Annotated in this window: 48 protein-coding genes, 1 pseudogene and 1 riboswitch (2 of these 50 cut by a window edge); of the genes and pseudogenes, 24 read left to right on the forward strand and 25 right to left on the reverse strand. The window is 50.5% G+C overall.

Going from position 1 to position 57,671, the window contains the following annotated elements:
- Positions 1–444, reverse strand: partial view of a methyl-accepting chemotaxis protein gene (locus tag FCN78_RS14665; RefSeq protein WP_077658941.1) — the 5' portion only. 1,200 nt of this gene lie to the left of the window's left edge; 444 of the gene's 1,644 nt are visible here — the first part of the coding sequence; it begins with the start codon at positions 442–444; its stop codon lies off the left edge, out of view.
- A gap of 271 nt (positions 445–715) precedes the next feature.
- Here FCN78_RS14665 and FCN78_RS14670 point away from each other — a divergent pair, with 271 nt between their 5' ends.
- The gene (locus tag FCN78_RS14670) at positions 716–4,462 is read left to right on the forward strand and encodes an EAL domain-containing protein (protein ID WP_077658940.1); all 3,747 of its coding nucleotides are present in this window, start codon (positions 716–718) and stop codon (positions 4,460–4,462) included.
- Between the two features lie 155 nt (positions 4,463–4,617).
- Positions 4,618–5,532 carry an aromatic amino acid DMT transporter YddG gene (gene yddG, locus FCN78_RS14675; RefSeq protein WP_077658939.1) on the forward strand — a complete coding sequence of 305 codons (915 nt, stop codon included), beginning with the start codon at positions 4,618–4,620 and terminating at the stop codon, positions 5,530–5,532.
- 84 nt (positions 5,533–5,616) lie between these two features.
- On the opposite strand, the gene FCN78_RS14680 is transcribed toward yddG, so the two are convergent.
- The 4 genes from FCN78_RS14680 to FCN78_RS14695 all read right to left on the reverse strand — a co-directional run bounded on the left by FCN78_RS14680 (position 5,617) and on the right by FCN78_RS14695 (position 9,296).
- A complete protein-coding gene (locus FCN78_RS14680; RefSeq protein WP_077658938.1) occupies positions 5,617–6,414 on the reverse strand; it encodes an iron ABC transporter ATP-binding protein in 798 nt (265 codons plus the stop codon).
- Between the two features lie 4 nt (positions 6,415–6,418).
- The gene (locus tag FCN78_RS14685) at positions 6,419–7,366 is read right to left on the reverse strand and encodes an iron chelate uptake ABC transporter family permease subunit (RefSeq protein WP_069360915.1); all 948 of its coding nucleotides are present in this window, start codon (positions 7,364–7,366) and stop codon (positions 6,419–6,421) included.
- A complete protein-coding gene (locus FCN78_RS14690; protein ID WP_069360914.1) occupies positions 7,359–8,306 on the reverse strand; it encodes an ABC transporter permease in 948 nt (315 codons plus the stop codon). The genes FCN78_RS14685 and FCN78_RS14690 overlap by 8 nt, the downstream gene beginning before the upstream one ends.
- Before the next feature lie 75 nt (positions 8,307–8,381).
- A complete protein-coding gene (locus tag FCN78_RS14695) occupies positions 8,382–9,296 on the reverse strand; it encodes a siderophore ABC transporter substrate-binding protein (RefSeq protein ID WP_069360913.1) in 915 nt (304 codons plus the stop codon).
- A 522-nt stretch (positions 9,297–9,818) separates the two neighbouring features.
- Here FCN78_RS14695 and FCN78_RS14700 point away from each other — a divergent pair.
- The 5 genes from FCN78_RS14700 (at position 9,819) to FCN78_RS15895 (ending at position 13,459) form a co-directional block, all read left to right on the forward strand.
- Positions 9,819–9,989 (forward strand): XapX domain-containing protein, encoded by a 171-nt coding sequence (locus FCN78_RS14700; RefSeq protein WP_021023774.1) that lies wholly within the window; start codon positions 9,819–9,821, stop codon positions 9,987–9,989.
- Between the two features lie 22 nt (positions 9,990–10,011).
- On the forward strand, positions 10,012–10,722 hold the full coding sequence (deoD, locus tag FCN78_RS14705; RefSeq protein WP_069360912.1) for a purine-nucleoside phosphorylase: 711 nt from the start codon (positions 10,012–10,014) through the stop codon (positions 10,720–10,722).
- A gap of 18 nt (positions 10,723–10,740) precedes the next feature.
- Positions 10,741–12,207, forward strand: coding sequence for a lactate dehydrogenase (locus FCN78_RS14710; protein WP_077658937.1), 1,467 nt, complete (start codon positions 10,741–10,743; stop codon positions 12,205–12,207).
- Between the two features lie 79 nt (positions 12,208–12,286).
- On the forward strand, positions 12,287–13,132 hold the full coding sequence (gene hdfR, locus FCN78_RS14715) for an HTH-type transcriptional regulator HdfR (protein WP_077658936.1): 846 nt from the start codon (positions 12,287–12,289) through the stop codon (positions 13,130–13,132).
- A 150-nt stretch (positions 13,133–13,282) separates the two neighbouring features.
- Positions 13,283–13,459, forward strand: a complete 177-nt coding sequence (locus FCN78_RS15895; RefSeq protein WP_155522544.1) for a hypothetical protein — start codon at positions 13,283–13,285, stop codon at positions 13,457–13,459.
- Positions 13,460–13,563: 104 nt separating this feature from the next.
- Here the strand turns inward: FCN78_RS15895 and nagZ are convergent, their stop codons facing one another.
- Positions 13,564–14,568, reverse strand: coding sequence for a beta-N-acetylhexosaminidase (nagZ, locus tag FCN78_RS14720; protein ID WP_077658935.1), 1,005 nt, complete (start codon positions 14,566–14,568; stop codon positions 13,564–13,566).
- 196 nt (positions 14,569–14,764) lie between these two features.
- Here nagZ and FCN78_RS14725 point away from each other — a divergent pair, with 196 nt between their 5' ends.
- Together FCN78_RS14725 and murQ are read left to right on the forward strand one after the other, a co-directional pair.
- Positions 14,765–15,877: an anhydro-N-acetylmuramic acid kinase gene (locus FCN78_RS14725; RefSeq protein WP_077658934.1), complete on the forward strand. Its 1,113-nt coding sequence runs from the start codon at positions 14,765–14,767 to the stop codon at positions 15,875–15,877.
- Positions 15,878–15,886: 9 nt separating this feature from the next.
- Complete coding sequence (gene murQ / locus FCN78_RS14730; protein WP_077485112.1) at positions 15,887–16,801, forward strand: N-acetylmuramic acid 6-phosphate etherase; 915 nt, start codon at positions 15,887–15,889, stop codon at positions 16,799–16,801.
- Between the two features lie 13 nt (positions 16,802–16,814).
- Here murQ and FCN78_RS14735 read toward each other — a convergent pair whose 3' ends face one another.
- Complete coding sequence (locus FCN78_RS14735; RefSeq protein WP_162274067.1) at positions 16,815–19,391, reverse strand: EAL domain-containing protein; 2,577 nt, start codon at positions 19,389–19,391, stop codon at positions 16,815–16,817.
- A 333-nt stretch (positions 19,392–19,724) separates the two neighbouring features.
- Between FCN78_RS14735 and FCN78_RS14740 the strand changes: the two genes are divergently transcribed.
- The 3 genes from FCN78_RS14740 (at position 19,725) to tkt (ending at position 23,965) form a co-directional block, all read left to right on the forward strand.
- Positions 19,725–20,741 carry a sugar-binding transcriptional regulator gene (locus FCN78_RS14740; protein WP_077658932.1) on the forward strand — a complete coding sequence of 339 codons (1,017 nt, stop codon included), beginning with the start codon at positions 19,725–19,727 and terminating at the stop codon, positions 20,739–20,741.
- 180 nt (positions 20,742–20,921) lie between these two features.
- Positions 20,922–21,872 (forward strand): transaldolase, encoded by a 951-nt coding sequence (gene tal, locus FCN78_RS14745; protein ID WP_069360904.1) that lies wholly within the window; start codon positions 20,922–20,924, stop codon positions 21,870–21,872.
- A gap of 98 nt (positions 21,873–21,970) precedes the next feature.
- Entirely contained in the window at positions 21,971–23,965 is a 1,995-nt protein-coding gene (gene tkt, locus FCN78_RS14750; RefSeq protein ID WP_077658931.1) for a transketolase, read from the forward strand.
- Positions 23,966–24,082: 117 nt separating this feature from the next.
- On the opposite strand, the gene FCN78_RS14755 is transcribed toward tkt, so the two are convergent.
- Complete coding sequence (locus tag FCN78_RS14755; RefSeq protein ID WP_069360902.1) at positions 24,083–24,271, reverse strand: hypothetical protein; 189 nt, start codon at positions 24,269–24,271, stop codon at positions 24,083–24,085.
- 98 nt (positions 24,272–24,369) lie between these two features.
- Here FCN78_RS14755 and soxR point away from each other — a divergent pair, with 98 nt between their 5' ends.
- Both soxR and cspE read left to right on the forward strand, forming a co-directional pair.
- Entirely contained in the window at positions 24,370–24,846 is a 477-nt protein-coding gene (soxR, locus tag FCN78_RS14760; RefSeq protein ID WP_069360901.1) for a redox-sensitive transcriptional activator SoxR, read from the forward strand.
- Positions 24,847–25,097: 251 nt separating this feature from the next.
- Complete coding sequence (gene cspE / locus FCN78_RS14765; RefSeq protein WP_069360900.1) at positions 25,098–25,310, forward strand: transcription antiterminator/RNA stability regulator CspE; 213 nt, start codon at positions 25,098–25,100, stop codon at positions 25,308–25,310.
- A 201-nt stretch (positions 25,311–25,511) separates the two neighbouring features.
- Here the strand turns inward: cspE and FCN78_RS14770 are convergent, their stop codons facing one another.
- The 8 genes from FCN78_RS14770 to FCN78_RS14805 form a co-directional block, all read right to left on the reverse strand.
- A complete protein-coding gene (locus FCN78_RS14770; protein ID WP_077658930.1) occupies positions 25,512–26,684 on the reverse strand; it encodes a tetratricopeptide repeat protein in 1,173 nt (390 codons plus the stop codon).
- Positions 26,684–27,316, reverse strand: coding sequence for an energy transducer TonB (locus FCN78_RS14775; RefSeq protein ID WP_077520443.1), 633 nt, complete (start codon positions 27,314–27,316; stop codon positions 26,684–26,686). The genes FCN78_RS14770 and FCN78_RS14775 overlap by 1 nt, the downstream gene beginning before the upstream one ends.
- Entirely contained in the window at positions 27,316–27,720 is a 405-nt protein-coding gene (locus FCN78_RS14780; RefSeq protein WP_069360897.1) for an ExbD/TolR family protein, read from the reverse strand. Before FCN78_RS14780 ends, FCN78_RS14775 begins: the two co-directional genes overlap by 1 nt.
- On the reverse strand, positions 27,720–28,268 hold the full coding sequence (locus FCN78_RS14785) for a MotA/TolQ/ExbB proton channel family protein (protein WP_069360896.1): 549 nt from the start codon (positions 28,266–28,268) through the stop codon (positions 27,720–27,722). The genes FCN78_RS14780 and FCN78_RS14785 overlap by 1 nt, the downstream gene beginning before the upstream one ends.
- The gene (locus FCN78_RS14790; RefSeq protein ID WP_069360895.1) at positions 28,265–29,614 is read right to left on the reverse strand and encodes a MotA/TolQ/ExbB proton channel family protein; all 1,350 of its coding nucleotides are present in this window, start codon (positions 29,612–29,614) and stop codon (positions 28,265–28,267) included. Before FCN78_RS14790 ends, FCN78_RS14785 begins: the two co-directional genes overlap by 4 nt.
- Positions 29,611–30,387, reverse strand: a complete 777-nt coding sequence (locus FCN78_RS14795; protein ID WP_106407170.1) for a DUF3450 domain-containing protein — start codon at positions 30,385–30,387, stop codon at positions 29,611–29,613. The genes FCN78_RS14790 and FCN78_RS14795 overlap by 4 nt, the downstream gene beginning before the upstream one ends.
- 315 nt (positions 30,388–30,702) lie before the next feature.
- Positions 30,703–30,906, reverse strand: coding sequence for a hypothetical protein (locus FCN78_RS14800; protein ID WP_077658929.1), 204 nt, complete (start codon positions 30,904–30,906; stop codon positions 30,703–30,705).
- A gap of 90 nt (positions 30,907–30,996) precedes the next feature.
- A complete protein-coding gene (locus FCN78_RS14805; RefSeq protein ID WP_077658928.1) occupies positions 30,997–31,527 on the reverse strand; it encodes an REP-associated tyrosine transposase in 531 nt (176 codons plus the stop codon).
- 670 nt (positions 31,528–32,197) lie between these two features.
- On the opposite strand from FCN78_RS14805, the gene FCN78_RS14815 reads away from it, so the two are divergent.
- The 5 genes from FCN78_RS14815 to FCN78_RS14835 all read left to right on the forward strand — a co-directional run bounded on the left by FCN78_RS14815 (position 32,198) and on the right by FCN78_RS14835 (position 40,324).
- Positions 32,198–33,910 (forward strand): type I restriction-modification system subunit M, encoded by a 1,713-nt coding sequence (locus FCN78_RS14815; RefSeq protein ID WP_077658927.1) that lies wholly within the window; start codon positions 32,198–32,200, stop codon positions 33,908–33,910.
- Entirely contained in the window at positions 33,900–35,189 is a 1,290-nt protein-coding gene (locus FCN78_RS14820; protein ID WP_077658926.1) for a restriction endonuclease subunit S, read from the forward strand. Before FCN78_RS14815 ends, FCN78_RS14820 begins: the two co-directional genes overlap by 11 nt.
- A gap of 58 nt (positions 35,190–35,247) precedes the next feature.
- Entirely contained in the window at positions 35,248–38,472 is a 3,225-nt protein-coding gene (locus tag FCN78_RS14825; protein WP_077658925.1) for a type I restriction endonuclease subunit R, read from the forward strand.
- A gap of 161 nt (positions 38,473–38,633) precedes the next feature.
- Positions 38,634–39,287, forward strand: coding sequence for a hypothetical protein (locus FCN78_RS14830; protein WP_077658924.1), 654 nt, complete (start codon positions 38,634–38,636; stop codon positions 39,285–39,287).
- 362 nt (positions 39,288–39,649) lie between these two features.
- Positions 39,650–40,324, forward strand: a complete 675-nt coding sequence (locus FCN78_RS14835) for a hypothetical protein (protein ID WP_077658923.1) — start codon at positions 39,650–39,652, stop codon at positions 40,322–40,324.
- 33 nt (positions 40,325–40,357) lie between these two features.
- Here the strand turns inward: FCN78_RS14835 and FCN78_RS14840 are convergent, their stop codons facing one another.
- From FCN78_RS14840 to FCN78_RS16165, 3 genes and pseudogenes are all read right to left on the reverse strand, one after another.
- The gene (locus FCN78_RS14840) at positions 40,358–41,260 is read right to left on the reverse strand and encodes a homocysteine S-methyltransferase family protein (protein ID WP_077658922.1); all 903 of its coding nucleotides are present in this window, start codon (positions 41,258–41,260) and stop codon (positions 40,358–40,360) included.
- An 80-nt stretch (positions 41,261–41,340) separates the two neighbouring features.
- Positions 41,341–41,760: a CZB domain-containing protein gene (locus FCN78_RS16160; RefSeq protein WP_412458338.1), complete on the reverse strand. Its 420-nt coding sequence runs from the start codon at positions 41,758–41,760 to the stop codon at positions 41,341–41,343.
- 15 nt (positions 41,761–41,775) lie between these two features.
- Positions 41,776–42,441: pseudogene (locus FCN78_RS16165) on the reverse strand (methyl-accepting chemotaxis protein); the annotation flags it as partial.
- 166 nt (positions 42,442–42,607) lie between these two features.
- On the opposite strand from FCN78_RS16165, the gene FCN78_RS14850 reads away from it, so the two are divergent.
- On the forward strand, positions 42,608–43,633 hold the full coding sequence (locus FCN78_RS14850) for an ion channel (protein ID WP_077457044.1): 1,026 nt from the start codon (positions 42,608–42,610) through the stop codon (positions 43,631–43,633).
- A gap of 113 nt (positions 43,634–43,746) precedes the next feature.
- On the opposite strand, the gene thiD is transcribed toward FCN78_RS14850, so the two are convergent.
- The 3 genes from thiD to FCN78_RS14865 all read right to left on the reverse strand — a co-directional run bounded on the left by thiD (position 43,747) and on the right by FCN78_RS14865 (position 45,945).
- A complete protein-coding gene (thiD, locus tag FCN78_RS14855; protein ID WP_077658920.1) occupies positions 43,747–44,598 on the reverse strand; it encodes a bifunctional hydroxymethylpyrimidine kinase/phosphomethylpyrimidine kinase in 852 nt (283 codons plus the stop codon).
- A 61-nt stretch (positions 44,599–44,659) separates the two neighbouring features.
- Positions 44,660–44,760, reverse strand: a riboswitch (TPP riboswitch).
- A gap of 90 nt (positions 44,761–44,850) precedes the next feature.
- Positions 44,851–45,144: a DUF3081 domain-containing protein gene (locus FCN78_RS14860; RefSeq protein WP_077658919.1), complete on the reverse strand. Its 294-nt coding sequence runs from the start codon at positions 45,142–45,144 to the stop codon at positions 44,851–44,853.
- Between the two features lie 18 nt (positions 45,145–45,162).
- Positions 45,163–45,945 (reverse strand): HAD-IA family hydrolase, encoded by a 783-nt coding sequence (locus FCN78_RS14865; RefSeq protein ID WP_077658918.1) that lies wholly within the window; start codon positions 45,943–45,945, stop codon positions 45,163–45,165.
- Positions 45,946–46,410: 465 nt separating this feature from the next.
- Here FCN78_RS14865 and FCN78_RS14870 point away from each other — a divergent pair, with 465 nt between their 5' ends.
- The gene (locus FCN78_RS14870; protein WP_162274066.1) at positions 46,411–48,669 is read left to right on the forward strand and encodes a bifunctional diguanylate cyclase/phosphodiesterase; all 2,259 of its coding nucleotides are present in this window, start codon (positions 46,411–46,413) and stop codon (positions 48,667–48,669) included.
- Here the strand turns inward: FCN78_RS14870 and FCN78_RS14875 are convergent.
- The 3 genes from FCN78_RS14875 to FCN78_RS14885 all read right to left on the reverse strand — a co-directional run bounded on the left by FCN78_RS14875 (position 48,637) and on the right by FCN78_RS14885 (position 52,559).
- The gene (locus tag FCN78_RS14875; RefSeq protein ID WP_069360885.1) at positions 48,637–49,266 is read right to left on the reverse strand and encodes a GNAT family N-acetyltransferase; all 630 of its coding nucleotides are present in this window, start codon (positions 49,264–49,266) and stop codon (positions 48,637–48,639) included. The genes FCN78_RS14870 and FCN78_RS14875 overlap by 33 nt on opposite strands.
- Before the next feature lie 160 nt (positions 49,267–49,426).
- Positions 49,427–50,299: a DMT family transporter gene (locus FCN78_RS14880; protein WP_077457028.1), complete on the reverse strand. Its 873-nt coding sequence runs from the start codon at positions 50,297–50,299 to the stop codon at positions 49,427–49,429.
- 280 nt (positions 50,300–50,579) lie between these two features.
- Positions 50,580–52,559: a replication initiator protein RctB domain-containing protein gene (locus tag FCN78_RS14885; protein WP_069360883.1), complete on the reverse strand. Its 1,980-nt coding sequence runs from the start codon at positions 52,557–52,559 to the stop codon at positions 50,580–50,582.
- Between the two features lie 1,354 nt (positions 52,560–53,913).
- Here FCN78_RS14885 and FCN78_RS14890 point away from each other — a divergent pair.
- From FCN78_RS14890 to FCN78_RS14900, 3 genes are all read left to right on the forward strand, one after another.
- Positions 53,914–55,122 carry a ParA family protein gene (locus FCN78_RS14890; RefSeq protein WP_077658916.1) on the forward strand — a complete coding sequence of 403 codons (1,209 nt, stop codon included), beginning with the start codon at positions 53,914–53,916 and terminating at the stop codon, positions 55,120–55,122.
- Positions 55,123–55,131: 9 nt separating this feature from the next.
- Positions 55,132–56,103 carry a ParB/RepB/Spo0J family partition protein gene (locus FCN78_RS14895; protein ID WP_069360882.1) on the forward strand — a complete coding sequence of 324 codons (972 nt, stop codon included), beginning with the start codon at positions 55,132–55,134 and terminating at the stop codon, positions 56,101–56,103.
- A 103-nt stretch (positions 56,104–56,206) separates the two neighbouring features.
- A protein-coding gene (locus tag FCN78_RS14900) for a GNAT family N-acetyltransferase (protein WP_077658915.1) crosses the window boundary here: on the forward strand, positions 56,207–57,671 show its 5' portion. It continues 563 nt past the right edge of the window; only the first 1,465 of its 2,028 coding nucleotides appear in the window; it begins with the start codon at positions 56,207–56,209; its stop codon lies off the right edge, out of view.

Genomic DNA, 57,671 nt, shown 5'->3' on the forward strand with positions numbered 1-57,671 from the left:
GCAGGTATCAGCCAACGTCTGTTCGATATGCTGTGCCGTCTCGGTCACTTCCACCACCGCAGAAAATTGGTCGGTTAGTCGCGTTTTCAATATATCTGAGCGATGCGAGACTTCCGCCGCATTCATGGCGTTCATAGTGGCGCGCGTTGCTAGCCGTCCAACCGTCTCCATCGGTAGCGTTTGGGTTTCCTCCTCAATATCCTGCCTCGATACCTCCTTGGGTGTCGACGCGTACACCCTCATTGCCAACACAGTCACGAGCGCTTGACAAGCCAGTAGCCCCGCCACGCCATAAAACTGCTCGGAAAAAAAGCGCCCACTCACCAACACTAACAGTGCCAACGTGGTGCCTATGGCAACCCAAAACCATGATTGTTTGTTCATTGCATTCCCTGTCATCGAACCACCTTTGTTCCTCACTGAACCCATTTTATCCAACGTCATGGCATGCGGTCGTATCACGACACACAGAACGGCCACGCTTTATTTATTGATGCCATGCTTCATGCCTAATCGCGGTGAAAGTGATCAAATTTCGACTAAAGCACTAGATCTAACACGCTTGTAACCAAACCATTCTAGGCCCCAGCTACTACTTAATAAGGCGCGGCATAAATCAGCACCGGCACAAATAGCGGAAACGCAATAAACGTCGTTAATTCTTAGGAAAAATGCGCTAAGCTACGGCTAGGTCATTGTAAGTAATGGGAGAGCCATGCTCCGCGGTCAACGAGTGCTTCAGGCGATTCACGCCTTTTTGGTATTGATGACAACTAGCTTCTCGCTGGTGTGCTTTTCTTTAGCTGTCATTCCTGAAAGCGAAGAGTTTGCGGTTATTTGGTATGCCTCCGCTGTAGGCGCTTTCTCGCTAGCCCACTATCCTCACCGCACACGCCCTCTTGCGACACTCGGTTTTTTTGTCGGCGTATTCGCAGCGGATTATCTGATGGGGCTCCCCTATGCACTGAGCCTCAAGCTGGCGTTGATCAATACATTGACTGCCTTCACGGGCTGCACGTTATTCCTGTTTATGCGCCGACGTTATGGCAATCCTTTGCAAAGTGTTTGGCCATTTATCCGCGGACTGATGCCCGTAGCGGTCGTTAGCCCACTTGTCGGTGCCCTCCTCGGGGGCTATATTTTATCCGCCTTCAGTGATCACGGATTCAACTACTATCTAGTACGTTGGTTTTTTAGTGAATTTATTGGGTTTGTCGCCCTATTCCCGCTCCTCTTGGCACTCAAAGAACGGCTATACACGGAGGCTCTCGACCAACTCTACCGACCCGTTTACTCTCCAGCGACCATGATCAGCGGCAGTCTCGCGCTTTTTGTCTTGATCAGCTTACTTTTTTACGCCTTTCCCTATCCGTTTATCGCGCTGACAGGATTGTTTTTCATTGCCGCCACACTGCAAAGCAGGATAATAGGTCTTGCCACTATCGCCTTGTCAGTGGTCAGTTTTGACCTCCTTTCTGCAATCGGTGTCTTTGCTTTCCATATCGACAACGAGCACCAGGTATCCTTGTCGCGCCTAGTCACCGCAGCGGCGACCTTGGCGATCGGGGTTGGGATGACACAGCTGGCATATAGCTATCGCCGTCATCAGCGGCACCACATTGAGCAGCACTCGCTGCTCACACAAGCCATGCATAACTCATTGATTGGGATGGCGATACTTGATCCCAGAGGTATCATCCAAGATGCCAATGCCAGTTTGTCGCAGTTTTTTGGCTGCGAGCGCCACGTGCTACTCGGCTCGCATGTGTCTTTGTTCACACGAGAACAAGACCAATCGTCGCTGAGGGATTATTTTAATGATCTGATCATGGGCCATTCTGACAATAAGCGATTGGAAAAACGCTTTGTGCGCGTGGATGGGGAGATAGTATGGGGACGTCTCTCCGTCACCGCGGTGCGGGATAAACACGCTGGGCATGTCACTCACTTAATCAGCCAAGTCGAAGATATTAACGCCCTCAAAGCAGCACAGCGGGAACAAAAACGTTGGCTTGAGCGTTGGCGTTTTGCCCTCGATATCAACAAACTTGCCGTCTTTGAGCTCAACGTTGATACGGGCGCACTCTTGTTTTCTGGGTGGTCAGCGCCTTTGCTCGGCATCAATGCCAAACAGATACGCACCTACCAAGACTGGGTCAGTCGCATACATCCAGATGATCGCGCCGCCTGGGAGCAATCTATGCGCCTGCTGGTCGACAAACACACCGATCGGATGGTGGAGGTATTCCGGTTTAAAAATGATGAGAACGCCTATCGCTATCTGCGTCAATCGTCGGCACGGCAAACGGGGGAAGAAGCCGAAACCGTCTTGAGTACCGTGATTGACATCACGGAGCAGTATCTGACTAACCGGCAAACAGACACCTTACGCCGCCGCCTAGAAGCCGCGACAAAAGCCGCCAATATTGGTATTTGGGAGTATCACGTTAACGAAGACAGGCTAGAATGGGACGCACAAATGTACCGCCTCTACGATGTCCCCGAGGCCGAAGGCCGTGAAACACTCGCCAGCTGGCAGCAACGCCTTCATCCCGATGATGCAGAGACCATCAACCAAACACTTAAGCATGCCCTCAAGCATCATCAACGCCTGGATACCCAATTTCGTATCATTGATAGCCAAGGACGCATTCGCTACCTCCGTGCCCTCGCCAGCTTACAGATAGATGATAATGGCAACACAGTACGGATGATCGGCGCCAATTGGGACAATACCGAAATCAACGAGCTTAACCACGCACTGGCCCAAGAGCGTGAACAGCTTGATGTGGTGATGAACTCTATCAACGATGCGGTGATCACCATCGACGATCAGGGCAACTTGGCCTACCTCAACAACACCGCGCAGTGGCTTGTTGCCAATGATAGCGTGCTACCACTCGGCCAACCTGTAGACACCGTTTTCGAGCTGTATAAAAACCAACAACAGGTGCTGCTTTCTAGCTTTAGCAATCAACAGACAGAGACCTTTTTTGAAACGCAAATACAAGATGCCTACCAATTGGTGCTAGCCAATGGTAAGCGTGTGTATGTATCGGTGGCTGTGTCTCCGCTGAACAATAACCAAAACGGTGAACACGGGTATGTGTTTGTGCTGCGAGACGTATCGGATGAGCATGCGCTGATGGCACAGTTAGACTACAACGCCAATCATGATTCGCTCACGCAGCTACCCAATCGCCGCGCCTTTGAAACCCTGATGGAAAATCACTTGTCCCGCGAGAGTCAGTCGCCTTCCGTGCTAGCCTTTATCGATTTAGACCTTTTCAAAATCATCAATGACTCGGTCGGCCATCACGCCGGTGACGAAGTCCTATGCCAGGTATCACAAGCCTTAGCCGATAACATACGCAGTGATGATGTGGTGGCGCGTTTGGGCGGCGATGAGTTTGCGTTGCTACTCACTCACTGCAATATGCGCGATGCGAAGCATACGATCGCCGACTTAATCAAACAGCTTGAACACTTGTCTTTCTCCTATGGCGAGCGCATTTTTGCCATCAGTGCCAGTGTGGGGTTAGTGGATGTGAACGATGCGACGTTAACGCTCTCGGATTTGATGAGTCGCGCCGATGTGGCGATGTATGAGGCCAAGTCGTCGGGACGCGGGCAGATAATGGATTACAACGATATCTCAGGAACCGCACAAGGACGCCACAGTGACATGCAAATGGTGGGGAAAATTACACGGGCACTGACTGAAAACCGCTTTGCGCTCTATGGTCAACAGGTCGCCCCCGCACAAGGGCCTGTGGTTGAACACTGGTACGAACTGTTAATACGCATGATAGATACCGACGGCCATATTATGAATCCGGGGGAATTTATTCCTGCTGCGGAAGCCTTTGGTTACATTCGTGATATCGATGGCTGGGTAGTGAACTATGTGCTCAATACGCGCGCGGTGGAGTTGGCAGCGTCAGGACTCAGGTTCAATATCAACCTCTCAGCCAATTCAATCAGTGACCCTAAATTTCAGGCTCAACTCAAACAGCTATTGAGCGCCTCTGTCTTCCCTGCCGAGCGATTGTGTTTCGAGATCACTGAATCAGCCCTCATTAGTCATTTAAACACAGCGGTCTCCTTTATTGACGAACTACGCCAATATGGCGCACATGTCGCGCTAGATGATTTTGGCGCCGGCCTCTGCTCATTTCATTACTTAAAGCTGTTCAATGTGGATGTGGTCAAAGTCGACGGTCAATTTGTAGCTAACCTCACCGACCGAGAAAACAAAATCGATCGCGTCATCCTGGAGTCCATCGTCAGCATCTGTGACACTATGGGGTACAAAACAGTGGCGGAATGGGTCTCCGACGAGGAAAAACTGGCCTGCGTGCAAGAAATTGGCATCCACTACGTGCAAGGGTTTCTTATCGACCACCCAACACCACTCGATACACTGCTTGCAACACCTAATCTCACACCGCCGAGTCACTGACGGCGCTCGACGATCACCGACTATCGTTTTACTTTCTCGCCTAGTATGCAGGTTGCTTGCGACATTGGGCGTACAGTGACACAAGTCATCGCATGCGCCGTTGCACTCGCCCAATAAAAAAGGCAATTTAGAGGTTTTATTTGGACGCCTCCCTCATGAACCGATATACGCTGGCCGGATGCGGCGCTATCCTGCTTTGGAGCAGCAATGTCGCCTTTATTCGCCATGTTACCGAACTGCTTGGGCCACTCGGTGGCGCAGCGGCGATTTATACCCTAGCCGCCTTCTGTTTGATTGGCGTTGTGGGTCTACCCAACCTCCGGGAGTTCCCACGCCAATATTTAGTTATCGGCGGCGTTTTATTCGTGGTGTATGAACTGTGCTTGGCCTTATCACTGGCTTGGGCGAATACCCGCACCCAAGCAATCGAAATGGGGGTGATCAACTACCTCTGGCCGTGCTTAACCGTCTTGTTTTCGGTTATTTTGACCCGTCAGAAAGTGAGCCTTTGGCTCTATCCTGCGTTAGCGGTCGCCTTTATGGGTGTGGTGTGGACAGTAGGAGGGAAACAAGGCGTCTCTTGGTCTCACCTCGTAGCAAATATTCAATCAAATCCGGTTAGTTATATATTGGCGTTTAGCGGAGCGATTATTTGGGCGATATACTGCAATCTCACCAAGATGCGCGCACAGGGTAAGAACGGGATAACCTGGTTTTTCTGTGCCACCGCGGTGACGTTATGGGTGGGCTACCTCGTCTCTGACGCACCCGCCATCAGTCTATCATGGCAAACCAGCGGCTATGTGATGCTCGCTGGACTTGCCATGGGAGGCGGTTACGGGCTTTGGAATATTGGCATTCTCAAGGGCAATTTGATGGTCTTGGCCACCTTGTCCTATTTCATTCCTATCTTATCGACCTTATTGTCGGCCGTGTTACTTTCGACTTCGTTGACGCTCACCTTTTGGCAAGGCGTGGCCATGGTCACATTTGGCTCACTGGCCAGCTGGTGGCTAACGCGTGAGCCCGTAAAAGCCGCCAGTAGACGTCAACAAGTGAGCGCTCAATGACGCCTGAACGCCCTCATTATATGAGGCGTGGCGGCGAGATGACACAGGCGACTAGCCTCGAGTGGCGGCTAGTCGCCGAGAAAGTTAGGACTCGATGGCGGCCATCGACGGGGACGGCGTCGCGACGCCATAATACAGACAAATGCGCTGCCCGTTTATCTCCTCCACTTCAAAATCAATCTCGTAAATCTGCTCCATGATGGGTTTAGTCACCACGTCTTTTACTCGACCACTGGCAACAACCTCACCCGCTTTCATCGCAATCATGTTATCGGCATAACACGCACTAAAATTAATATCGTGCATCACGACCACGACCGCCTTATTGTATCGGTGTGCCAACTCTCGTACCGTTTTCATGATCGCCACAGAATGACGAATATCGAGATTGTTGAGTGGCTCGTCGAGGAAAACATAGTCAGTGTTTTGCGCGACCACCATGGCAATGAATGCCATTTGCCGTTGGCCACCACTGAGCTGATCAATAAAGCGATCTTGCAACTCTGTTAGCCCCAGCTGCGCTAACGCATCGTCAATCATGGCATTGTCTTGTTCGGATAGCCGCCCTTTGGAATGGGGAAAGCGTCCAAACGCCACCAGTTCACGCACCCGGAAGCGCATATTGACGTTGTTTGCTTGACGCAACACGGCCAGCTTTTTTGCTAATGCCTCATTGCTCCATTCACTGAGCGGTTTATCGCCAATCAAGACTTCACCCGCATCACTGTCTGTCAGCCGGCTCGCCATCGACAGCAGCGTACTTTTCCCCGCCCCGTTAGGGCCGATGATAGCGGTCACTTTACCGAGGGGAAACAGAGCACTGGCTTGATTCACCACCTGTGTTTGGCCGTAAGCTTTCGATAATCCAATTAATTCAATCATAATGTTAAAACTTGTTTTTCGTCAGGAGATACAAAAAGTAAGCCCCACCGACAAAGTTAATGATCACACTCACCGTGGTCTCAAACCCAAACCATTGCTCGACAACATACTGGCCACTTAACAACAAAAATGCGGCCAACACACTCGTGGCCACAATTAAAAACCGATGCTGATAACTGACAAACATTTGCCGCGCAAGGCTCACCACAATCAAACCAAAAAAGAGCACCGGCCCGACCAAAGCGGTTGATAAGGCAATCATCACCGCAATCACCATCATTACCTTTAGGGTGAGTCGACGTGTATCGATGCCAAGGCTGGTCGCGTTATCCTCACCCAACAAGCACACATCAAGCTGATTGCTCAATCGATAGAGCACCAGCAAACAAGCAGCGAGTACCGGCACACTGACATAGACCAGTTCACGGTTGGCATTATTGAAACTGGCGAACATCGCATCTTGCAATATAGCGAACTCACTCGGGTCAACCAATAAGGTAAAAAACTGACTGATACTGCCAAATACGCTACCTAGCACGATACCAATCAACAGCAGGGTGTAGATGTTGGCGCGATGGCGACGAAAGTAAAGTGTGAACAACACAGTCGCGCTGATCGTCATTAGCACCACACTGGCGGTAAAGTTCGCGTAAGCATTGATCAGCAATACGCTACTTGAGCCGAATACCACCAATAAAACGGTTTGCAAAAGGACGTATAAACTATCGAAGCCCAGAATCGAAGGCGTCAAAATCCGATTGTTGGTGATGGTTTGAAACACCAGCGAAGAAGCCGAGATCGCCACGGCAGCGAGCGTAATAGCTAAGACCTTAGGGGTTCGTCGTGAAAGAAAATACGCGTAATTATCCGCCGTTAATCCATGCCCTAAAAAGTACCCGGCTACGAGCACCACTCCCATTGCGACAAGAGAGAGCTTGATACCATCACGCATTGGCTTTGTCCCTCATCACCAGATAGATAAACACCGCACCGCCTAAGATAGAAATAATCATCGCGATCGGGACTTCATAGGGGAAGATAATGACGCGGCCCAGAATGTCGCAGCTCAGCACCAACACCACGCCCCAAAAGGCTGTCCAAGGTAGGTTACGTTTAATGTTATCGCCCATAAAAAGCGAGACAACATTAGGCACAATTAAGCCAAGGAAAGGGATAACGCCGACAATCATCACCACAGCGGAAGACAACAACGCGACCACCATGACACCAAATAGCACCACCTTTTGATAATCAAGGCCGATGTTTTTGGCAAAGCTTTCACCAATACTGGCGGCGCTGAATTGGCTGGCATACGCATAGGCGATACCACATACTGGAATAGCCACAAAAAGCACTTCGTAATTTCCCGCCAGCACCGACGAAAAGTTGGCGACCGTCCACGCTTGCAAGGTTTGAATCAGATCGTACTTATAAGCTAAAAACTGGGTCAGCGAGGAGACCACATTGCCGTACATGATCCCTATCAAGGGAACCAGCACGGTATTCTTAAACTTCAGACGTTGGAGAAAGTGGACGAACAACCAGGTGCCGGCCATTGCCATTCCCACAATAACGGACAGATCCAGCCATTGGCTGGCCCCCCCAAACATAACTAACGTCAGTACATAACCCAGCAGCGCACAATCAATGGTGCCCGTGGTATCAGGCGCGGCAAAGCGGTTTTGGCATATCTGCTGCATGATGAGTCCAGCCACACTTAAGCCCGCACCAGCCAGACAAATAGCCAGTAAACGAGGAATACGGCTGGTGGTAAAAATCGTCCACGCTTCTGGGTCGCCCGCCCATAAGCTCGCAAGGGACACATGCGCCACACCAATGGATATCGACAAGATCGCCAACACCACAAGGACAGGAATAGAAAGATACTTCACAGAATCACTACCGTTGAGGTCTAGAACCACAAAGACCCAGGTCCAGCCTGGGTCTGCTTGTTTGTCGTATGATGATTAAAGCACGCGGTTTACATCATCAATCATCTTGTCCATCGCCGTCATGCCAGCCATGGTGATGTACCAAGCGGTTGGGTCGAGATAGCTGATACGTTGCTGTTGGTGAGCTTGCGTTTTATTGACCAAAGGATTGTCAAAACGCGCTTTCGCCTTGCCTTCACCTTCCCCAATCGCCTGCTCACGATCAAGGACTAATAAGACATCTGGGTTGGCGTCGGCAATATATTCGAATGAAATCAAGTTACCGTGTGAGCCGGCGACTTCCACATCGTCGCTTTTCGCTGGCTTTAAGCCTAGCTCATCAAACACCATACCAAAACGACTATTCTCGCCAAACATCGCCACTTTACTGCCGTTACTCATGACCATCAGCGCGTTAAAGTTGTCCGCCACCGCTTTCTCATGCGTCTGCGCAATTTTGCTGCTCATTTGCTCAATAATTGCGTCGACTTTATCTTGCTTATTAAACACTTCGCCAAGCATGCGCCAGTTGGCTTGCACACTTTGCCAATAGTGCTCGTAGTCGGCTTTAAACATGATAGTCGGCGCGATTTCCTCTAACTCGCCCATCAGCGATGCCATACGCGCTTCCGCAATGATCAAATCAGGCTTTGCGGTAAAAATGGCTTCATAGTCAGGCTCTTTCACCGTCCCGACCGCAACATATTTATCGTCTTGATAGGTTTTGGCGAGATAATCCGGCATTAAGGACTTCACCACGCCAACAGGCTCAACGCCAAGACGATCGAGTACATCCAAACTGCCTTGCCCCAAGACAACGACGCGCTGTGGTACGCCGTCGATTTCAACCGTGCCCATCGCATGGGTGATTGTTTTCGCCGCAGCATGGCCGCTTAGCACTAAGGAAACAGTAAGAAAAATAAATTGAACAAATGAACGAAAAGCTTGCATAGCCCTTTCCTCGTAAAAATCGGTAGAGGAATGCTAACGCAGTTGAATAATCAAGTCACGAATAGAAGTGAGAATTATTCATATTTATAATGTTATTGATCAAGCGCATGGCATGAGGCGATAGGTTTTGTACGCACAAGCCAGTCATCATGTCTTTCATTCAAGCATGCCAATGACGCTTACCAAAACTGTTTTGATCTTGCGCAAAAAAACGGCAATTGAGTCGACGACATGCGGACAATGCGTCACCAGCACGCGTTATAGAAACGAAAAAAACGCGCGACTTGCGCAAAAAGCAAGCGATTGCATCGACACTATCAACATATTTAGTAATCATTAAGGGTTTTACGCGCTAATATGGGGATAGTTGTGATCAGGATCGCGCGTAAATGCGCACGGGTTACATACACTGGGCCCATCTCATGCGGAACCACTTAAAAGACAATAAAGACAGCTATGACTGTCGCAATTTAGGTACCGATTTGAGCTGGACTGCACCTAACTAGATGTTTGAGGGTTATAATGAACGAAATTTTACTTGCGGTCGTCGCTGGTGCCATCGTTGGCTTTTTCTTCAGCGCGATCAAGTTACCATTGCCTGCTCCCCCGGTCATTTCTGGGATCATGGGCATTGTTGGTATCTACCTTGGCGGCATGGCTTACCAAGCCGTGATCGAACGCTTTTTCTCTTAACTAAAGATAATTGGAGCACACTATGGCTACCCCACATATTAATGCTGTAGACGGCGCATTTGCTGAAACTGTCCTCATGCCTGGTGATCCGCTGCGTGCGCAGTACATTGCCGAAAACTTTCTCGAGAACGCGGAGCGCGTGACCGACGTGCGTAACATGTTCGGCTACACCGGTACCTACAAAGGCAAAAAAGTGTCTGTCATGGGTCACGGCATGGGGATCCCATCTTGCTCAATCTACGTGCATGAGTTGATCAAAGATTACGGTGTTAAAAACGTGATTCGCGTCGGTAGCTGCGGTGCGGTTAAAGACGATGTCAAACTGATGGATGTCATCATTGCACAAGGTGCGTCCACGGATGCGAAAGTCAACCGCACACGCTTTGCGGGTCACGACTTTGCAGCTATCTCAGACTACCACCTGCTTGAAACAGCAGTCGGTGAAGCACGCAAGCAAAATGTTTCCGTGCGTGTCGGGAACGTCTTCTCTGCCGATCTCTTTTATAGCCCAGAAGCCGATTTGTTCAATAAAATGGATAACCTTGGCATTCTGGCAGTGGATATGGAAGCGGCGGGTATCTATGGTGTCGCCGCAGAGCTGGGCGCACGTGCACTGACCATTCTGACTGTGTCTGATCATATTATTCGCGGTGAAGCACTTAGCTCAGATGAACGTCAAAAATCATTTAACGAGATGATGACTGTTTCGCTAGAAACCGCAATCAACCTGTAAGTGTTGGTCGGAGGAAACGTGTCTAGCGGTAAACTGCCCCTCGCGGCCGGTGATTTACAGCTGAACTTCTGTAAAACCCTCACCTGCCCGAATTTTGGGTCAAAGGATGAGCAAGATTACTTGGTTCAGCACACCAATCCAGCACGACCAATCTTGGTGTGCCGTGAGTGTGGCGCGTTTCCTCCACTGTTAAATAACCATGATGTTCACGCTGAGCTGATTGCTCAGCGCCAACTTCATGCCGATGGCTTGTGTGCCTGTACCAATCCAGAGTGTGAGCATTTAGGCAAACCCGTGCTCACGCATCGGCATTGTTATCATGCGTTCGGCTATAGTGGCGATCGTCAGCGTTATCGGTGCAAAAGCTGCCAAAGTACCTTTGTCGATCGCTGGTCTGGGGTCAACAAAAAAAGTGAGTTACAGCAAAAGCTGTTGGCCTTTCTTTTTACTGGCCACACAGTGCGTGACATCTGCCGGCGGCTGTCGCTGAATCCGAAAACCTTCTACGATCATCTTAACCAAATAGCCGCACGTTGCCGACAAAAGCTTGCCGCTTACGATAGTCGGTTTTTAGCTGATACCTCAACCGGTCACCTAGCCAGTGTCCACACCGCATTGCAGCCCAAGAGCGACAATGGCGTGCAATGGCTAGCAACGGGTGAAGCGCATAGTGGCTACGTGCTGCAGCAAGATGTGAATTATCATGCGGATGACCATCACCACTTGACCACACACCATGACCCTTACCAATCTGATTGTCGGTTTATGTCGACGCACAGTGCGGGTCAGCCGCAAGAAACAGTGGTACGGCCAGAGGGATTATTGGGTCGGGTTGATGCCAAATACCGCGATGTCTTTGCCCGCTCGAATGTCGAAGATCCTTATACGCAGCCACTGCATTTTATTTATCCTAATCGCGGCACGCTGATCCGCCCTCAATACACCACGTATGCACACTACCTCAACCTCAAGCCGTTAATCGAACATTGGCAGCAAATTGTGGTGTTTTCGCCACAAGAGCCCTTATTGCGCTCCGCTTGCCTCTCCGTTTTTGAGGCCGATATTCGCGATAAGCGCGTCAGCCATGTATACGTCGAGCAGGATGCCGGTTGGCAGCCCGGATCAGAGCCAGAAAAAATTGATATCGTTTTGCTAAGCTGGTGGCGTGACCGTTGGGCCTTTACTCGCCGTGGCGACGGCGCTAAAGCAATCTGCGATCATGGCCAGAATAAAGGCCAAGAAGCCTATTGGTTAACCCATGCAAGCTGTGATGCGTTGAAAAAATATCAACAGCACTTCCACCAGCAGTTTTCACTGTTGGTCAATGAGCCGAGACGCCGACTGCGCCCGGGTGGACTGCTACCCTTGCTTGATATCTATCGCGCATGGCACAACTTATGTTGGCAAGACCGCGCGCATCTCACGCCAGCCCAACGGCTTGGCTTGACCGAACGCCCTTTGACCTTGGCGGATCTGATGCTCTGATTGATATCGCGCGCATTCACTTGACGTGCATCGAGGTTTTTTGCCTAAATGCCCAATATCGCCGAGAAGGAAACCGCCATTGGACATTCAACTCCTGCGCACATTTATTGAAGTCAGCAAGACACGTCACTTCGGTCGTGCAGCGGACAACCTTTACCTGACCCAGTCGGCTGTGAGCTTTCGCATTCGACAACTCGAAACACAGCTGAATACATCCCTGTTTATTCGTCAGCGCAATAATGTTCGTCTGACCGATGCGGGGGAGCGATTACTTCCTTACGCTGAAACCATGCTGCAAACCTGGCAGCGCGCCCAACAGGACGTCAGTGCGATGCACCACGCGAGCGCGCAACTGACGCTAGCCGCCTCCCCGATGCTGTGGGAACTCGATGGCGTCAGCGCATGGGTAAACCGCGTCTGTGCGGCACACGGAGACTGGTTGATCCGTACCGAGTCGACGCCAGCCCAGTTGCTAGCGCGCCATTTGATTGAAAAACGTATTGATGTCGGGTTGACCTCAGAGCTGCCTAAGCTTGAAGGATTACAATCGCATCACTTAGGCGATTACCAACTTCAGTTAGTCAGCCATTTACCGGGGCTCACGCTGGACACGAGCGAGACCCTCCCCCTGATCTATCTAGATTGGGGCACTCGCTTTTCGCTCGAGCAAAGCCAAATTGCGTCCCTGCAACGTTCACCTGTGTTACACACCCAGTCATGCCAACTCGCATTAAACTATTTACTCGTACACGGTGGCGTCGCGTTTCTACCGTCATTAGCGGTTCATCCTTATCTCGACAATGGACAACTCCACCTGATTGACCACGGCCATATGTTGACCCATCCTCTTTACCTTACCTGGCTAACCAATAGAGATAAAAGCAACCTAATCAATGAGTTAGTATCATCTTCCGGTCAGTTATAAGGGCACAGAAAAAATCGCTAAATTCACGCCTATTTCACTAGTCGACGGTCAATTTTTAGGCTATCTTAGAATCGTTAGGCAAACATTATGTGTCTAACACTTCGGCTACACATAGCACTGACAATCAACAAGCGTTAGGAAAATACCACCATGGCACAGTGGGATCAATGGTTAAAACACGGCTCGCAACAAAAAGAGAAGTTTAAATCTCGCCACCACGACGATTTTGATGACGATATGCCACGCGGCAAAAAAGACAAGAAGCGCCATAACAAACGCGCGCAACGCTCTCAATACGACGACAGTTATTTTGGAGAGGATCGCTAATCGCGAGGTAAGGCTCGCGGCATTAAGCACTGGTCATTGATAGGATAAAGGCAACGTTATCGCGTTGCCTTTTTGTTGTGGTTTTTAGACACTGGAGCACTCACTCAGGCTTGTTGCGCTTGCCACTCTGCTGCGTGTCGTTTAATCGCACGCTGTCCTAGCTGCCAACGCGGATCTTGCTGTAAGCGTTGCCAATCCACGGTTTGGCGCACCCGCAACCTGTCAGCCGCAGGAACCGACTGAATCGGCAACGCGTCGAGCACCGACACCGCACTGTGACGATCATTGCATATCAAGGCCATATCACATCCAGCATCAAGTGCCGCTTTGGCACGCGCGGGCGCGTCGCCGAACAAATGCGCGCCGCCCATGCTTAAATCATCAGAGAAAATAACCCCTTTAAACCCAAGCTGTTGGCGCAAAATCTGGCTAAGCCAGTATGGCGAGCCGCTCGCTGGCAAGGCATCATGTTGTGGGTAAATCACATGCGCAGGCATCATCGCATCCACGAGCCCCTGCTCAATAAACGATTGAAAAATCGCAAAATCGTCTGAGTGCAAAATATCGCGCGTGTCCTCAGGTGTCACTAAGTGCGAGTCTTCTTTCACCCCGCCGTGTCCCGGAAAATGTTTCCCTGTCGTGGCCATGCCGGCTACGCGCATCCCCTTAGCAAAGGCGCCGGCATAGTCGGTGATAGCTTGATGTGTTGCGCCAAAGGCGCGGTCTTTGATTGCCGCACACCCAAACCCTAAATCCAGCACAGGTGCAAAGCTAAGATCGATCCCATGGGCGATCATCTCCATTGCCATTACCCAACCCGCCTGCTCCGCCAGCGCTGGACTGGCGCTCAACGCACCATATGACTGCGCGGCGGGGATGGGCGTAAACGCGTCGCGAAATCGCTGAACACGTCCGCCCTCTTGGTCGACGCCAATGAGGATCTCACGTCCAGCCGCGGCGCGTATTGACCGGGTTAATGCACGCAGCTGCGCGGAATCAAAATAATTGCGAGCAAATAAAATGACGCCCCCAACACTCGGGTGTGCCAAAATTTCTTTTTCTTCGTTATCGAGCTGCTCTGCATGCACATCCAGCCAAACCGGTCCCATTGTTTCTCCTTCATACGCTTGTCAACCCACTGACAATCTTGCTCGGTATCCTCAACCATCATGTCGTACCGACTGATAAGATGTCAGTATCACAGACGCATACTCAAGCACTTTGCCACGTATCGCAATCTGATTATACTCAGTACCTTGTCTTTCACCCCCATTTTATCGCTGGACCACTGTAAGGGAACACCCGATGCCACAACCCGCCGCCGATATCTATATAGGTGTTATGTCAGGGACGAGCTTAGATAATATCGATGTCGTCGCTGTAAGGTTTACTCACGCCGGTTACGTGGAGTCTATCGCCCGCCACAGCGATCCGCTTCCCCACGATATTAAAACCACGGTGATTACCTTGAGCCGAGGCCATCCGATGTCGGTCAAAGCTTTGGGTGAACTCGATCGTCGTTTAGGGGAATGTTATGCCAATGCTATCAATACCTTACTTGAACAAGCAGCATTACGGCCCAAGCATGTCGCCGCCGTCGGTTGTCATGGTCAAACCGTCTATCACCAACCCAGCGGTGATTATCCATTCACCATGCAGCTTGGCGACGCCAATGTGATTGCAGCGCGAACCGGCATTACCACTGTCGCTGATTTTAGGCGCAAAGACATGGCGTATGGCGGCCAAGGCGCGCCTTTGGTGCCCGCCTTTCACAATGATTACTTTGCTGATAGCGAACAAGCCACCGCGGTAGTGAATATCGGCGGTATTGCCAACGTATCGATGATTTGCCCTGACCGCCCCTTGTATGGCTTTGATACGGGCCCCGGGAATATGTTGATGGATGCCTGGACGCAGCGTCACCGCCATCAAGCCTATGATAAAGATGGCGAGTGGGCAGCCACCAGCTGCGCGTATCAACCCTTACTCAACCGCCTGTTATCCGACGCCTACTTCTCACGTCCCGCTCCCAAAAGTACCGGGCGGGAATACTTCAATCTTGACTGGCTCGATCGCCAACTGCTCGCGTTTTCACTCTCTCCAGACCAAGTGCAAGCGACCTTGCTGGCATTGACTGCCGAAAGTATTGCATTAGCCATTCGTCCATTAGAACGTGGCCGCGTCTTCGTGTGTGGCGGTGGCGCGCACAATCAAGCATTGATGCATGCGCTACAACAGGCACTTCCGCAATGGTCGATTGCACAAACTGACGATGCCGGGATCAGTTGCGACGATATGGAAGCTATTGCCTTTGCTTGGCTAGCCAGACAAACCCTTAATCACCAACCAGGCAACGTACCCGCCGTGACGGGCGCAACGCAAGCCTGTTGCCTTGGTGCCATTTATCTACCTTACTGAGGAACGATTATGTCAGCCCCCAGCGTCGATCAGCTAAAAGGCTTACTCTCAGAAACACGCAACCCGCATACACTGACGATCGACCAACAAGACACACTGGGCTTGGTGGCGATGATTAACGCAGAAGATAAGGGAGTCGCCGCCGCCGTGCAGACGCAGCTCCCTGCGATTGCCAACGCGGTCGATGCGATTGCGGCAAGCTTTAACCAAGGCGGCCGTCTTATCTACATCGGGGCGGGAACCAGTGGTCGACTTGGCGTGCTTGACGCCGTTGAATGCCCGCCCACCTTTGGGGTTAATAATCAGCAGGTCATAGGACTGATTGCCGGTGGCGAACCTGCCATGTTCGTTGCCCAAGAAGGTGCCGAAGATAACCCTGATGCGGGTAAATCGGATTTGGTCGCGCAACACCTCACCGCGAAGGATGTAGTGGTCGGCATCGCCGCCAGTGGTCGCACCCCTTATGTCCTCGGTGCACTCGATTATGCCCAGAAAATCGACGCGGTGACGGTCGCGCTGTCATGTAATCCCCATGCGGCGATCAACACCCACGCCCAGATTGCCATTACACCCGAGGTTGGCCCCGAAGCGCTCACGGGCTCAACCCGAATGAAATCAGGTACGGCGCAAAAAATGGTATTAAATATGCTAAGCACCGCCGCGATGATAAAGACAGGCAAGTGCTATCAAAATTTGATGGTCGATGTAAAAGCTAGCAACGATAAACTGGCGACCCGTTCAACGTTGATCGTGATGGAAGCGACAGGGTGTGAAGAAGATACCGCGACACATGCCCTTTCACGCGCTGATGGCGAAGTAAAAGTCGCGATCTTGATGATCTTGGCCGACCAGGATCCCGCTACAGCCCGGCAACGCCTTCAGCAGGCCAATGGGCACCTGCGTGATGCGCTGGCGTTAGGGTAATACTCGACAAGCCTTATCCATCTGAGGAGGAGCGCAGGCTTTTCTCTTGCAATATCGCCGTCGGTTGCACACTGTCCATGCGCTCAACATAAGCCTGATATTGTTGGAACGGAAGCGGCCGAGAGTAATAATAGCCTTGTGACACATCGACGCCATACCGGCGTAACAGGGCCTCCGCTTCCTCTGTTTCCACGCCCTCAGCAACAACCATTACCCCTAGTGAGCGGGCCATGTCTGTGGTGGCGCGAACAATGCTTTGATGACGGCCGCTCTTGTGCAGATCTCGCACAAAACTGCGATCAATTTTAAGCTCAGTGAATGGGAGTTGAGAAAGGAAATACAACGAGGAATAGCCCGTGCCGTAATCATCGATCGATACTTCAATCCCACTGGCAGACAGTGCTGAAATCAGTTGTTTTAGCCAGTTATAGTCCTCGACCATCACTGATTCTGTCAGTTCCAACGAGATGAGGTTTGTCGGTATATGATATCGGTGCGCCAGCTCGACCACACGATTAGCCAGATCCGGTATATAAATATCAGACGCACTGATATTGATGGAAAGGCGGCGGCAATGGCCGTTACGGATAAGCTGCGCTTGTTGTTGAAACGCGCGTTTCATCACCCATAAAGTAAGATTATTAATGATCCCAACATCTTCCGCCATTTGCACAAAGACTTCAGGCGATATTTGCCCGTACTCAGGGTGCGTCCAGCGCGCTAAGACTTCCGAACCATGGATAGAGCCAGTGCGCAAGTCAATCTGCGGTTGATGATAAAGCTCGAGCTGATCATTCTCGATGGCGTCTCTTAAATCGGTCACGAGTGAAACATGCAGTTGATGATGTCGCTGCTCGTCGGAGTTAAAGCGTGCATAGTGAGTAGTGAGTGACTGGTGTTGAGCAATAGCGCTTAGGGCACGGCTGATTAATAAGCTCGGATGATCACCATCGGTGGGGCAGTGACAAACACCAACCCGTACTTTCACTTGTGTGACAAACGCGCCAACACACAATTCACCATTTAACTCTTTAATCAGCGCGTCGATGATACGGTCACACGTTGCGCTGTCAGCATCATCCATTAAAAAAGCAAATACGCCTTCTTTTAAGCAGCCCAAGCGATAATCTGGCCTGTCACTGTCCGTTCTTATACAGATCACAGGGGGTACAGCCAGGACATCACTGATACGCTCCGCAATCGCGGTGATGTATTCCTCTCGAGCGTGCTCATCTAAATACGGTAAGAGGCTGGTATAATTATCTACCGAGAGACAATATAAATTGAAACTCATATTCCGACTGATCAAGTCGTCGATCATCATATGTAATACATTATTATTCGGTAAATAGCTTAAGGTATCGTGGGTGAGCGCTTGCATTTCTTGTAACCGTTGGCACCGGAAACGCTCGGCTAACGCCAAAGTAAACAAGATCATGGTCATTCCCAGCGACATCATCAGGGCATAACGTGATAGTAAGCTGTATTCAACGTAATTGAGCATCAAGGCATAAAGCATCACGCCACCCACTATGGCGGGGATCCAGCTGAAGGCAAAAAGCAAGAGCCAAGACTTTCTCGGTTGCCATTGCAACCATAGGTAGTAGGCTAGCAAGCCATAAACTGGTAATTGCGCGATAAAAACGAATGACAGTGACACATACGTCGGGGTAATAAAACTTAATACAGCTAAGCCAAATAGCCCTCCACAAGTCATATAAAACAGTGATCTGGCACGCTGATAAAGCCGACTTCGCTCAAAGTCTAAAAAATAATAAGTAAACCACAATCCCGCCATGAGTAAGCAAACGGCCAACGCAACCAAGTGGTTACTGATGACTATTTGAACCGTATCTGGCAAAAAGTAACGACTGAAACCGTGATTCACGCTCACGAGCATCGCGCTCATTAGGGCAACGGGAACAAAAATGAGATAGACGCGCTGACGACTATAGACATACACCCCAGCACTATACAGCGCGACCATAAACGTAAAGGTGACAAATCCCCCCCAGACCAAATGTACCGATCTAGACAGATGATCAAACGCGTGGTGCGACATTACACTTAACGGCATGATCGCCATATCATTCGAGGTAACTTTGAGCAGTAATTGGTTGTCACGATCAGGGAGTAAATTGACCGGAATGGAATCAGGCATTGGCAAGCGATTCAAGCGTGCCGGTGTTTTATCCCCTGCTTTTATCTGTGAGCGCACCTGATCGCTATCCAAGATATGGTACGCGTCCAAATAGTCAATCAGTGGGTTATCGGTGAGCACATGAATGTCGCGCTCAGCCAAGCCACGATAATTAAAATCAAGCTTGATCCAATAGGTTTGATAAGCCAGCTTCCACGGAATGTCACGCGCGCTATCGGCTGGCGTAAACGGCGCATGATCCAACACATAGTTAAGAGAGAGATCGTTGGTTTCATCAATGAAATAGCTATAGTCGGTGCTGACCAGTGATTGCGCAGGGGCGGTGGTGCGGCTCAAACTCGTCATCCAAAACCCGACAGCCAATACAACCACCAATGTGAACAAGGTCGTCACCCAAATAAGGGGCTGCCGAGACTGTAGTGCGTGCATAAACATACACTCCTTAACCAAAAACGAGTCTGCCGCCCGAGGTTACTCCCCTTCCCTTGTACTTCTTGCGATTTGATCTGCTCGGAATGCTGGCGGGACGTAATAAAAATAGATAGTGATGGCTACTTTTTCAAACAGAGCGCCTTTAAAAACGCTGCCTATACGATTAATCAGAGGGTTACATAGCGCGTCGTAGAAGCCAAAACAAATGAACATAAGTTTTAAAATGGAACATTTGTTCAATCATCATAAGCGCGATACACTGAGACCCATTACAGTGAGCCGTACTGTGTGCGGTGAGTTTGATCCGATCGATGAGCGAGACTAACATCCATGAGTACGCCAACGTCCCCAGATAACGTTCACGAAGACACAGATTTGCTGACCGAAATCGCCATTCTGTATTACCAGCAAAGCGCTACCCAAGAGGAGATCGCACGCAAATACAAAATAAGTCGCCCCAAAGTCAGCCGTCTACTCCGAAAAGCACGCGAGGAAGGGATCGTTGAAATCACGGTGAAGTTTCACCCCGTGCATAGCGCGCAATTAGAACAAAGGCTCATGGCGCGATTTAATCTCAAACGTGCATTAATTTCTCTCGACCAACCCAGTCCCGAAGAGCAGCGCACTCAAGTCGCGACCCTGGTTTCCACTTATTTGGATGGCAACCTTAACGACGGCATGGTAGTCGCAGTGGGGCAAGGTCAAAACGTCGCGGCGGTTGCTGATCACCCAGGGGTCGTCTCTCATCGCCAAACGCGCTTTGTTTGTGCTATCGGCGGTACCCACCGAAGTGGTGATGCCTTTAACGCGGATCATATTTGCCGGCGTCTCGCCAAAAAATTTGGTGGCAGCAGTGAAACCCTGTATGCCCCCGCCTACGTCGATAACGAGTCAATCCAACAAGTGTTTGTCTCTCACCCCAATATCAGTGAAACCTTGAATCAGGCGAGAAAGGCAGAGTTTGCACTGGTCGGCATTGGCGATATGGACGAAAATAGTCATATGGTCAAATTGGGTTGCTTTACCGCACGCGAGTTTGTTGAAGCACGGGTGAATCATGGTATTGTCGGAGACATCGGCGGTTTTGATTTCTTCCGACTTGACGGGCAACCCACGGATAACCTGATGCGTGGCCGTGTGGTTGGACTGGCGATGCCAGATTTGGCACGTATTCCGAGTGTTATTGCCATGGCGAGCGAGAGTCGCAAAGCCTTATCGATACTCGGAGCGCTGAGAACGGGCGTTATCGATGTACTCGCGACCAGTGCAAGCTGCGCAATGGCCTTGCTGAATATGTCCGAGCCTGCACCTGATGAAAGCGTGTTCACATTTCAACAGGATGAGTAAATTCGTGACCAAAGAGTGAGACGTAACTCTCTTTATATCGCAATACAATTGACAAGTGGCGTAAAAAACTCAAAGATCGTCACATCATTTGCTCAGACGCGTTGCATCTGTTCATATTCAGATCAAGCGTTAGCACGTAACTCGGCGTCTGGGCCTACCACGTAAAGAAGGTGAGTGAAGATGAGCAACAAACTGGACCAACTCCGTGCCCTAACCACAGTGGTCGCTGACACAGGCGACATCGAAGCGATTAAAAAATACCAACCGCAAGATGCCACAACCAACCCTTCTCTGATCCTCAAAGCCGCGCAAATCAAAGAATATGCGCCGCTGATCGATGAAGCGATTGCTTATGCAAAATCACACAGCAGCGACGCAGACCAACAGGTTGCCGATACCTGTGACCGTCTCGCCGTCAATATTGGTAAAGAAATCCTCAACGTGATCCCTGGCCGTATTTCTACCGAGGTAGATGCACGTTTGTCTTACGACACAGACGCGAGTGTGGCTAAAGCGCGCAAGCTTATCAGTATGTACAACGAAGCGGGGATCAGTAACGAGCGCATTCTGATCAAACTGGCGTCAACTTGGGAAGGCATCCGCGCCGCAGAAATCCTGGAAAAAGAAGGGATCAACTGTAACCTGACGCTCTTATTCTCATTCGCACAAGCACGTGCCTGTGCCGAAGCGGGTGCTTACCTGATTTCACCGTTTGTGGGCCGCATCATGGATTGGTACAAAGCCAAAGAAGGCCGCGATTTTGAGGCGGCTGAAGACCCAGGTGTTAAATCCGTCACCACCATCTACAACTACTACAAAGCCCACGGCTACGACACCGTCGTGATGGGCGCGAGCTTCCGTAACACGGGCGAGATTTTAGAGCTGGCTGGCTGCGATCGTCTCACCATCAGCCCACAGCTTCTCCAAGAGCTGAGCGACGCCGACGGTGACGTGCCTGTGAAACTCAAAGACGCGGGAGCCACCGAGCAACGCCCAGCGCGTATGACGCACGCCGAATTCTTATGGGAGCACAACCAAGACGCGATGGCGGTTGAGAAGCTCGCAGAAGGCATCCGCAATTTCGCGGTTGACCAAGGCAAGCTTGAAGATATGATTCGCGAACAACTGTGATCCAACACAAAGCGTGATTTAACACAATAAAAGCGGCTCAGCCCGCTTTTATGATACTGTTTGACCCTATTTCACCTGTTCAACCTGTAGGTAAACACATGGAACGCAAAATGCTAGCTAACGCCATCCGCGCCCTTGCGATGGACGGTGTGCAAAAAGCCAAATCTGGTCACCCAGGCGCCCCAATGGGCATGGCTGATATCGCCGAAGTCTTGTGGCGCGACCACATGAACCACAACCCACAAAACCCAGATTGGGCCAACCGTGACCGTTTCGTACTGTCAAACGGCCACGGCTCTATGCTGATTTATTCGTTACTGCACCTGACCGGCTATGGCGTATCCATTGACGATCTTAAACAGTTCCGTCAATTGCACTCGAATACCCCAGGCCACCCTGAATATGGTTACGCGCCGGGTATTGAAACCACTACAGGTCCTCTCGGCCAGGGCATTACCAATGCCGTGGGTATGGCAGTGGCAGAGAAATCGCTCGCGGCGCAATTTAACCGCGACGGCCATGACATTGTCGACCATCACACCTACGCATTCTTGGGTGATGGCTGCTTGATGGAAGGTATCTCGCACGAAGCATGCTCACTCGCCGGCACCCTAGGCCTGGGCAAACTGATCGCTTTCTGGGATGACAACGGCATTTCTATCGACGGTCATGTGGAAGGTTGGTTCTCTGACGATACCGCGAAACGCTTTGAATCTTATGGCTGGCACGTGATCCCTGCCGTCGACGGCCATGATTCGGCAGCCATTCAAGCGGCCATCGAAGCGGCAAAAGCAGAAACTGGCAAGCCGACATTGATCTGCACCAAGACCACCATCGGTTACGGCTCACCCAACAAAGCAGGCAGCCACGACTGCCACGGTGCGCCACTGGGTGATGACGAAGTACAAGCCGCGCGTGAGTTCCTCGGTTGGGAGCATGGCCCATTTGAGATCCCACAAGATATTTACGCACAGTGGGACGCCAAAGAAGCCGGTGCGGCCAAAGAAGCCGCATGGAACGAGAAATTCGCGGCGTATCAGGCACAGTATCCAGAGCTAGCCGCTGAGTTTACTCGTCGCATGAAGGGTGAGCTGCCAAGCAACTGGGACAGCGAAACCCAAAAGCTCATCAAAGATCTACAGGCCAACCCAGCCAAAATTGCATCGCGTAAAGCGTCACAAAACGTGTTAGAAGCATTTGGCAAGCTACTGCCAGAACTGCTCGGTGGCTCTGCTGACTTGGCACCGTCTAACTTAACCATGTGGTCAGGCTCTAAAGCGATCAGCGCAGACGATGCTAGCGGTAACTACCTGCACTACGGTGTGCGTGAGTTTGGTATGACCGCCATTATCAACGGTATTGCCCTGCACGGCGGTTTTGTACCTTACGGCGCAACCTTCCTGATCTTTATGGAGTACGCCCGTAACGCGATGCGCATGGCCGCGTTGATGAAGGTGCAAAACATTCAAGTGTATACCCACGACTCGATTGGCCTGGGTGAAGATGGTCCAACTCACCAGCCGGTTGAGCAAATGGCCACTTTGCGCCAAACGCCGAATATGAGCATGTGGCGCCCGTGTGACCAAGTTGAATCTGCGGTCGCGTGGAAAGCAGCGGTTGAGCGTAAAGACGGCCCAAGTGCCTTGGTGTTCTCGCGTCAAGGCCTGGCTCAGCAAGAGCGTGATGAAGCACAATTGGCTAACATTGCCAAAGGTGGCTACATCCTAAAAGATGCAGCGGGTAAGCCTGATCTGATCTTGATTGCGACCGGCTCTGAAGTCGAATTGGCGATGGAATCAGCCGCGAAACTAAGCGAAGCCGGCAAACAAGTGCGTGTCGTCTCTATGCCAAGCACTGACTTGTTCGATAAGCAAGATGCCGCCTACCGCGAGTCCGTGCTGCCATCAGACGTGACAGCACGTATTGCCATTGAAGCGGGTATCGCCGACTACTGGTACAAGTACGTGGGTCTAGACGGCCGCGTTGTCGGTATGACCACCTTCGGTGAGTCCGCACCGGCTGACGAGCTGTTCAAGATGTTCGGCTTTACCGTTGAAAACGTGGTTAACACCGCTGAAGAGTTGCTCGCTTAATCGCATCTCTACGGCACGTTAATTCTGCGAAGGCCAGTCAGCAATGACTGGCCTTTTTTCTATCCTCGCTTCTCGCATCCTGCAACCCATGCTGTAACAGCGACAGATGCAGCGCGCTTATAGAAAGCGACTCGCCGAGGGACGCACATTAGCATCCAGAGTATCCACCCCTATGTCATTTTGAAGGTGGGCTGGCATCGATGCGATTGACACTGCTTTCGGTTTATGGCTCATACCAACTCGCCCTTGAACACCTTGAATAATCGCCAATAACATTGAGGTAACGCCCTTTTTCATTTCTTTCATCGTGATTCCCCTCTCATTGTGTTGTGAAGATGCTAGTCAGGATAAAACCTCAAGTTATATTGAGGTAAACAAGGAGTGGCAGAAAAAGGTGAAAAAAGATGGAAATGAGTGTTGGGCAAGTGGCAAAACGCGCGGGGGTAAAGGTGTCTACCCTGCATTTTTACGAACAAAAAGGCTTGATCGCCAGTTGGCGTAATGCGGGCAATCAACGCCGTTACGACCGTGCAGTGCTGCGTCGTCTTGCGGTGATTAAAGCTGCACAACATGTGGGGCTCTCACTTGAAGAGATAGGCGAAGCATTAAGTGAACTGCCCTCTCACCGAGCCCCCACCAAAGAGCAGTGGCGTGATATGGCACAGCGCTGGGATGCCACCCTCAATGAGCAAATCGCACGCTTACAGCAGTTACAGGCCAATTTAAGTGGCTGCATTGGCTGTGGCTGCCTATCAATGAAAACCTGCTCGCTCTATAACCCCAATGACGTGGTTGGTGAAGTCACCCAAGATGACAACGTGTTGAATCACCCGAAAATGGGGGTAACCCAACTGTTAAAAGACTGGGGAAAGAGACGATGAGTAGCCCAACCGCAACGCTCCACCCAAGGATTAAATAAAAATACTCACAACGCTTTACATGTGGGTGGAATGCTGTATGGTGGACACAGCTCTGGAACATGGAGCATCAATGATACATCAAGTAAAAGTCAACATAAGCTACGCTATTATCAATATTATAGAGTTTCTAACGTTACCCGCTTTCGCTTTTAGACATTTCATCGACTCCGTTCAAAGCTATCCTATTTTTTGTAATTTAAGAGAGAATGATTATGTCTAATCAAGCAACTGGTATCGTAAAGTGGTTTAACGAAGAGAAAGGTTTCGGTTTCATCACTCGTGACAACGGCGAAAAAGACGTGTTTGTACACTTCCGCGCGATCGTTGGCGAAGGTTTCAAAACCCTAACTGAAGGCCAGCGTGTGAACTTCACCGTTGAGCAAGGCCAAAAAGGCCCACAGGCTTCTGACGTTTCTGTAGCATAAGAAATCAGACCTGATTGATAGAGGGCGCTCAGGCGCCCTTTTTTTGTGCCTATGGTTTGGCGAATGTGATCAACACGGCGGATGGCAAACGATAGGCACAACACGTTTTCACAAAAAAGCCCCAGCTGTCTGGTGTCTCACCAAGCTGGGGCTTTTTTATCAGCGCAACCGACCAAGGTCACTCGCGACTTATGGCTTAAATCAGCCTCGTTGCATTTGCTGACGCTTTTTCAAAAACGTTAACCAGCTTTCTACCGCTTCATCAGGGGCAATCTTTTTAGCAATGCGTGCTTGCTCGAGGGCCTGGTCAAACTGCTTTAGTTTGTAGTAGGCGCGCACTTTTGTCAGCGCTACCTCTTTGGCTGACGCCCCTTTACCCGCCTTATCAAGCGAAGTAAGTGCTTGCTGATAGTCGCCTTGCTGAATTTGCATTAACGCCAATTGCCAATGGTACTGACGATCTTTTTGTGCCGCCAATTGCCAAGCTGAAACAGCCTGAGGCCATTCCCGCGCTTGCTGCCATAAGCTTGCTTGCTGCGCGAGCGTTTGCGCATCTTGTTCGTTCTCAGGCAAGCGTTTGAGCCACGTCGCCGCCCGTTCGGGGACGCCGATATTGGCATACAACTGCGCCACCGTACGCTGCTCACTGGGTTCAAGCTCCACCCCTTTACGCTGGGCGAGTAAATAGGTGCTGATCGCCTCTTTCGGTTGCTCTAAGCGCACATAGTTGGCCGCCAATTGGCGCCACCATTGCTTGTTTTCAGGCTCGAGCTTCAACAATGCTTTAAGCGTCGGAGTCGCTCCACGCCACTGCTCGAGTTGTAGCTGCGCGCCCAACTTCAACGACAGCGCCGACACACTGGCGCCATTTTTCACCACGCCCTGATACGCCGGGTAGGCGCTTAATACCTTACTCCACTGTTCACGCTGATAGTGCGCCTGCATAATGCGCAGCCACACATCTTCACTTTGATCCGTCTTTTCTTTGGGGATCGCGCGAGCCAACGGATAGTAGTATTGCAGCGCCGACGCATACTGGCCATCAATCAACAATAAATCAGCGAGCATGCGCTTGGTTTGCCAGGCTTGCGCGTCTTTCAGCTGTTCACTGTCGACCGCGCGTTGAATATGGACAATCGCCTTATCGTTATTGCCATATTGCCAATAGAACACCCCCAACGCCCGGTTTACAAAGGCCTTATCGTAGGCGCGTTCAGCAGACAGCGCTTCGAGCACGGCAATCGCCTCACCCAGTTTGGCGTCTTGCTCTAGCGTTTGGGCTTTTTCAATCGAGCGTGCCACCGATGGCGAAAGCTGCGCAGCGGCTGGCAGCGAAATGACCAATACGAAGGTAACAATGAGTCGTTTAAACATTAGCGTAAGTTAAACTCCAGTTTCACCTGTTGACCGGGTTGAGCCACGGCCTCTCCGTTAACCACTTTCGGCTCATACTTCCATTTACGCAGCGCGCGTAACGCCTCTCGCTCAAACACGCGCGGCGGGTTGGCATCAACCACGGTCAAATCTTGTGGGCGTCCCGAGGGACTAATGGTAAAGCTCACCACCACGAATCCCTCTAGGCCGCGGCGCATGGCGCGTGGCGGATAATTCGGCTCGACCCGAAATAGCGGCATCGCTTGCTGGTTGTTCGGCCCGGTGCTGACATTTAAGTCGCCTAGCGACGGCGCTTGCACCATCACCCCTTGAATATTGCTTTGCACATTCAAGTTCGGCATATCCGGCTGTGGCGCAGCACTGGATTGTGTTTGCGTTTGCGTCACCGGCGTCGGTGGATCGGGCACCTCTGGCGGTTTCGGGCGCTCCGGGACACTGCGTTGGCGACGTTGTACCTCGGTATCCGGCTCTTGCATGAAAATATCAATGCTTACCGACTCAGCCGCCTCCTGAGGCCGCTGAGACGATTGTCCGACCATCAGCGCCATCAACATAAACAGGCCAAGCGTAAACACCAACGCCGCCGGCAATGAGATTAGCCATCGCTTCATTACGGCGACTCCGTGGCCAACGCAATGCTGCCAATGCCGGCCCCTTTCGCCGCATCCATGACTTTAACCACCGTCCCGTTGTAGGCCAGCTCATCGGCTTGAATCACCAGCGAAGCGTCAGGCTTATCGAGCAACAGGTGTTCAAGGGTCGCTTCGACACGTTCCACATCGACAAGGCGCTTATCAATGTACACCTCATTCGAGGCGGTGACCGCGACAAAAATACCCGCCTCTTTTTGGCTGGTTGAGTGGCTGGCTTCCGGGCGGTTTACTTCCACGCCAGACTCGCGCACAAAGGAGCTGGTAACAATAAAAAAGATCAGCATGATGAACACAATGTCCAACATGGAGGTTAAATCAACCTGCGCTTCCTCGCGCTGTTTTTGGGCTCGAATCAATCGCATTACTGACTCCGAAGCGCCTGCTCCAGCGCGACTTCACGACGCTGACAGGCTTTAACTAAACGGGCATGGGCAAACATACCGGCCAAGGCAGCCACCATACCTGCCATAGTGGGTAAGGTGGCCATTGAAATACCTGAGGCCATTAAACGGGGCTCACTGGTGCCTTGGCTGGCCATCACATCAAACACAGAAATCATCCCCGTGACCGTGCCTAACAGCCCCAACATCGGGCAAATAGCCACCAAGGCTTTAATAAAGCCAAGATAACGGCCGAGATCCTGTTGGGCTTGAAACAACCAGCCTTGGCGAATGGCGCGTGCATGCCAAGAATGATGGTCGGTACGCGCCTGCCACGCGGCGATCCACGCGCGACGTTGTGCGGGGAATCGTGAATAGAGATATAGCAGGCGTTCAATCACCAACACCCAGCACACCATTACCACCACACCTAACCACCAAAGCACGGGCCCACCTTGCGCCATAAAATGACGCAAGGTGCTCAAAATATCCTGCTGGCCAAGCTGTGAAAATAACGCCACGTCTATCATGCCGCTTGTCCGGTTTCCACTCGCTGATCACTGTTTTCAGCTTGTTCCGCCACCAGGCTAATGCTTTGTTTTTCCAACATGCCACGAATGTGATCGGCTTGCCCACTCAAGATGTTATGCGCCAGCAGTAGCGGAATGGCGGCAATCAAGCCAAGCACTGTGGTGACCAACGCCATCGAGATGCCATCCGCCATCACTTTCGGATCGCCATTACCAAACTGGGTGATCACCTGGAAGGTCTCGATCATCCCGGTCACCGTCCCCAGCAAGCCAAGCATCGGCGCCAATGCAGCAAGCAGTTTCAGCATCGATAGGCCTTTTTCACAGCCTTGCTGTTCATCCACCACCGCTTCCAATAAACGCAGCTCCAGTGATTCCACATCGCGCTTTGGTGCATCATGATAGACCTTCAGCACACGGCCAAGCGGATTATCCTCCGGTGATTCTGGGTGTTTAAGCTGGCGATGCATTTTGGCGTGAACCGAGAGCAAGACTGCCCCACGGTATAGCGCAATGAGCAAGCCGACAGCCAATAGGGTCGCGATCACTTTGGCAACAAAGCCACCCTGCGCAAAGCGTTCGCTTAAGCTTGGCGCATTTTCTAGCTGCCCAAGTAACATGCCACGTGACGGATCGACGAGCACGGTCTCACCCACGTTGCCGATGGCTTGTTCAAGCTTTGCTGATGTTAAAGTGTTGTCCGGTTGTGCCCGGTACGGGACCGCCACTTGTCGTTCAGCTTGCCAGTTTAAATACCCTTGCTCATTCACCAGCCCAAGGTTACCCACTCGCACCACCGACTGCTCAGACGATACACCTTGCGAATTCACCACGGGTAGAGATAGGGTTTGCAGCTGACCACTGGTTTGCATTTGCGTGAGCATGCCCTGCCACAGACTATTAAGCTGCTTGAGCGATGGTAAGGTATCCGCGGCCACAATATCCGCCACCGTTTGATTAAACTCAGGCTGAGTGATCGCCACATAACTCGACGCGCCGTCGGTCTGGATGGTTTTACTTGCTTGGCGCACCACACCAAACAACTCGCCCAAACTGCCCGACTCCAAACGCAGCTTATCTTCCAAAGACGCCAGTTGTTGCTCGTTATCGCTGAAGGTGTCACTCAATTGCTCTGTTTCCGCCTCTAACGCATTGCGCGTGGCTTTGAGCTGATTGAGTTTCGCGCGCAATTCACGCTCGGTCAGCGCGAATTGTGCTTCTCGTGCTTGGTTATGCTCACTCGCCTGCTGATGCGCCTGTTGGGTTTGCTCGACAAGATCATCGGCGTGGGTAAAAGGCGCCATCGCGGCAAAACAGGTTGCGACAATAAGGGTTTTCCAACTCATGACTTCACCCCTTGGTTAGCACTCAATGGCAGAGATAACAACGACGGTGCCATTTGCTTTTGCGCCACCGCAAAGGCCTTATCCACCGCTTCCGCGACACTGGCATCCAGCGCGACCCACTGATCATCGCGGGCGCTCCACAGCCAATGCTGCTGACCATCTAAGCTACGCGCCACCAGCGACATTCGACCCAAGTGCAACACATCCACCTGGTGCTCTCGACCATTAAGCACAACGGTATCTTGATAGGCATCAAGCTTGCTGCCATAGTCTCGCTCAATTTGATACGCCTCGAGAATACGACGGAATTTCTCTGAGTCCGCCACATCGGCACGGCCCATCATCGCCTTCAGTTTTTGCAAACGGGCTTGGCGTTGGTCGGCTTTAAGAGGAATATCCTTGGCAAGCCACTGCTCGAGCCCACCCAACATGCGATACATCAACGGCACGATGCCTTGGCGAGTGTCTTTGATCTCGTCGATTTGATTCCGCAGGCTGGTCGCCTCTTTATCCTGATTGACCACCAAGTTTTGCAAGTGATCTCGATAGATTTCCAGGTTACTAATCTGTGCCTGCAGCTGCTCAATTTCTTGGCGCATGGCCAAGCTGCTATCAGAGTGGCGATTAATCCGTGACTGTGACTGCGCGGCCTCTTGGGTAGTGTTACCCTCGATAGCTTGCGCTTTTTCGAGTTGATCCGCACTCACTACTGGCGTCAACGCCAAACAGGACGCAACGCCCAGCACGAGCCGAAATGAAGACGATTTTATCATGGTGATATCTACAAACATGCATGGTGATATGGCTTGCGCCATAAACAAAAGTGAGAATAGTTTCTATTTGCGTGTAATGTACCGAGTTTGGCGGAAAAGATCTAGCCTAGCGGTAAAGAGGACGGAGAATATTGCGGCTTATCAGTAAAGAAGAGATGACAATAAAAACTGATAATACATCAAACAGATAACGGTCTCACTGGGTTCACTTACTCGTTCCCACGCTCCTGCGTGGGAATGCATACCAAAGTTACCCTCTAACAATCAGACTTTTCCCCAACGCCTTTAAATTTATCAACAAACGCAGCAATTGTGTCACGATTGAACCTCCCAATGGCCGGCTTTATCAGAGCCGACCCGTTTAATCCTTTGCGCTTGCTGTAACTTGGCCAAGGTGCGACCAATGGTGCGAATGTCTTTGCCGATCCGCTCGGCCAGCTGCGGCCGCGTGAGCGTTTTATCGGCCGCTAGCAGGGCGATGATAGCCCCCGGCGTTTTCAATTCTTGAATCCAACGCATCAATATTATTTACAGGGACGTTTACAGAGGCATTTACAGGGGCGTTTTGTGTTCTCGTTCCCACGCTCCTGCGTGGGAATGCATACCTCGCTACCATTCGCGACAAACCTCCAGCAGTCCCGGCGTGCCCATGTAATCTCTGGCACTCGAATAACGCCAGTGAGCTGCTTCATCGACATAGCCCCGCTTCACCGGATTTTGATGAATGTAGTCGATTTTCTGCCACATCATGGCGTCGTTTTGTATCAGTTCAGGATGCACACCCTCCTGCCAAAACTGATAAGCGCGGTCACCTTTGTGGGCTTTTTTATAAAACGCCAATTGATCCAGAATTTGTTTAACGTTGCGCTCAGCAAGGTATTGAATCAGATTTCTCGCCGTCCATGATTTAAGTCGAGCAATATCATGATCCAATGCCTTACTTTGCAACACTAAATGACAGTGGTTTTCTAGTACTACCCAAGCGTAAACCTTTAGGCCGTCTCTGCTTAAAAAACGCAAAGCATCAAGCAAGATATTGACGGTGTCCGGGCGCGTGAATACCGGGATCCAGTGCAGCACGGTCAAGGTGACGAAGTGCGGTAAGTGAGGCTCGGTGATTTTATAGCGGCTTCTCCCCATGATTCACACTCCATATGCATTACCACGCCAGAGCGTGGGAACGAGGTACGACTTCTACCCATTATTCAAACTCCGTATACACTCCCACACCGGAGCATAGGAACGAGTGAACAGCGCTCAAACCCAAACATAGGGCGCTTTATTCAGATGCGCTCTCGATTAGCTTACAACTTCCTGCCATTTCGAGTAACTCGTAACAACATCATGTTTCGCGTTCTCACTCGTAATCTCTGCATTAATTTTTTCAGAGAATTTAACTCGTTCCCACGCTCCCGCGTGGGAATGCATATCGAGCTACCACTCACGACAAACCGCCAGCAGCCCCGACGCGCCCATGTAATCTCTGGCATTCGAATAACGCCAGTGAGCTGCTTCACCTCTCGTTCCCACGCTCCCGCGTGGGAATGCATACCTTGCTACCATTCACGAAAAACCGCCAGCAATCCCGGCGCGCCCATGTAGTCTCTGGCACTCGACTAACGCCAGTGAGCCGCTTCATCTCTCGTTCCCACGCTCCGGCGTGGGAATGCATATCGAATTGATCCCCCTGCTAGTGATCACAAAGCCATCAGAATCACCACTCAGAGATGTCATAAAATCCAGTCAAGAGTGCGAAGTGAACCGCAGCAGTGATAAACTACGCCCATTCGTTTGCAATATGATATGAAAAATGAACCAGCCGACTCAGCAAGAACAAGAATACTTAAAAGCGCTTGAAAGCAAGCTATGGACTGCCGCCGACAAACTCCGCTCCACCTTGGATGCGGCTCAGTATAAACACGCGGTGCTTGGGCTGATTTTCGTCAAGTATGTGTCGGATGCCTTTGATGCCCGCCGCCAAGAAATTTCGGCACAGCTGGATGATCCAGAGCACGAATACTACCTCGACCCAGAAGGCTTGACTCCAGAAGAGCTGGAAGAAGAAAAAGCGATTGAGCTTGAGCAACGTGATTATTACACCGAGAAAAACGTCTTTTGGTTGCCCGCTGAATCACGTTGGCAGTTTTTGCAAGATAACGCGCCACGAGTGATTGGCGGGGCCGAGCTGACCATCGCCGGCAAAGCGAAGAAAATCACCTCCGTCGGTCACTTGATTGATAATGCGCTAGAAGGCATTGAGCGCGACAACGCCAAGCTCAAGGGTGTTTTGAACAAAGCCTACAGCGGCCTGCGTATCGACCAAGCCAAATTGGTTGAGCTGATCAACCTAATTGCCACTATCCCGTTTTCTCACAACTCGCTAAACAGCAAAGACATCCTCGGCCATATCTACGAGTACTTTCTCGGTCAGTTTGCCTTGGCAGAAGGGAAAAAAGGTGGCCAGTTCTACACGCCCGCCTCGATTGTTAGCTTGATTGTTGAAATGCTCGAACCGTTCGAAGGGCGAGTATACGACCCGGCGATGGGCTCCGGTGGCTTCTTTGTGCAATCAGAAAAGTTTATTGAGCGTTACGCCAATAAATATGACATCGACCCGCTCACCCAAAAGCAGAAAATCTCGATTTACGGCCAAGAATACAACTACACCACTTGGCAGCTGGCTGCGATGAACATGGCGATCCGTGGCTTAGATTACGACTTTGGTAAAGAGCCCGCCAGCACCTATACCAATGTTCAGCACCCTGACCTGCGTGCCGATTTTATTATGGCAAACCCGCCGTTTAACATGCGGGAGTGGAACACAGGCGTCGATGATAACGACCCGCGCTGGGTGTACGGCCAACCGCCCGCCAATAATGCCAACTTTGCCTGGTTGCAACATATGCTCCACCACCTCGCGCCCGACGGCTCGCAAGCCTTGCTGCTCGCCAACGGCTCAATGAGTTCCAGCACCAACAATGAAGGCGAGATCCGCGCCGCGTTAGTGGAAAACGATTTGGTCGAGTGTATGGTTGCCCTGCCCGGTCAGCTGTTTACTAACACCCAAATCCCCGCCTGTATCTGGTTTTTAACCAAAACCAAAAAAGCACGTACCGATAAAGCAGGCCGCCAGTTGCGCGACCGTAAAGGCGAAGTACTGTTTATTGACGCCCGCCACCTTGGCTATATGAAAGACCGCGTGTTACGCGACTTTTCTATGGACGATATCGCCCAAGTGGCCGATGTTTTCCATGCGTGGAAGACGGGCGCGGAAGTAAACGGCACCACATACCAAGACCAAGCCGGCTTTTGTAAATCCGCCACCTTGGATGAGATTAAAAAGCACGATTTTGTTCTGACCCCAGGCCGCTACGTGGGCGCGGCGGATGTGGAGGATGACGGCATTCCCTTTGCGGAAAAAATGGCGACCCTCACCGAAAAGCTGGGTGAACAATTTGCGGAATCGGCCAAGTTGGAAGCCGAGATTAAGAAGAATCTAGCGGGGTTGGGTTATGAGCTTTGAAACCGCGACTCTTGATTCATTGTGTGAGCTTATAGTTGACTGTCCTCACTCGACACCAAAATGGACTGATGAAGGGATTATTGTTTTACGAAATCAGAATATCAGAAATGGTGTTTTAGACCTCTCCGCCCCTAGTTTTACTAACGAAGAAGATTATCTAAAGCGAATAAAGCGAGCTGCCCCAAAAACAGGTGATATAGTATTTACACGTGAAGCCCCTATGGGGGAAGTATGCATGATACCGGAAGGAGTAAAGTGCTGCTTGGGGCAACGGCAGGTGCTGTTACGTCCAAAATCTAGTGTGAATGGGCAATACCTCTTTTGGGCGTTGCAATCGCCTTACGTCCAGCAGCAGATAGCTTGGAATGAAGGAACAGGCTCTACAGTTAGTAATGTTCGAATTCCTGTATTAAAAGCATTGCATATTCCTCGAATTGGCAGTGAAGATATGGTTGCGAAATCACTATCTGATATTGCTTCAAGAATGGCGCTAAACACCCAAACCAACCAAACCCTCGAAGCCATGGCGCAAGCTATCTTTAAGTCTTGGTTTGTTGATTTCGACCCCGTCAAAGCCAAAATGCAGGGCAAGCAGCCCGAAGGAATGGACGCCGACACCGCCGCGCTTTTCCCCGATAAGTTGGTTGAGTCGGAGTTGGGGCTGATTCCGGAGGGGTGGGAAGCAGGAGAGTTGTCTGACTTGATGGACTTCAATCCCAAACGCACTCTCAGGAAAGGGACAAAGGCTCCATACCTTGATATGAAAAGCATGCCAACAGCAGGCCACCTTGCTCTAGATATCTACGAACGAGAAATGGGGAGTGGAACTAAATTCATCAACGGCGATGTGTTACTTGCCCGCATCACACCATGTCTTGAAAACGGTAAGACTGCATACGTAGATTTCCTTAAAGAGGAGCAAGTTGGCTGGGGCTCTACAGAATATATCGTTATGCGATCCAAGGCAGATAGCTATAAATATTTCAGCTATTTTATAGTTAGATTCGAACCGTTTAGAAAATTTGCAATTCAAAGCATGACAGGAACAAGTGGTCGTCAGCGAGCACAAGCTAAAACTGTTCAAACCATGCCCTTTGTTGTTCCACCACCTCCCATTCTTGAGAAGTTCGATGAGTTGATCGCTGCGAATATGAAACTGATTAAGCGCCATGGTGACGAAAATAAAACGTTGGCAAACCTACGCGACACCCTACTCCCCAAGCTACTCTCCGACGAATTACCGTTGGAACAGGCAGAAAAACTGGCAGAGGTCAGCTAAACGCTAATGAGGCTGCGCGATCACAGCGAGTGAGATAAAGAATAAAAAGGAATAGCGGATGATTACCGAAGACCAGCTGGAGCAGCTCTGCCTCGATTGGTTTAAAACACTGGGCTATCAATACGCGCTCGGTTACGATATCGCCCCTGACGGCGACCGCCCTGAGCGCGATGACTACCATCAAGTCACCTTAAAAGGGCGGTTGCTTAACGCCCTTTCCGCGCTGAACCCACAGGTGCCGCATGACACCTTAGTAGCCGTGGCCAAAACCGTCTCCACCCCAGATTCACCGGTGCTGATTAAAAGCAACAAAACCTTCCATCACTATGTGATTGAAGGCGTGCCAGTGGAATACAGTGTATGGCAAGACGGCAAACAGACCACTAAACATGACCGTGTCAGGCTGATTGACTTCACCCACCCCGATAACAATGACTGGTTAGTGGTGAATCAGTTTACTCTGACGGGCACGAAAGGCAACCGTCGCCCTGATGTGGTGGTCTTTATTAACGGCCTGCCTATCGCGGTGATTGAGCTCAAAAACCCTGCCGACGAACAGGCTGATATTTGGAAAGCTTATAACCAAATTCAAACTTACAAAGACGAGCTTAGTGACTTATTTGTATGTAACGAAGCCCTGGTTATCTCGGATGGGACGCGGGCACGTGTTGGCTCGCTAACCGCAAACCAAGAGCGCTTTTTACCTTGGCGCACCATTGCCAGCGAAGACGACAAACCCCTCAATGAGTTTGAGCTCGAAACCCTAATCCGTGGCTTTTTTAATCGCGCCCTGCTGCTCGACTACATTCGCTATTTTATCCTATTTGAGCAAAGCGGCGACACCATGATTAAGAAAATTGCCGGTTATCATCAATTCCATGCCGTGCGCGAGGCCGTCAAAGCAACGGTTATTGCCGCCAACACCACCAACCAAGTGACAGAGCCGCGCGCCAACTATGTCAATACCGTTAAGCCTGGCAGTAAAAAGGCGGGGGTGGTGTGGCATACCCAAGGCAGCGGTAAAAGCATCTCGATGGTGTGTTATGCCAGCAAGCTGTTACAACAGCCAGAGATGAACAACCCTACCTTGGTGGTGGTCACCGACCGTAACGATCTGGACGGTCAGCTGTTTAACACCTTTACCATGGCGCAAGACACCCTCAAGCAGTTGCCACAGCAAGCCGAGGATCGAGAGTCCCTGCGCGATTTACTCGCCAGTCGCCAATCAGGCGGGATCATTTTTACCACCGTGCAAAAGTTTTCGTTGCAGGACGATGAGTCGTTTCATCCTCAGTTATCGCAGCGTGGCAATATTGTGGTGGTCTCTGATGAAGCGCACCGCAGCCAATACGGCAACAAAGCAAAACTTCGCGAAGTAAGAGACGCTAATGGGCAAGTGGTAGATCACCGCTATGTGTATGGCTACTCACAATACATGCGCGATGCGCTGCCGAATGCCTCTTTTATTGGCTTTACCGGCACGCCTATTTCGCAAGACGACAAAGACACTCGCGGTGTGTTTGGGGATTACGTCTCGATTTATGATATTCAAGATGCGGTCGAAGATGGCGCCACCGTGCCCATTTATTACGAATCTCGCCTTGCCAAACTAGACATTAACCAAGACGACATTGAAGCGCTGAATGAGCAAGTCGATGAAGAAATCGGCGAAGACGAAGAGATCAGCACCCGCGAGAAGCTAAAATCTACGTGGTCAGCACTCGAAAAACTGGTGGGTGCCGCGCCCCGCATTGAGCAAGTGGCCGCTGATTTAGTCGAGCACTTTACCACCCGCACCGCGACTTTCCCCGGTAAAGCGATGATCGTAGGGATGAGCCGCGAAATCTGTGTTGATCTTTACAACGCGATTGTTGCAAACAAGCCCGAGTGGCATGACCCTGACCCACACAAGGGGGCGATAAAAATTGTGATGACGGGCAGCGCGTCAGATAAAGAAAAGATGCAACCCCACATCTACGATAAGAAAACCAAGAAGCTGTTTGAGAAACGCTTTAAAGACGTGGACGATGAGCTGCAATTGGTGATCGTACGCGATATGTGGCTGACCGGCTTTGATGCGCCCTGCTGCCATACCATGTATGTCGATAAACCGATGAAAGGCCACAACCTGATGCAGGCGATCGCGCGGGTCAATCGGGTGTTTAAAGACAAACCCGGCGGGCTGGTCGTGGACTATATCGGTATTGCTAACGAACTGAAAAACGCACTAAAAACCTATACCAATAGCCAAGGTAAGGGCAAACCCACCGTCGATACCGCCGAGGCCTTCGCGGTGTTGATGGAAAAAATCGATGTGGTCAGAGGCATGTTTGCCACCCCCGTTGATGGTGAGGTATTTCACTACCGCCCAGACTTTGAAACCCAAGCTATTCGCCTGCTGCCCGGTGCGCTGAACCATATTGCGGGCCTGTCTCATCGTAACAGCAAAGGGGAAGAGGTGCGCGACGGCAAACGCCGCTATCTCGATACCATGGCCGCGCTGATGAAGGCGTATTCCCTGTGTAATACGCTGGATGAAGTAGAGGGGTATAAAAACGAAATCGCCTTTTACGGTGCTATTAAGACGGCCTTTTTAAAGCACTCCACCGTCGATAAAAAGCGCAGCGACGAAACCCGCAACTCCGCGCTACGTCAGATCCTTGATAACGCCATTGTCGCAGACGGGGTCGATGACATTTTCAGCACCGTGGGGCTGGAAAAGCCCAATATTGGCCTGCTGTCGGAAGAATTCTTGGAAGAGGTGAAAGATCTCAAAGAGAAGAACCTTGCGGTTGATCTGCTAGAACGGCTATTACGCGATGAAGTCAAAGCGCGGATGAAAAACGATGTAGTACAGGAGAAAAAGTACTCAGATCGCATTATGTCAACGCTGCAAAAGTACCATAACCGCAGCATTGAAACCGCGCAGGTCATTGAAGAGCTGATCCGCTGGGCCAAAGAGATGCAAGCCGACGCCAGCATGATGGACGAGCTGGATCTCACCGTTGACGAAATTGCTTTCTATCGCGCACTGGTAGTGAACGAGGCATCGGTGCGTGAGCTGGGCAATGATACGCTCCGGAAATTAGCAATTGAGCTAACCCGCCAGTTACGAAAATCAGCAACGGTAGACTGGCAAAAGCGCGACAGTGTACGCGCACGCATGCGTAATATTGTCCGCCGCCTACTCCGCCGCTGGAAGTATCCGCCTGATAAAGCCGAAGAAGCTACCAAGCTGGTCCTAGAGCAAGCCGAGGCATTAGCAGACGGTTGGCATAGTTAACGGAAGAGAAACCGGCCAATATGCATTCCCACGCAGGAGCGTGGGAACGAGCGGTGCATCGGCTACGGTATGTATTCCGTCTCTGACTCCCATGCTCTTGTGTGGGAGCCTTCACGGTGTGAGTAGTTGCAGCTAAAATTTAGAATTAAAGGTGTTGTTTTATGGATAACAAGGCACTAAGGATTTTTTTCCTGACCCTATTAGCTGTTTCAACCAATGGAGCAGCCCAAGATAGGGCGACATACCCTGAAAACAAAGAGTTATTACTTGGTAGATACGCTGGTAAAGAACTTGTTATTAACCGGATTACGCCAAACTTTGCTGTTATGTACGATATATCAAGCTTTAGGATATATGGTCATGATTTTACGATAGATAAGCATACTCGCTATTACGGCAAATCAGGTATGGCACACTACTCTCAGATCACTACTGAAAACGTGAATTGCCGGGACGGATTTATATCAAATTCATCTCTGGGATTTTATGCAACTTACTCACTAGATATGCAAGTAGAATTTAACGCTCCTAGTTTACCTGAGAGTAAGGAGCCGTTGGGTCGATTTGAACAAGATACGTGCAGACTACTCTCAGATAATGGATTTAAGTCAGCTGGACTAAGCCAACATGAGGGATTAGAACAGTATAAAAGTGCCATGCTTGAGTTTAGCGTGAATATGTTTGAATTAGCTCCGCCTAGCATATTCGCTATACCTGATCTTATCAATAATCCGTTGGGGGTAGCACAAGGAAACGACGCGAAAATGACACCTATCGGCAAACTATTGAAAGAAAAAAATACTAACGTAGACTAAGCCACTACTCGTTCCCACGCTGGAGCATGAGAACGAGTGGTGCAACATGTCAACACTATCGTGACTAAGGGACGTCAACAAGCCAGCATCATCAGAGATCGCCTCAGCAAAGAATGTTAATTTAGAACGCCGCTAAACATAGTTAGATTACACTACCTTTTGATTTCATAAGGATCATCGAAAATTAGTCACTTGACAAAGCCCATCGGATCAAGGCATTCTACCAATCGGTATTACATGGATGCCTGCCCACCCCAATGGCAAATCTCTTCAGAGAACCAGCTATCTTATTCACACGTTTTTTTCAGCCATCGTATATGGTGAGGGGTGCACTTTAGTCAATGGCTACTGAGGAAAACGAAATGTCAGATGAAAAAAGAAATTTAGTTGCTCACGCTAAAAAAGCTGCAAAGAAGCTCTGTAAAAGCTCCCCTGAAAAATCACATTCCCAATGCTTGAATATAATCGCTAAAAGTCTAGGTTTTCGTGATTATCATAACTTACTTCAACATAATAAAAATCAAGCCCCTATAGTAGAAGATTATACTTGTCTGGTTGATAAATACTCTAAAGTCATCAACAAGGTGCTCGCTGACTGCATAAGCAAAGAGCCCAAAGATGAGTTAGTCAATGATTTTTTTGGATTACTATCCACTACTATTAATACTGATACAGATTTAGAGCGTATTGAGCAATTGACAAGGTGGACTATCGATAAAGAAAAGCTGAAGCAATATGGGTATTCTTTTCATGAGGGTGAAAACAAAAAATATGAGGATTTAGGTTATATTTTAGTCGCTATTAGCCATTATTACAGATCTATAATGGATAATTGCAGCCACCAAATTGGTGAACATATTAGCTTTAATAATTATTTCGGCTATTGGTTACGCGCTATACATCCTAACGCGCGCACTAATTCACCAACTTTAGAAAAACTTAAACAACTCTATCCATATAACGGAGATCAAACACTCTCTATTGGGGCCACAAGTTGGGCACCAAGATGGTGGCTTCAGGACCAAGGAAGACTTTAATTATGCATTCCCACGCGGGAGCGTGGGAACGAGTTAATCCGCTAACTGCGAGAACTTGATGATCTCGTGAGATTGTTCAAGGGTTTGTGCGAGGTGTTGGATATGGGCGGGGGTGATTTCGCAGCAGCCGCCAACCACCAACGCACCGTCGGCAATCCATTGTTGTACGCGTTCCGTGTGGACTAACGGTGAGAGATCTTCCCGCGCTTGCAGGGCATCGGCTTTGCTGCCTTTGGCCATGTCTTCTACCGATTTAAACGCATTGGCATAGCCACCCACAATGTCGGCCTGGGTCGCCATCTTTGGCATCGCCGTGGTAAGCACTTCTGGGTCGCAGCAATTGAGCATCACTGCTGTCGGCGCGTAGTCAGTGACCGCGTGCATGGCTTGTTCTAGCGACTCGCCAGAGCGGAGTGCGCCATTAGGCTCTAACCGAAACGCCACCCCAAACGGTTTACCTTGCTCACGGGCGGCGGCGCACGCTGCACGCGCTTCAAGGGTGTTGGTCATGGTTTCAATTAAAAACACATCCACATGAGGCTGTAGGCGGGCGATATGAGAAAACTCGGCTTTCATATCGTCAAAGCTGCGTTGCGGCTGGCCGAGGTAGCTGCCCACCAGCGGCGGTAAACAGCCGGCAATATCGACATCGGCGCCTGTCTCATCCACCGCTTGCTGCAGCGCTTCGAAGGCTTTTTGATAAATGGTGTCTATTTTATCGCTCAGGCCGGCTTTGGCGAGGCGCGTGGGCGTCGCTGGATAGGTATTCAGGGTATGCGTTTTCGCGCCGGCGCGAATAAAATCTTTATGCACGTCTTTGACAATGTTGGCATGTTTTAACATCACCGCGACCGACCAAAGCTTCGAGCTCACATCCGGCCCACGTTGATAAATTTCCTGTCCTAGGCCACCATCGAGTAATGCAATCGACGTCATGATAACTTCAGCCTCCTTCGGCCATTTGTCCTTGGTTTAGCGTGAGATTACCATGCGCTCGCCGATTTAACATCCCGGTGTTACGCCACCTCTTCACTGCCTTCAATCGCGAGGTACTCAAGCTTATCGATGACCACCATGCTTGCCGACTCCATGTGTTGTAACTCACTCACCATTTGCTCGGGTTGTTGATGATGGTATGCCTCCAGTGCCGCTTTAGCATGAGTATGCACTTTCTCATGAGGTGCGGCTATGGCTTTAAACGTTTGTAACTGCGCAAAATATTGCTGACCTTCACCATGCTCATACCACTGGCCGAGGCGGCATTGGGTGTGATCGGTGACATCTGATGCCACCATGCTGTCTTCACCCAGCACCACGCGATATATCGCAAATTTAAAGCTAATATGGTCAAGTTTCGCCAGTTCACAAAAAGCACGCAGCGCAGCCGCTTTAATGGTGGTACGGCTATGCTGTGCTTGCTCACTCTGCGTGGCCATCGCATCGGCCACCTGTTGGCCTTGCTCGCTATATTCGATCGCGTCACTGGCAAGCTGATCGGTAAGTGTGCAAGCATGCCCACTCCCAGCGCGAATCTTCTCGACCAGCTGGGTAATATCTTGCGTGGCACTGGCTGTGCGTTCCGCCAAGCTACGCACTTCATCGGCGACGACCGCAAACCCTCGACCTTGCTCGCCGGCACGTGCCGCTTCAATCGCCGCGTTTAATGCCAAGAGATTGGTTTGATCGGCGACATCGCGAATCAAGTTCACAATACCGCTTACCTCTTGTGCATGCTGATCGAGCGAACGAATCGCCTCTGACGATTGCTGACATTGCGCGGATAAGGATTGCACGTGACGCGCAAGATCATTGACTTGCTCGGCACACGACGACGCCTGATGGCTCACGTCCGTTACCCGTTCTTTTTCACCGTTAATGGTGTCCGCTAGGGTAGCCAGAGAGGATTGGGTCGCATTGATAGAATCACCAAAATGGCATAAGTTGGCATCAATCGCTTTTCCCGTTTGTCGTTTTTTCTCTGCGGTGTCTAGCTCTTCCTGCAATGCAGCTTTCTCTGCATTCAGCGCGTCGATGGTATGATTAATCTGCTCAATTTTTTGCTGTAGAGCGACTTGTTTTTGCTGTTCTTGTTCAAGTTGACGACGGGATATAAACACGCTGGCTCCTAATTAAGCTTTTTATAATATTTTAACGCTTAATATTGGCTTTGTATGATAAACGGAGCGAAATGTGATCCATTTTACGCCAATCATTTGATTTACACTGTAAACCGATAAAAATTCCCGCCATACTGACGTCTCTGCGGCGAATGAGCGAAACATTATGACCTTTTGGTTGCTTTTTAAACGTTGGATTATCAGTCACTTCGCCCATTTAAATGGGCGTATTTTGGGCTTGGTGGTCCTTGCTTACGGCATCATCGGCTGGCTGCTTTTGTACTGGGCGGGCGAAACCGAGATGACCCAGTCACTCGGTCGCTATATTTATTACTTAATGGTCACCGCGTCCACCGTTGGCTATGGCGACTATTCGCCGGCGACAGAAGCAGGACAGTGGATTACCGCCTTTTGGATTATTCCCGGCGGGCTGGGGTTATTTGCCGTTGTGATTGGTCATGTAACCAGTGCGTTGGTCGATTATTGGCGACGTGGATTACAAGGAAAACGGAGTCTTACAGTGAAAAATCATATTCTGGTGTTAGGGTGGAATGGTCAACGCACTATCCAGCTTATTCGCCTACTACAAAGCGGTGTGCATGGCGATCGTCCTATTGTGCTTTGTGTGCGTCCCGAAATGGAAAACCCGCTCCCTGGCGAGGTGGAATTTGTGCGCGTCACCAGCTTTACCGACGCCGAGGGCATTGCCCGTGCGGGTATTGATAGTGCCGCGAGCATTATTATCGATAACCCCGAGGACGATATTACCCTGTCAGCGGCCTTGTTTTGCGCGCACAAAAACCCCTCAGCGCATCTGCTCGCCTACTTTCAAGATGATGCACTCAGCCAAATATTAAAACAGCACTATCCACACGCCGAGTGTGTGCCATCTGTGTCGGTGGAAATGCTAGCGAAAGCTGCCGTGGATCCGGGTTCCAGCCAGTTGCATCACGAGCTGTTAAGCACGGCACAGGGGATGACGCAGTATTGCGCTCGCTATCCTACCAATGCGAGCGCCACGGATGTGGGCACCCTGTTCAACCAATTAAAGCACGAATACGATGCGACATTAATTGGTCTCGATAAAGGTGAAGGCATTACCCTTAACCCCAACCTTGCAACAGACGTCGCCCCCGGCGATCGCGTATTCTATATTGCAGCCGAGCGTTTACCGCATTGGTCAGCGGCGTAATTCGGGTACCATTCATCACACGCGACACCTGCTGTTAGCCTTTCCCGAACAGTCCGCCGCTTCACCTTAGGAGCGGCGGACTCGCTTTAGGTGCCCTATTGGTGAAAAACCGTCTATTCGACCGAGGCTTCTTTTACATCGGGTTGACTCGCCTCAACGGGGTAAGCGTAAAAATGATGAACAGGCCCTGCGCCTCTTCCCACCTTTAACTGCTGGCTATGCGCTAACGCGTCGGTGAGATAATGTTTCGCCGCGCGCCCGGCTTCAATGGGCGTCATTCCCTGCGCGTAATAAGAGGCGATCGCTGCAGACAGTGAACAGCCTGTGCCGTGCGTATTTGCAGTCTCAACCCGACGGGCGCTCAAGGTTTGGCACGTATCTCGGCTAATCCATACATCCACGCTTTCAGGAACGTGATGTAAATGGCCACCTTTGAGCATCACGTACGGGCAGCCGAGGCGACGCAAGGCGGGGACTAACGCATGCATTTGCTCAATGGAGGTAGGAACAGGCTGACCGGTTAATCGCGCCGCCTCCGGCAAGTTGGGGGTGAGCACGGTTGCGCGTGGGATCAGCGCTTCAATCAGCGCTGTCATGGCGTGTTTATCCAACAAAGGATCACCGCTGGTAGCCACCATCACGGGATCTAAAATCACCGGTAAGTGTGGCGACCGCGCCAACACGGCGGCTACTTCGCGAATAATCGCTTGGTTGGCGAGCATACCGATTTTCACTGCACGCACTGGCATATCGTACAACACCGCATCTAATTGGGCGCGGACAAAACCAGGCTCAACCGCCGAGACGGCCTCAACGCCACAGGTGTTTTGCGCGGTTAATGCGGTGATCACCGAGCACGCATAACCGCCGGTAGCTGAAATCGCTTTAATATCGGCTTGAATGCCGGCACCGCCACCGCTGTCTGAGCCGGCGATGGTAAGAATAACAGGTGGAGATAGGTTCATATTGGCCCCTTAATCATCAGGGGCGGAAGGAGACAAAGCGAGCCCGAATAGGCCACTTCGTATGCTGAACGTGTCAGTTCCCTCCGCCAGTGCTAACTGGATCAGGTTCTACGGGTCCTGCTTTCGCAGTCTCAGCAATTACTTGCTCCCCGACTAACACGCTCAGAATATAAACCTTACGGATAAAGCGCAAGGTTGATTGCTCGTTCATTTTCCCACTAGAAACAAAAAACGCCCCATCGGTGGGGCGCTCTACCACGTACCTCGTTCGGTTTTATCGTGGTTATTTTTTGTAATTTTTGACCAACGCATCCACTTTTTCAGGAACTGCTCTTTTAGGTTTTCGTGCTCATAGTCAAGATCATAGGTATTGTGGAACCCCACGCGTAACTGAACCCCGTTACCCGCTAAATAAATGGTATAGCCGTCGTAATCCGAGAAAGCGTCGATGCCATCTAGGCGGTGCCCATCTTCAATTTCTTCACCATACTCTGTCACTATCTCAAACGCGCGCAGTAGATGGGTAGGATTGAGTTCGTTTTTCACGCTTCCCTCCTGGCTGTGTTAGCGAAATTGTGCTCCACCTCCCGGCCGTGATCCACGACCATAAAGTGGGCCGGCCAATACCGGTGGCGTAGTCAACACATGCCCTGACACCTCAAGCCGGCTTGGCTTAGCAATAATATTGGGTAAGGCGGCCAAAGTATCAAGGGTGGTATCTGGCCCTGTTTTTTGGATTGCTGTACCGTAATTATAGCCGTAATCGACACACACGACAGGCGAGCCCGCCGCCCTTGCCGCATGAACATCATTCACGGCATCACCAACCACCAGCAATTCTGATGGTGGCACTGTTAAAATCGCCGCCGATTCAAAAATGCTATCGGGATCCGGCTTTCCGGCTGCGATTGCATCGGTTCCTAAGATACGGGTAAAAAAGTGGCTGACCCCAAGCGCTTTGAGTAGGCTATTGGCATGCGCCGTTTGCATGTCCGTGGTACATATCATCGGGAACTGACGTTGAGAGAGACCTTCAAGACAAGCAAGTACCCCTGGATAGAGTCGAGTTTTTGGCGGTTTTTTGCCTAGGTATGAGGACAGGAACAACGCGCGGGCTTGGTTCAGTACGGTGGTGGAAACCCGCCCATCAATGTGTCGCGTAAGCACCCGATGGATCAATAAATCCGCGCCATCACCAATCCAGTCTCGAATCGCACTGGGCTCTTCCTCCGGCAAATCAAACCCTCTCAACATGCCGAGGACAGCGTCGTATAGATCATCAAAAGGGTCTGCGATCGTGCCGTCTAAGTCAAAGCATATCGCAGAGATATTCTCCAATTTTTTCATGGAACGCCTCCACAATCAGTGTGTTATCGCCAGAAAGGAAAGGGAACGGTGGATCGGGCTTGCTATCCAACGAGTCTTTGAAAGTTAGCAGAGAACCAGAAAGCATCCTACCAAAACAGCAGGCACAATGTATCGAATCACCGGTACAAAATTGCATAACTCACCGCTTGCCCACAAACTTCAGAGGCGAATCAAGCCCCTAACCATAACGTGATCATTTTCACATTTATATATCTTCGCACTCATCGATACCGACCTTAACCCTGTATAAAAATCCGTCACGTTTTTGACGATTGAGGGAACACGGCGATCGATAGCCCTCGCTTTGTCATGAAAATGAAAACCAAATAGGCATAGATTGTCATCGAACCGCTCTACCCTGTCTCTCTCGATAGTGAGATTCGATGTATTCTTTATATGCGGTATTTTTCTTCACAGCCTCTATGGCGTTACCTGGCGGTTGTAATGATTGCGCTGATCGCCGGTTGGTCTGTCTATACCTTGGAAAACCAGCGTCAGCAAAGCCGATTTTCGACCGACGTGGAAAAGCAACGTCACACACTCAGTAAAGCCTTTTCCCAACTCTATGAGCTTCAATTATCGGCGCAGTTGTATCTGCAACAAGAAGGCGGCCTGACACGTGATAAATTCCATGCCTTTATCGATAACCATACCCAAAAGCGCTCTGGGCTTGATAGCGTCATGTGGCTACCTCGGGTCAATCGCGCGGAGTTAAAACAGTTTGCCGCGCAACACGGGCATTATCATCCCTTTCCACCGCTCAATAACCATGCCTGCCAGTGGGTGATGCGGGGTGATACGTTTCCCGCGCTTTACTTGTCCCCCAAAGCTGCGGCAGAGGGGTATTCAGGTTGGCGCGCGGATGCGCAATGCGAGAATACCGTTACCATGGAACGGGCTTATTTTAAACGCCAGCCCGTCGCGCGATTAATTCACAACGAGCAAGGCCATGGGGTGCGATGGTTTGCAGCCATTACCGCACGAGACGGCCAATTAGCCGGTTTTCTCGCCACCACACTTTATTTTGATACCTTTCTACCCACGCTCTGGCAAGATGACACTCCCGCGCCCGATATGGGGCTAATCGCCCGTGAAGCCTTTGGCCACCAGCAAATGTTTGCCACGCACTCAACGCAAGCATTGCAAACATGGCGAAATACTCACTCGCCCGACATCACTATTCCGATTGCGGGAAGTGAAGAAGGGTTAGTGATCAGGTTCACCCATCTGCGCGGCTTGCACACCGGGCTACTCTACGGGGTGCTGGTCGGGCTATTGGTATTGTCACTCGGCTTATCGGTTCTGGCCAGTTTTTGGTCTTACGCTAACCGACTGTCATTGGCACAACACTTAGTCAACAAGCAGACCCGCCAGCTTACCCATCAAGCACATCATGACACTCTGACAGGGCTGGCAAACCGTGCGGCGCTCGACAATGCCTTGGAGGGAGCACTCCAGCAAGTGAGCGCCCAGTACAGCGAGCACTTTACCTTGCTGTTTATCGATCTCGATCGGTTTAAGGTGGTTAACGACTCTCTCGGTCATGTGACGGGAGATACGCTTCTAAAACAGGTTGCTAAACGTTTGACACAATCGGTCAGTGGCGAGCGCGTATTTCGCTTTGGTGGCGACGAGTTCATCATTTTGCTTAAAGCCGACAGCTCACTGGCATTGGCACAAACCAAAGCCAAGCACCTGCTCCAGGCACTCAGCGCACCTTACAAGGTGGACGAGCATATGATTAACTTGTCCGCCAGCATTGGCATTGCCTCGGTGAACAAGGCCAATGCCTCGGTGACGGATATCATTCAGCAGGCGGATATTGCCATGTATCACGCCAAGCAAACCCGTGATCGCCTGGCCATTTTCCAACCGGCCATGCTTGCCAAAGTCCAGCAACGCTTTATTGTTGAACAAGACTTAAAGAAAGGGTTGGCACAGCAGCAGTTTCACCTGATGTTTCAACCTATTTTTGATGGTGAACATGAAACACTCAGCCATGCAGAAGCGCTGCTCCGGTGGCAACACCCGACGCTGGGGTCGATCTCACCGGCAGAGTTCATCCCAATCGCAGAAGAAACCGGTTATATCATTGAGCTTGGCGACTGGGTGCTCGAGCAAGTCGCTGATGTGCTTGATAGCTGGCATATCCGATTTCCCACTAACCAATGTCCATCTATCACGGTGAATGTGTCGGCCAAGCAGTGTCAGTCAGCCACTTTTGCCGATGACGTCGCCTCACTGATCGCCAGGCACCAGTTTGCGCCCCAGTGTCTGGGGTTAGAAATGACAGAAACAGCCCTACTTGAGCATTCAGAAACGGTGGGGAAGAACTTACATCAGCTTCACGCGCTGGGAATCAAACTGTACCTCGATGACTTTGGCACCGGGTATTCATCCCTCTCTTTACTGCGCCAATATCCGTTTAGCGTGATTAAGATGGATCGCAGTTTTATCATGGATATCGATCAGCCCAACGGCAAAGCGGCGCCCCTTTGTCGAGGAATGATTGCCATGGCACATGCCGTCGGTTTAACCGTCGTAGCAGAAGGCGTCGAGACCAAACAGCAGCTAGGCTGGCTGCGCCAACACCAATGTGACTACTTGCAAGGATATGTGCTCTCTCGCCCGATTGCGCGGACAGCGCTTGAAGATTGGTTGCTGCCAAAATCACACCAGCGAATGGTCTTGGTGCATGGTTGAGGCGACGGTTGTCATGGCTTCGGCGGATGACGTACCCATTCGACATAATGGCGCCGCTTGCTGCAACCACTCGTCGCGCAACACACCGTAGCGGAGTGAGTCATAATACTCACCTTGATAGTAACGGACGGCGCGTAAGCGCCCCTCCTCAGACATTCCTAGCGCTTTGGCACAGCGCATCATCCCCGTGTTCCCTGACCAGGTCGTTAAGCCGATTCGGTTTACTTGGTGACGAATAAACAATTGGTCAATCCACTGCGTCAGTGCACGTCGGCCGATACCTTTGCCCCAGTCTGTGGGATCGAAAATGGTGATCCCCACTTCCAACCAACGCGTGCGTTTGTCTTCCCAGTAAAGAGTGACATAACCGACTGGCTCGTTATCCACACAAATCACCTGTGCCGTGTCACCCACGATGAACCGGCGAAAAAGACCAAAACGAAACGACCAAAACGACACCGGCTCAATGGGTGTGTAAGGCGCATCATACTGTTTCCAGGCACGAGAGTAATAAATATTGCGCCAAAAATAACGGGCTTCGTTTCGCCGCGCGGCTCTCAAGGTAACGACTAAGCGGTTAGTTACATCCACGTCCATGTCGGGTTACTGTTCTCTCTTTACCAGATAATCGGTGACGACCCTGCCCCGTCACAGCGACCGTTTGTCGGTGTGACCCACAAAGGTACCCAGTTTAACTCAATTAACCACCACATTGGCGACCTCCGTCAAACAACCCACTTTTATTGAGTGTAGACGGTTACGCGCAAGACCGACGTCTTGATTGCTGTGAGATGGCCACACCCAGCATCACCAATCCACCGCCCAACAAGTGGTACTGAGTGAGTGTTTCCCCTAGCACAACAACGGCGATAGCCGCTGTCATCACGGGGAGAAGGTTCATGTACATCGCCGTTCGACTCGCCCCATTGAGCGCGATAGCGTGTAGCCAAACCGCTGGAGCAATCACCGAAGCGCCCAAGGCGGCAAATCCCACCAATGGGTAAGCGTCCGCGGGGATCGTAGGACTAGGCGCCATCCACAAGACCGGCAGCAACATGATCACCGCAAACAAGGCTTGTACATACACTGAGACCCAGTTTGACAGTGCCATCGTCCATCGCTTAAGAAGCACGCAATACAGTGCATATGAGGACGCACACACCAGCATCAGCCCATCCCCCACCGACGCACCAGCGTGAAAAAGAGAAAGCGGTTTGCCCAGCGTCAACATATAGACCAATCCACCGAAGGATAACATGGCCCCGATCCCTGCCCGCGTCGTTAACGGTTGCCCGAGTGTGGGTACACTGATCAATAAACTTAACATTGGTACCAACGACATAATCAGCGCCATATTGGTTGCCGTGGTCGTTTGTGCCGCAAAGTAAGCTACGGATTGATTGGTCACCATCCCGAGTAATGCCAGCACGGCTAAACGTGGCGCTAATCGGCCAACGGCACGTCGTTGTCGCCATACAGTGGGCAGACAAAAGGGCGTTAACACTAAAATGGCAAAAAACCACCGATAGAACGCCATCGCACCAGGTGCAATCACAGTCACCGACATCTTGTTTACAATCGTATTAATCGCCCAGATGAGCACCGCGGCTAACGGCAATAAAAATGGCATGACTGTCTCACAAACTCACACAAAGGATGGATAAAGCAGGTAGTTTACACTGTAAAGCGGCAAATAAAATCCAAGCGAATCGCCAACGGAGCCTAACAGATGGATACTCGGTAAGCGGATGAGGAAGGCAAGGAGAAAAAAGCGGGCAAAGCCCGCTCGGCAAGTGATTCGCCAAATGGTGCCATCAGAGCACCCAATAGGACAAAGGTATCGAGAGGTAGTTTACGTCGATCATCGAAGCTTGTGTCATTACCCTGTCAACAACCTGCAAAATCGGTCACTACCCGCCCATTGCAATATCATCCAGAGCCTTAAGCACTTGCCCATCGAGATGGCCCTCAAACACGCGCTGACAGACTTTTCGTCGCACGGCTAGGCCAGATATCAACTTTTCAATAGAAAGGTGTCTATCATGCTGTTGTTGATTGTAAAACTCGATGGTGCGGCTGAGTGTTTCGTAAGAGACCACTTGCTCACCCACGCGCAACCAATCAAGCTTTTCTAAATACCCCTGACATTCTTCGGTGATCACGGATGAAGGATGCCCTGTCATCGCCGACAACGCGGTAATACTGCGTTGCAACGCTTCCTCAGACGTATACTTTGAGAGCACAATGGTCAGTTCATCTGCATTAATCTCAACCAAGTGCTTACGTTGTTTAACACGACGTCCCAAGCGGCCACTGCTCTTCTCTTTGCGCTGGATCGGTTCAAACTCACCATCAATGATCCCGGAAAGCTGATCAAGGTCTTGGCTGGGTAAGATCTCGTTTCGCAATGGGTTGGGCATGGTGGGGGCCAGCGAACGTTTGCCCTCGTTATACATCTTGGCACGCGAATAGCGGATCACCTCGTCCACGTTGCATTTTATGTCTATGCGGTAGTCAGGGTATTTTTTCTCTTCGTCTTCGCGCGTTAACGTTAAGTGATACCCCCACAAGTTTACCGCAAAGACAGATTCGGTCACCTTCCCTTCCGCCAGCTTTCGCAGCTCCCGGATTAAATCACTGGAAAAACGGCGCCATTCGATATTCCGCGCCATTTTTTGGTTCAGCTCGCTAAGCAACATAGAATCTTCGAGTCGACGCGACATACGGCTTCTGAACAACGAGTAGAGCTGAAACACCAAGGTGTGCTGACGCAATATCTCTGGTGGGAACAAAAAGAAATAATCGCGTGTCATCAACTCTTCAAAGAACGAAGGTTCCCACACCAAGATGTAAAGGTTGGGCTTGATCCTAACCTCACCATCTTCACCTTCTTGAGGCGCTTCCTCCGAGGCGGTAATGGTTCTGGCTAAGAACCGGAATCGGTCACTTTTGAACCCTTCTGGCATGTTTTCACTGAGCCAACGTCCTGTCAGCTCATGAAGCTGAAAGTCAGTAAACTCAATTCTATCGATGCTTTCGCGGATGGCGTCACGTGCAGGACCACTGTCTTTTTTACCCCGTAATTGCAGAATATCGGTGATATAGATGGGGGTTTTGTTGCCAATTGATTGTGTTTGTAGCTCGTAATTAGGCAAATGGTGATCATGGTACTGCACCGTGAGGGTGAACAGGGCGAACAGTGTCATCAGATCATCCACTGTCATGATCGACTTAGCCGAGCGGGTTTCAATGATCGCTTTGGTCCCACTGATCGCCACCATCGATTTTTGATAACCTTTTTTGGTGCGCGGAGGGGCAAGCGCTTGATCAATGATCCCAGCCCAGCTGGTCGGTGAGACCAAAATCTGATCTTTTTCACCAGGCATCATGGGGGGCGTGCCCAGTCCATGCTCACTGAGTAGTTGTCGATTAACTTGTGTTTGCGCTAATGCTTTTGAACGTTTTTGTTTGACTGCATCGCGACTTTTTTCTGTCATTAGGCCTGCACTGCCGAGCGATGAGATCAATCGGCTAGGATTAACAAACTGATGCAGCATGGTTTTGCCCGCGAGTCCTTCTTCAAACCGCACAGGTTGCTGAATGAACAGTCCTAACTGGACAGCGGCACGAAGCCTTTGCTGAATCGCTGCGCGTGTGAGTTGGCCATCTGTCGCATCAACCAATTCTGTGGTGGAGACATACCCGTCTTGAGAGGCAAAGCCCCGCACTGAAATTAAGTTCAGCAGCTCTAGAATGCTTTTGGTTACCCCTTTAAAGTGTTCATACTGTGCAAGCCAATCAATCAACTGATCATGAACGGCAAACAAATGCCCGTCTTTGTGGGAGCGAGGGGCTTTTATCAAGATTTTTTCGGGTTTACTGGCATTCATGTCAGCTTAAATCCTTTGTCACGAGCATACTCAACGCGCATTTTTAATTGAATTGACGGAAACCGTAAATCGATCACTCTTCCAGGGAAAGACTAATAAAAAAAGAACCAAAAAGAAAGATCTTTTTTATTGTGCTTTTTAACTGATCTTTATGATTATTCTGATCTAATTTGATGATCTGATCTTATGATCCAAACAATTGGATTTATATAACATTCTGATTTTTATGAAGTATAATTTTACCTTCCTCGAAAGCATGATCATCAAAGTCTCGGAGACATGATCATCACCACGCACCAACGATGATCAAGTAAGGCCCGCATCAATGATCAACATCTTACCGCATTGATGATCAGATAATAACGGCAACGATGATCAAGCGTGATACACATCTTATCCACAGTGATAGGCTATCGCTGACGATGATGTTATTCGATTTAGTGACTAAACGGGCGAATGGGACTTAGGAACAATGATCAAGACAGCGCTTTTTTAGCCGATCCGATGAAAAAGCGTCCATGTTGTTGGTTAGGCTAGCGGCTATTTCACGCTTATCCAGCAAATCGAAATGACATTGACAGTATAACCGTCACCGGGATGTATGTGTCCGGTTATTGGAACAATGATCATGAAGGGGATCGTGCTGTTCGATCATCTTGACCTAACCCCTTGTTTCGTCCACTGGAGACGGAGAGGTGGATAGGATCCTTCTCGATCCCTTGTTACACCTGACGTTATCCGTAATTTGGCGGTTTGATTATATCGTTCCGAACAATGGGACATTGTATAAGCGTTTACAGCAAGTCTTGATCATTGTTCCGTTGAATAGCGATATACGCCGCGTGGATTTGCAGAGGATTTAACCCATAATACCGCTTGATCATGTTTCCTAAGTGATGCGCTTACGCTCGAAAGCATGATCAAGTGATGGCGTCCATGAAGGCCATACACCTTGATCATCGTTTCGGGAAAAATGATCAAAACCGTAGTAAGCGATCGGGTGAGCGACAAATGGGGATGTTTTTCAAACCAACTTCCCTGCTTCAGGGTTAAGTCACGATAAACTCAGTTCAATGACCGGATACCGTAAATTAGCCATTCAAAGATAAGCTTCCGGTTATTCGACTTGTTTACATTGTAAATAAGTGACGCTGTGACATTTTAAATGTGCTGAACTTATCGTAGGTTTGTCGAGGTGAGGATAAGCGGATATTTGTCGCTATTTTCATCAATCATCCAAGATAACAATTGTGAGCAGGATCTTTATTTGATTGGCTTTTGTTCACCTTTTTATTGTTTTGACTGGAATGTGCTGTACAATCGGCAATTATTTCTCGTTAAGGCGAAAAAGAATATGGATAGGGAAAAGACGATTGAAAACCTTCGCAACATCGCCGCGCAGACGAAACAGGTTCAGTCTGATCGGGTCGAGATTGTGATGGAAGAGCGCCACGACCAACTCTTTCCACCGATGTCAAAAGCATTAATGGAAACGCGTTCTGGATTAACGCGGCGAAAGCTTGATGAAGCGATCTCTCGCATGGAGCAAGAGGGGCATCAGTTTACTAAAAACAACGCTAACCATTATTCGATTACACTCGATGAGGCGCACCAAATCATGGATGCGGCGAACGTGCCGACCTTTCATGAGCGTAAAGGAAAAACCCATAAGCCCTGGGTGGTGAACATCCAAAACCAGAAAGGCGGAACCGGTAAATCCATGAGTGCGGTGCACTTAGCGGCGTGTATGGCCCTCAATTTGGAAAAGCGTTATCGCATTTGCTTAATCGACTTGGATCCACAAGGCTCATTGCGACTGTTCCTCAATCCACAAATTAGTTTGACCGAGCAAGAGGGGATTTACTCCGCCGTTGACGTCATGTTGGATAATACGCCCGAGCCTGCAGACAAAGACTTCATGATGCGTAATGTCCTATTGCCGACACAGTACCCAAACTTAAAAACCATGGCGGCCTTCCCAGAAGACGCGATGTTTAATGCTGAGGCGTGGCAAGCGTTAGCAACGAGCCAGTCTCTGAATGTGGTTGAGTTGCTGCAAGAAAAAGTCATCGACCCAATCAGTGATGAGTTTGACATTATCATGATAGATACAGGCCCGCATATCGATCCGCTGGTATGGAATGCGATGTATGCTTCAAACTCGTTAGTGATCCCTTGTGCGGCAAAGCGCCTTGACTGGGCGTCGACGGTGAACTTTTTCCAGCATCTGCCACAAGTCTATGAGATGTTCCCTGAAGACTGGCATGGCCTCGAGTTTGTGCGGTTGATGCCGACTATGTTTGAAGATGACAACAAAAAACAGATTTCGGTCTTAACGGAAATGAATTATCTTTTAGGTGAACAAGTCATGATGGCGACCATTCCAAGAAGTCGCGCCTTTGAGACCTGCGCCGACACGTACAGCACAGTGTTTGATCTTACCTCACAAGACTTTGAGGGCGGTAAGAAGACGTTGTCGACAGCCCAAGATGCCGTCCATCGTGTCGGTTTAGAACTTGAGCGTGTGCTGCACAGCCACTGGTCTCAGCTCAATCAGGAGTAATCACGAAAAATGGCCATTAAGACCTCTGATTTAAATGCGCGTTTGTTTGCCAAAGCAGACAAGCGACGAGCGACGACAACGCAAGAAGCTCAGAGTGCAGCGAGTGAAAAAGCGGCAGTCATTGAGCTTGCGGTCGCCGGTGAACACACGGTTGAATTTGAGCTGGTAAAAGTCCCTGCCAGTGAGATCCGAGATAAAACGACCGTCTTTGATAAGAATGCGCGAGAGCAGTCATTTCTGAATGAACTCGCGTTATCCGATATTTTGGTAACGCTAAAAGCACATGGCCAGCAGTACCCTGCAGTGGGTCGTTGGCTTGACGATGGTCGTATCGAAGTCCTCGACGGTAGCCGACGCCGCATGTCGTGTCTGATTGCAGACCAAGATTTCTTAGTGTACGTGGCCAAAGGCATTAGTACGCGCCATGCTAAATTCTTGTCAGATGTCGCCAATGCGCACAAACCCTTATCGCTTTATGAACGCGGTAAAGAGATGCAGGCAATGTTAGACAGTGGTGAAGTGAGTGACCAAAAAGCATTGGCGAATGCGTGTCAGTGTAGCGAAGCCTTGGTCAGCGGCGCCCTAAAAGCCGCGGCCCTGCCCTTACCGCTACTCCAGGCCTACCCGAGTGTGTCGGAGTTGGGACGGCCGACGATTGTGAAGTTGCACCGCTTGTATTTTGGCCTTGATGCGTCTTTGCAACAACAGCTGGTTGCTAAGCTTGGTGACACGCCTTTATGGCAACAGGTCGATGCGCAAGGCGTGACGCGTATTACGCGAGAAGTCACCCAGTTGATTGAGCAGTTTAAGGATGAACTGGTTGCGCCGACATCTACTGAAAAAGAGCAAGCGCAAACACTGCTTGAAGGGCGAGCGTCATACCGACGCAAAGGCAACAATTTGAATATTAACCTCAAGAAAGTCAGTGACGAAGACGCAGAGCGTATTTTAGCGCTGATTAAGCAAACACTCGATAGCTAATCTTTTTGCCGAAAATGACAAAGTAAAAACGACATGCCTGGCGTGTCGTTTTTTTTTGCGTGTTATCATCCCCTATCCGCTTGGTAAAAAGCCTTATGGAAACATGATGACATCACCCACATTGGAAGACTTTTTTGCGCCGCTGATCTTACGTGCAGCCCATCACTCCCACCGTCAACTGGTTTGTGTCGATAAGGATTTGGCGACTGTGCTAGCCGGCTTTGATGAGACACAAGCCCCGTTAATTGTGGGAAGCGCTGAACATGGTTTGAGTTGGCGCCAGGCTCAGCAAAAGTTAGGACAAGAGTGTGGTCATATCGTGGTGGAGGTGAACGCGCAATTTAACGCGGAAGCTTTTTGCGCCATCGTCGGTTGCTGTCGCGCGGGGGCGCTCATTGTGCTCCGAATTGCCGCCGGCGTTGAAGATATGCCGCCATCCGTGCAACGTCTTCTTCGCTGTTTGAGTGAAGATGATAGCGTCGCATTTCATTGTCATTGGCAACACCGGTTACCGCGAGAACGTTCGGTGCGACCCCAAACGCATTCAGTCACCCAGAAAGATGCGATTGCTGCGGTGGAGAAAGTCGTGACCGGACATCGGCGCCGTCCCCTGCTGCTTAGCGCTGATCGAGGTCGGGGTAAATCGGCCGCATTAGGAATGGCCGCGGCTAACTTGATGATGAAAAAGCCAAGGCGCATCATTGTGTCATCGCCTTCCCCTGCCCATGCATCAACGCTTTTTCATCATCTGAAAGCCACCCTTCAGGTTGATGACGCCGGTCAAAAAATCGATTATCAAGGAAGCCAGATACGCTTTATCGCGCCTGATGCGCTGTTGCAAGACGCGCCAGCGGCAGACTTGTTACTGGTTGATGAGGCCGCGGCGATCCCGCTTCCAATCATAAGCCAATGGCTTAATCAATACAGTCGCGTCGCGATTGCCACGACAGAGCATGGCTATGAAGGGACAGGACGGGCTTTTACGCTCCGACTCAAGCAAATGCTGGATGCAGAGCAGCCACAATGGCGTACCTTAAAGCTCACCGCCCCCATGCGATGGGCTGATGATGATCCGGTTGAGCGTACCTTGAATGCCCTCTTTTTACTCAATGGCGACGACGACTTAGCGACGGAACGGGCCGATATGCTTGAGACCGAGTGGGTTAAAAATGTGGTGATTGAACCGATTAGCCGTCACCAGTTGTATCAAGACGAGGCGTGTTTACGGCAGTTATTCACATTACTGATCGCGGCCCATTATCAAACATCGCCTAACGATTTAGCCCGTCTTCTGGACGATGACGCTCTCTTAATCTTTGCCGGCTGGCGCAACGATAAGTTGGTTGCCGCGTGTGTCGTGAGTCAAGAGGGTGGGGTTGATTGGCAAACGTGCCAGGCGGTCGTTGCGGGGCAACGCCGGATAAAAGGGCATCTGTTTAGCCAATCTGTCGCCGCGCATTTGGGGGAGGCTGAGGTCTTGCACGACAGGCTTTGGCGCGTGCAACGTATTGCCGTATCCGAGCCCTATCGACACCAAGGCGTCGGTCGACGGTTGCTCGCCGTCGTGA

Origin of the sequence: Salinivibrio kushneri (assembly GCF_005280275.1) — a bacterium.
Classification (GTDB): Bacteria; Pseudomonadota; Gammaproteobacteria; order Enterobacterales; family Vibrionaceae; genus Salinivibrio; species Salinivibrio kushneri.

Bases quoted from the DNA above. Each gene is read 5' to 3' on its own strand.
- FCN78_RS14670 (WP_077658940.1), top strand. From the start codon at position 716: ATGCTCCGCGGTCAACGAGTGCTTCAGGCGATTCACGCCTTTTTGGTA.
- yddG (WP_077658939.1), top strand. From the start codon at position 4,618: ATGAACCGATATACGCTGGCCGGATGCGGCGCTATCCTGCTTTGGAGC.
- FCN78_RS14680 (WP_077658938.1), bottom strand. From the start codon at position 6,414: ATGATTGAATTAATTGGATTATCGAAAGCTTACGGCCAAACACAGGTG.
- FCN78_RS14685 (WP_069360915.1), bottom strand. From the start codon at position 7,366: ATGCGTGATGGTATCAAGCTCTCTCTTGTCGCAATGGGAGTGGTGCTC.
- FCN78_RS14695 (WP_069360913.1), bottom strand. From the start codon at position 9,296: ATGCAAGCTTTTCGTTCATTTGTTCAATTTATTTTTCTTACTGTTTCC.
- FCN78_RS14700 (WP_021023774.1), top strand. From the start codon at position 9,819: ATGAACGAAATTTTACTTGCGGTCGTCGCTGGTGCCATCGTTGGCTTT.
- deoD (WP_069360912.1), top strand. From the start codon at position 10,012: ATGGCTACCCCACATATTAATGCTGTAGACGGCGCATTTGCTGAAACT.
- FCN78_RS15895 (WP_155522544.1), top strand. From the start codon at position 13,283: ATGGCACAGTGGGATCAATGGTTAAAACACGGCTCGCAACAAAAAGAG.
- nagZ (WP_077658935.1), bottom strand. From the start codon at position 14,568: ATGGGACCGGTTTGGCTGGATGTGCATGCAGAGCAGCTCGATAACGAA.
- FCN78_RS14725 (WP_077658934.1), top strand. From the start codon at position 14,765: ATGCCACAACCCGCCGCCGATATCTATATAGGTGTTATGTCAGGGACG.
- murQ (WP_077485112.1), top strand. From the start codon at position 15,887: ATGTCAGCCCCCAGCGTCGATCAGCTAAAAGGCTTACTCTCAGAAACA.
- FCN78_RS14735 (WP_162274067.1), bottom strand. From the start codon at position 19,391: ATGCACGCACTACAGTCTCGGCAGCCCCTTATTTGGGTGACGACCTTG.
- FCN78_RS14740 (WP_077658932.1), top strand. From the start codon at position 19,725: ATGAGTACGCCAACGTCCCCAGATAACGTTCACGAAGACACAGATTTG.
- tal (WP_069360904.1), top strand. From the start codon at position 20,922: ATGAGCAACAAACTGGACCAACTCCGTGCCCTAACCACAGTGGTCGCT.
- tkt (WP_077658931.1), top strand. From the start codon at position 21,971: ATGGAACGCAAAATGCTAGCTAACGCCATCCGCGCCCTTGCGATGGAC.
- FCN78_RS14755 (WP_069360902.1), bottom strand. From the start codon at position 24,271: ATGAAAGAAATGAAAAAGGGCGTTACCTCAATGTTATTGGCGATTATT.
- soxR (WP_069360901.1), top strand. From the start codon at position 24,370: ATGGAAATGAGTGTTGGGCAAGTGGCAAAACGCGCGGGGGTAAAGGTG.
- cspE (WP_069360900.1), top strand. From the start codon at position 25,098: ATGTCTAATCAAGCAACTGGTATCGTAAAGTGGTTTAACGAAGAGAAA.
- FCN78_RS14770 (WP_077658930.1), bottom strand. From the start codon at position 26,684: ATGTTTAAACGACTCATTGTTACCTTCGTATTGGTCATTTCGCTGCCA.
- FCN78_RS14775 (WP_077520443.1), bottom strand. From the start codon at position 27,316: ATGAAGCGATGGCTAATCTCATTGCCGGCGGCGTTGGTGTTTACGCTT.
- FCN78_RS14780 (WP_069360897.1), bottom strand. From the start codon at position 27,720: ATGCGATTGATTCGAGCCCAAAAACAGCGCGAGGAAGCGCAGGTTGAT.
- FCN78_RS14785 (WP_069360896.1), bottom strand. From the start codon at position 28,268: ATGATAGACGTGGCGTTATTTTCACAGCTTGGCCAGCAGGATATTTTG.
- FCN78_RS14790 (WP_069360895.1), bottom strand. From the start codon at position 29,614: ATGAGTTGGAAAACCCTTATTGTCGCAACCTGTTTTGCCGCGATGGCG.
- FCN78_RS14795 (WP_106407170.1), bottom strand. From the start codon at position 30,387: ATGATAAAATCGTCTTCATTTCGGCTCGTGCTGGGCGTTGCGTCCTGT.
- FCN78_RS14800 (WP_077658929.1), bottom strand. From the start codon at position 30,906: ATGCGTTGGATTCAAGAATTGAAAACGCCGGGGGCTATCATCGCCCTG.
- FCN78_RS14805 (WP_077658928.1), bottom strand. From the start codon at position 31,527: ATGGGGAGAAGCCGCTATAAAATCACCGAGCCTCACTTACCGCACTTC.
- FCN78_RS14815 (WP_077658927.1), top strand. From the start codon at position 32,198: ATGAACCAGCCGACTCAGCAAGAACAAGAATACTTAAAAGCGCTTGAA.
- FCN78_RS14820 (WP_077658926.1), top strand. From the start codon at position 33,900: ATGAGCTTTGAAACCGCGACTCTTGATTCATTGTGTGAGCTTATAGTT.
- FCN78_RS14825 (WP_077658925.1), top strand. From the start codon at position 35,248: ATGATTACCGAAGACCAGCTGGAGCAGCTCTGCCTCGATTGGTTTAAA.
- FCN78_RS14830 (WP_077658924.1), top strand. From the start codon at position 38,634: ATGGATAACAAGGCACTAAGGATTTTTTTCCTGACCCTATTAGCTGTT.
- FCN78_RS14835 (WP_077658923.1), top strand. From the start codon at position 39,650: ATGTCAGATGAAAAAAGAAATTTAGTTGCTCACGCTAAAAAAGCTGCA.
- FCN78_RS14840 (WP_077658922.1), bottom strand. From the start codon at position 41,260: ATGACGTCGATTGCATTACTCGATGGTGGCCTAGGACAGGAAATTTAT.
- FCN78_RS16160 (WP_412458338.1), bottom strand. From the start codon at position 41,760: ATGGCCACGCAGAGTGAGCAAGCACAGCATAGCCGTACCACCATTAAA.
- FCN78_RS14850 (WP_077457044.1), top strand. From the start codon at position 42,608: ATGACCTTTTGGTTGCTTTTTAAACGTTGGATTATCAGTCACTTCGCC.
- thiD (WP_077658920.1), bottom strand. From the start codon at position 44,598: ATGAACCTATCTCCACCTGTTATTCTTACCATCGCCGGCTCAGACAGC.
- FCN78_RS14865 (WP_077658918.1), bottom strand. From the start codon at position 45,945: ATGAAAAAATTGGAGAATATCTCTGCGATATGCTTTGACTTAGACGGC.
- FCN78_RS14870 (WP_162274066.1), top strand. From the start codon at position 46,411: ATGATTGCGCTGATCGCCGGTTGGTCTGTCTATACCTTGGAAAACCAG.
- FCN78_RS14875 (WP_069360885.1), bottom strand. From the start codon at position 49,266: ATGGACGTGGATGTAACTAACCGCTTAGTCGTTACCTTGAGAGCCGCG.
- FCN78_RS14880 (WP_077457028.1), bottom strand. From the start codon at position 50,299: ATGCCATTTTTATTGCCGTTAGCCGCGGTGCTCATCTGGGCGATTAAT.
- FCN78_RS14885 (WP_069360883.1), bottom strand. From the start codon at position 52,559: ATGAATGCCAGTAAACCCGAAAAAATCTTGATAAAAGCCCCTCGCTCC.
- FCN78_RS14890 (WP_077658916.1), top strand. From the start codon at position 53,914: ATGGATAGGGAAAAGACGATTGAAAACCTTCGCAACATCGCCGCGCAG.
- FCN78_RS14895 (WP_069360882.1), top strand. From the start codon at position 55,132: ATGGCCATTAAGACCTCTGATTTAAATGCGCGTTTGTTTGCCAAAGCA.